The 56,815-nt window shown below is 34.1% G+C and carries 62 protein-coding genes, 1 other RNA gene and 1 pseudogene (2 of these 64 cut by a window edge); 37 read left to right on the top strand and 27 right to left on the bottom strand.

The window, feature by feature from the left end; genetic code table 11:
• Window positions 1-122, bottom strand: partial view of a 3-dehydroquinate synthase gene (aroB, locus tag OF897_RS13220; RefSeq protein WP_267266156.1) — the start only. 925 nt of this gene lie to the left of the window's left edge; 122 of the gene's 1,047 nt are visible here — the first part of the coding sequence; its start codon is at window positions 120-122; its stop codon lies off the left edge, out of view.
• 100 nt (window positions 123-222) lie between these two features.
• Here aroB and OF897_RS13225 point away from each other — a divergent pair, with 100 nt between their 5' ends.
• Window positions 223-1,368: a pseudouridine synthase gene (locus tag OF897_RS13225; protein WP_267266157.1), complete on the top strand. Its 1,146-nt coding sequence runs from the start codon at window positions 223-225 to the stop codon at window positions 1,366-1,368.
• A gap of 256 nt (window positions 1,369-1,624) precedes the next feature.
• Here the strand turns inward: OF897_RS13225 and pncA are convergent, their stop codons facing one another.
• Window positions 1,625-2,230, bottom strand: coding sequence for a bifunctional nicotinamidase/pyrazinamidase (gene pncA, locus OF897_RS13230; RefSeq protein WP_267266158.1), 606 nt, complete (start codon window positions 2,228-2,230; stop codon window positions 1,625-1,627).
• 354 nt (window positions 2,231-2,584) lie between these two features.
• Here pncA and OF897_RS13235 point away from each other — a divergent pair, with 354 nt between their 5' ends.
• From OF897_RS13235 to OF897_RS13255, 5 genes are all read left to right on the top strand, one after another.
• Window positions 2,585-3,727, top strand: a complete 1,143-nt coding sequence (locus tag OF897_RS13235; protein WP_267266159.1) for a DEAD/DEAH box helicase — start codon at window positions 2,585-2,587, stop codon at window positions 3,725-3,727.
• Window positions 3,728-3,805: 78 nt separating this feature from the next.
• On the top strand, window positions 3,806-4,399 hold the full coding sequence (locus OF897_RS13240; protein ID WP_267266160.1) for a hypothetical protein: 594 nt from the start codon (window positions 3,806-3,808) through the stop codon (window positions 4,397-4,399).
• An 11-nt stretch (window positions 4,400-4,410) separates the two neighbouring features.
• Window positions 4,411-4,872 carry a hypothetical protein gene (locus OF897_RS13245; protein ID WP_267266161.1) on the top strand — a complete coding sequence of 154 codons (462 nt, stop codon included), beginning with the start codon at window positions 4,411-4,413 and terminating at the stop codon, window positions 4,870-4,872.
• A complete protein-coding gene (gene ytxJ / locus OF897_RS13250; protein WP_267266162.1) occupies window positions 4,869-5,249 on the top strand; it encodes a bacillithiol system redox-active protein YtxJ in 381 nt (126 codons plus the stop codon). Before OF897_RS13245 ends, ytxJ begins: the two co-directional genes overlap by 4 nt.
• Window positions 5,246-5,839, top strand: a complete 594-nt coding sequence (locus OF897_RS13255) for a Crp/Fnr family transcriptional regulator (protein WP_267266163.1) — start codon at window positions 5,246-5,248, stop codon at window positions 5,837-5,839. Before ytxJ ends, OF897_RS13255 begins: the two co-directional genes overlap by 4 nt.
• Before the next feature lie 39 nt (window positions 5,840-5,878).
• On the opposite strand, the gene OF897_RS13260 is transcribed toward OF897_RS13255, so the two are convergent.
• Complete coding sequence (locus OF897_RS13260; RefSeq protein ID WP_267266164.1) at window positions 5,879-6,229, bottom strand: hypothetical protein; 351 nt, start codon at window positions 6,227-6,229, stop codon at window positions 5,879-5,881.
• 47 nt (window positions 6,230-6,276) lie between these two features.
• On the bottom strand, window positions 6,277-6,783 hold the full coding sequence (locus tag OF897_RS13265; protein ID WP_267266165.1) for a pyridoxamine 5'-phosphate oxidase family protein: 507 nt from the start codon (window positions 6,781-6,783) through the stop codon (window positions 6,277-6,279).
• A gap of 271 nt (window positions 6,784-7,054) precedes the next feature.
• Here OF897_RS13265 and OF897_RS13270 point away from each other — a divergent pair, with 271 nt between their 5' ends.
• The 4 genes from OF897_RS13270 to OF897_RS13285 all read left to right on the top strand — a co-directional run bounded on the left by OF897_RS13270 (window position 7,055) and on the right by OF897_RS13285 (window position 9,558).
• The gene (locus OF897_RS13270; RefSeq protein ID WP_267266166.1) at window positions 7,055-7,261 is read left to right on the top strand and encodes a hypothetical protein; all 207 of its coding nucleotides are present in this window, start codon (window positions 7,055-7,057) and stop codon (window positions 7,259-7,261) included.
• 272 nt (window positions 7,262-7,533) lie between these two features.
• On the top strand, window positions 7,534-8,130 hold the full coding sequence (locus tag OF897_RS13275) for a Crp/Fnr family transcriptional regulator (protein WP_267266167.1): 597 nt from the start codon (window positions 7,534-7,536) through the stop codon (window positions 8,128-8,130).
• 17 nt (window positions 8,131-8,147) lie between these two features.
• Window positions 8,148-8,762, top strand: coding sequence for a Crp/Fnr family transcriptional regulator (locus tag OF897_RS13280; RefSeq protein ID WP_267266168.1), 615 nt, complete (start codon window positions 8,148-8,150; stop codon window positions 8,760-8,762).
• A gap of 295 nt (window positions 8,763-9,057) precedes the next feature.
• Window positions 9,058-9,558: a CinA family protein gene (locus OF897_RS13285; protein WP_267266169.1), complete on the top strand. Its 501-nt coding sequence runs from the start codon at window positions 9,058-9,060 to the stop codon at window positions 9,556-9,558.
• A gap of 66 nt (window positions 9,559-9,624) precedes the next feature.
• Here the strand turns inward: OF897_RS13285 and OF897_RS13290 are convergent, their stop codons facing one another.
• Window positions 9,625-10,218, bottom strand: coding sequence for a Crp/Fnr family transcriptional regulator (locus OF897_RS13290; RefSeq protein WP_267266170.1), 594 nt, complete (start codon window positions 10,216-10,218; stop codon window positions 9,625-9,627).
• A 450-nt stretch (window positions 10,219-10,668) separates the two neighbouring features.
• Here OF897_RS13290 and OF897_RS13295 point away from each other — a divergent pair, with 450 nt between their 5' ends.
• The gene (locus OF897_RS13295) at window positions 10,669-11,022 is read left to right on the top strand and encodes a helix-turn-helix domain-containing protein (RefSeq protein ID WP_267266171.1); all 354 of its coding nucleotides are present in this window, start codon (window positions 10,669-10,671) and stop codon (window positions 11,020-11,022) included.
• Window positions 11,023-11,027: 5 nt separating this feature from the next.
• On the opposite strand, the gene pdeM is transcribed toward OF897_RS13295, so the two are convergent.
• The 4 genes from pdeM to OF897_RS13315 all read right to left on the bottom strand — a co-directional run bounded on the left by pdeM (window position 11,028) and on the right by OF897_RS13315 (window position 16,884).
• Complete coding sequence (gene pdeM, locus OF897_RS13300) at window positions 11,028-11,672, bottom strand: ligase-associated DNA damage response endonuclease PdeM (RefSeq protein ID WP_267266172.1); 645 nt, start codon at window positions 11,670-11,672, stop codon at window positions 11,028-11,030.
• A 5-nt stretch (window positions 11,673-11,677) separates the two neighbouring features.
• Window positions 11,678-14,077: a ligase-associated DNA damage response DEXH box helicase gene (locus tag OF897_RS13305; RefSeq protein ID WP_407648327.1), complete on the bottom strand. Its 2,400-nt coding sequence runs from the start codon at window positions 14,075-14,077 to the stop codon at window positions 11,678-11,680.
• Window positions 14,078-14,281: 204 nt separating this feature from the next.
• Window positions 14,282-15,862 (bottom strand): ATP-dependent DNA ligase, encoded by a 1,581-nt coding sequence (locus OF897_RS13310; RefSeq protein WP_267266174.1) that lies wholly within the window; start codon window positions 15,860-15,862, stop codon window positions 14,282-14,284.
• Window positions 15,859-16,884: a ligase-associated DNA damage response exonuclease gene (locus tag OF897_RS13315; protein ID WP_267266175.1), complete on the bottom strand. Its 1,026-nt coding sequence runs from the start codon at window positions 16,882-16,884 to the stop codon at window positions 15,859-15,861. The genes OF897_RS13310 and OF897_RS13315 overlap by 4 nt, the downstream gene beginning before the upstream one ends.
• 87 nt (window positions 16,885-16,971) lie before the next feature.
• On the opposite strand from OF897_RS13315, the gene OF897_RS13320 reads away from it, so the two are divergent.
• From OF897_RS13320 to OF897_RS13330, 3 genes are all read left to right on the top strand, one after another.
• Window positions 16,972-17,580 carry a Crp/Fnr family transcriptional regulator gene (locus tag OF897_RS13320; RefSeq protein WP_267266176.1) on the top strand — a complete coding sequence of 203 codons (609 nt, stop codon included), beginning with the start codon at window positions 16,972-16,974 and terminating at the stop codon, window positions 17,578-17,580.
• An 89-nt stretch (window positions 17,581-17,669) separates the two neighbouring features.
• Window positions 17,670-18,317, top strand: coding sequence for an NADPH-dependent F420 reductase (locus OF897_RS13325; RefSeq protein WP_267266177.1), 648 nt, complete (start codon window positions 17,670-17,672; stop codon window positions 18,315-18,317).
• Window positions 18,317-19,021 (top strand): hypothetical protein, encoded by a 705-nt coding sequence (locus OF897_RS13330; protein ID WP_267266178.1) that lies wholly within the window; start codon window positions 18,317-18,319, stop codon window positions 19,019-19,021. Before OF897_RS13325 ends, OF897_RS13330 begins: the two co-directional genes overlap by 1 nt.
• A gap of 63 nt (window positions 19,022-19,084) precedes the next feature.
• Here OF897_RS13330 and OF897_RS13335 read toward each other — a convergent pair whose 3' ends face one another.
• The 12 genes from OF897_RS13335 to OF897_RS13390 form a co-directional block, all read right to left on the bottom strand.
• Window positions 19,085-19,444, bottom strand: coding sequence for a rhodanese-like domain-containing protein (locus OF897_RS13335; protein WP_267266179.1), 360 nt, complete (start codon window positions 19,442-19,444; stop codon window positions 19,085-19,087).
• Window positions 19,441-19,743, bottom strand: a complete 303-nt coding sequence (locus OF897_RS13340) for a DUF3817 domain-containing protein (protein ID WP_267266180.1) — start codon at window positions 19,741-19,743, stop codon at window positions 19,441-19,443. Before OF897_RS13340 ends, OF897_RS13335 begins: the two co-directional genes overlap by 4 nt.
• Before the next feature lie 2 nt (window positions 19,744-19,745).
• Window positions 19,746-20,204, bottom strand: coding sequence for a hypothetical protein (locus tag OF897_RS13345; protein WP_267266181.1), 459 nt, complete (start codon window positions 20,202-20,204; stop codon window positions 19,746-19,748).
• 65 nt (window positions 20,205-20,269) lie between these two features.
• Window positions 20,270-20,860, bottom strand: a complete 591-nt coding sequence (locus tag OF897_RS13350) for a TetR/AcrR family transcriptional regulator (protein WP_267266182.1) — start codon at window positions 20,858-20,860, stop codon at window positions 20,270-20,272.
• A 66-nt stretch (window positions 20,861-20,926) separates the two neighbouring features.
• A complete protein-coding gene (locus OF897_RS13355) occupies window positions 20,927-22,003 on the bottom strand; it encodes an SDR family oxidoreductase (protein WP_267266183.1) in 1,077 nt (358 codons plus the stop codon).
• 104 nt (window positions 22,004-22,107) lie between these two features.
• Window positions 22,108-22,602, bottom strand: a complete 495-nt coding sequence (locus tag OF897_RS13360) for a Crp/Fnr family transcriptional regulator (protein WP_323809061.1) — start codon at window positions 22,600-22,602, stop codon at window positions 22,108-22,110.
• A gap of 197 nt (window positions 22,603-22,799) precedes the next feature.
• Window positions 22,800-23,189, bottom strand: coding sequence for a MauE/DoxX family redox-associated membrane protein (locus tag OF897_RS13365; RefSeq protein ID WP_267266185.1), 390 nt, complete (start codon window positions 23,187-23,189; stop codon window positions 22,800-22,802).
• A 23-nt stretch (window positions 23,190-23,212) separates the two neighbouring features.
• Complete coding sequence (locus OF897_RS13370) at window positions 23,213-24,061, bottom strand: NAD(P)-dependent oxidoreductase (protein ID WP_267266186.1); 849 nt, start codon at window positions 24,059-24,061, stop codon at window positions 23,213-23,215.
• 17 nt (window positions 24,062-24,078) lie between these two features.
• A complete protein-coding gene (locus tag OF897_RS13375) occupies window positions 24,079-24,369 on the bottom strand; it encodes a DUF3861 domain-containing protein (protein ID WP_267266187.1) in 291 nt (96 codons plus the stop codon).
• Between the two features lie 2 nt (window positions 24,370-24,371).
• A complete protein-coding gene (locus tag OF897_RS13380) occupies window positions 24,372-25,493 on the bottom strand; it encodes an aldo/keto reductase (RefSeq protein ID WP_267266188.1) in 1,122 nt (373 codons plus the stop codon).
• Between the two features lie 219 nt (window positions 25,494-25,712).
• Window positions 25,713-26,696: an aldo/keto reductase gene (locus OF897_RS13385; protein ID WP_267266189.1), complete on the bottom strand. Its 984-nt coding sequence runs from the start codon at window positions 26,694-26,696 to the stop codon at window positions 25,713-25,715.
• Between the two features lie 86 nt (window positions 26,697-26,782).
• Window positions 26,783-28,141 (bottom strand): amidohydrolase family protein, encoded by a 1,359-nt coding sequence (locus tag OF897_RS13390; RefSeq protein ID WP_267266190.1) that lies wholly within the window; start codon window positions 28,139-28,141, stop codon window positions 26,783-26,785.
• Window positions 28,142-28,267: 126 nt separating this feature from the next.
• On the opposite strand from OF897_RS13390, the gene OF897_RS13395 reads away from it, so the two are divergent.
• The 3 genes and pseudogenes from OF897_RS13395 (at window position 28,268) to OF897_RS13405 (ending at window position 30,243) form a co-directional block, all read left to right on the top strand.
• Entirely contained in the window at window positions 28,268-29,107 is an 840-nt protein-coding gene (locus tag OF897_RS13395; RefSeq protein WP_267266191.1) for an AraC family transcriptional regulator, read from the top strand.
• A 174-nt stretch (window positions 29,108-29,281) separates the two neighbouring features.
• Window positions 29,282-29,580 (top strand): annotated as a pseudogene (locus OF897_RS13400) (winged helix-turn-helix transcriptional regulator).
• A gap of 36 nt (window positions 29,581-29,616) precedes the next feature.
• Window positions 29,617-30,243 carry a chloramphenicol acetyltransferase gene (locus OF897_RS13405; protein WP_267266192.1) on the top strand — a complete coding sequence of 209 codons (627 nt, stop codon included), beginning with the start codon at window positions 29,617-29,619 and terminating at the stop codon, window positions 30,241-30,243.
• 35 nt (window positions 30,244-30,278) lie between these two features.
• Here OF897_RS13405 and OF897_RS13410 read toward each other — a convergent pair whose 3' ends face one another.
• Window positions 30,279-31,028 (bottom strand): NUDIX hydrolase, encoded by a 750-nt coding sequence (locus OF897_RS13410; RefSeq protein ID WP_267266193.1) that lies wholly within the window; start codon window positions 31,026-31,028, stop codon window positions 30,279-30,281.
• A 487-nt stretch (window positions 31,029-31,515) separates the two neighbouring features.
• On the opposite strand from OF897_RS13410, the gene OF897_RS13415 reads away from it, so the two are divergent.
• From OF897_RS13415 to OF897_RS13440, 6 genes are all read left to right on the top strand, one after another.
• Window positions 31,516-33,780 (top strand): TonB-dependent receptor, encoded by a 2,265-nt coding sequence (locus tag OF897_RS13415; protein ID WP_267266194.1) that lies wholly within the window; start codon window positions 31,516-31,518, stop codon window positions 33,778-33,780.
• Between the two features lie 9 nt (window positions 33,781-33,789).
• The gene (locus OF897_RS13420; RefSeq protein ID WP_267266195.1) at window positions 33,790-36,081 is read left to right on the top strand and encodes a glycoside hydrolase family 3 protein; all 2,292 of its coding nucleotides are present in this window, start codon (window positions 33,790-33,792) and stop codon (window positions 36,079-36,081) included.
• A 328-nt stretch (window positions 36,082-36,409) separates the two neighbouring features.
• Window positions 36,410-37,288 carry an alpha/beta hydrolase gene (locus OF897_RS13425; protein WP_267266196.1) on the top strand — a complete coding sequence of 293 codons (879 nt, stop codon included), beginning with the start codon at window positions 36,410-36,412 and terminating at the stop codon, window positions 37,286-37,288.
• Window positions 37,289-37,489: 201 nt separating this feature from the next.
• Entirely contained in the window at window positions 37,490-38,518 is a 1,029-nt protein-coding gene (locus OF897_RS13430) for a nucleoside hydrolase (protein WP_267266197.1), read from the top strand.
• Between the two features lie 13 nt (window positions 38,519-38,531).
• Window positions 38,532-40,991, top strand: a complete 2,460-nt coding sequence (locus OF897_RS13435) for a glycoside hydrolase family 3 C-terminal domain-containing protein (RefSeq protein WP_267266198.1) — start codon at window positions 38,532-38,534, stop codon at window positions 40,989-40,991.
• A gap of 247 nt (window positions 40,992-41,238) precedes the next feature.
• Window positions 41,239-42,660 (top strand): sugar MFS transporter, encoded by a 1,422-nt coding sequence (locus OF897_RS13440; protein ID WP_267266199.1) that lies wholly within the window; start codon window positions 41,239-41,241, stop codon window positions 42,658-42,660.
• A 60-nt stretch (window positions 42,661-42,720) separates the two neighbouring features.
• Here the strand turns inward: OF897_RS13440 and OF897_RS13445 are convergent, their stop codons facing one another.
• Genes OF897_RS13445 through OF897_RS13460 form a run of 4 tightly spaced genes read right to left on the bottom strand, consistent with a single transcriptional unit; the run spans window position 42,721 to window position 44,490 of the window.
• Entirely contained in the window at window positions 42,721-42,972 is a 252-nt protein-coding gene (locus OF897_RS13445; RefSeq protein ID WP_267266200.1) for a hypothetical protein, read from the bottom strand.
• Window positions 42,969-43,736, bottom strand: a complete 768-nt coding sequence (locus tag OF897_RS13450) for an HNH endonuclease (RefSeq protein ID WP_267266201.1) — start codon at window positions 43,734-43,736, stop codon at window positions 42,969-42,971. The genes OF897_RS13445 and OF897_RS13450 overlap by 4 nt, the downstream gene beginning before the upstream one ends.
• Window positions 43,723-44,088 (bottom strand): hypothetical protein, encoded by a 366-nt coding sequence (locus OF897_RS13455; RefSeq protein WP_267266202.1) that lies wholly within the window; start codon window positions 44,086-44,088, stop codon window positions 43,723-43,725. The genes OF897_RS13450 and OF897_RS13455 overlap by 14 nt, the downstream gene beginning before the upstream one ends.
• A 21-nt stretch (window positions 44,089-44,109) precedes the next feature.
• Entirely contained in the window at window positions 44,110-44,490 is a 381-nt protein-coding gene (locus tag OF897_RS13460) for a very short patch repair endonuclease (RefSeq protein ID WP_267266203.1), read from the bottom strand.
• A 283-nt stretch (window positions 44,491-44,773) separates the two neighbouring features.
• Between OF897_RS13460 and OF897_RS13465 the strand changes: the two genes are divergently transcribed.
• From OF897_RS13465 to OF897_RS13525, 13 genes are all read left to right on the top strand, one after another.
• Window positions 44,774-45,469: a DUF6261 family protein gene (locus tag OF897_RS13465; protein WP_267266204.1), complete on the top strand. Its 696-nt coding sequence runs from the start codon at window positions 44,774-44,776 to the stop codon at window positions 45,467-45,469.
• 178 nt (window positions 45,470-45,647) lie between these two features.
• Window positions 45,648-46,877, top strand: a complete 1,230-nt coding sequence (locus OF897_RS13470; RefSeq protein WP_267266205.1) for a hypothetical protein — start codon at window positions 45,648-45,650, stop codon at window positions 46,875-46,877.
• Between the two features lie 5 nt (window positions 46,878-46,882).
• A complete protein-coding gene (locus OF897_RS13475; RefSeq protein WP_267266206.1) occupies window positions 46,883-47,794 on the top strand; it encodes a leucine-rich repeat domain-containing protein in 912 nt (303 codons plus the stop codon).
• Window positions 47,795-47,875: 81 nt separating this feature from the next.
• Window positions 47,876-48,385: an FKBP-type peptidyl-prolyl cis-trans isomerase gene (locus OF897_RS13480; RefSeq protein ID WP_267266207.1), complete on the top strand. Its 510-nt coding sequence runs from the start codon at window positions 47,876-47,878 to the stop codon at window positions 48,383-48,385.
• 79 nt (window positions 48,386-48,464) lie between these two features.
• Window positions 48,465-49,502 carry a peptidylprolyl isomerase gene (locus OF897_RS13485; protein ID WP_267266297.1) on the top strand — a complete coding sequence of 346 codons (1,038 nt, stop codon included), beginning with the start codon at window positions 48,465-48,467 and terminating at the stop codon, window positions 49,500-49,502.
• A gap of 97 nt (window positions 49,503-49,599) precedes the next feature.
• Window positions 49,600-50,175, top strand: coding sequence for a hypothetical protein (locus tag OF897_RS13490; RefSeq protein WP_267266208.1), 576 nt, complete (start codon window positions 49,600-49,602; stop codon window positions 50,173-50,175).
• A 157-nt stretch (window positions 50,176-50,332) separates the two neighbouring features.
• Window positions 50,333-51,169, top strand: coding sequence for a 1,4-dihydroxy-2-naphthoyl-CoA synthase (locus OF897_RS13495; protein ID WP_267266209.1), 837 nt, complete (start codon window positions 50,333-50,335; stop codon window positions 51,167-51,169).
• Window positions 51,170-51,188: 19 nt separating this feature from the next.
• On the top strand, window positions 51,189-51,851 hold the full coding sequence (locus OF897_RS13500; RefSeq protein WP_267266210.1) for a DUF2461 domain-containing protein: 663 nt from the start codon (window positions 51,189-51,191) through the stop codon (window positions 51,849-51,851).
• Window positions 51,852-51,897: 46 nt separating this feature from the next.
• Window positions 51,898-52,446, top strand: coding sequence for a PH domain-containing protein (locus OF897_RS13505; protein ID WP_267266211.1), 549 nt, complete (start codon window positions 51,898-51,900; stop codon window positions 52,444-52,446).
• Window positions 52,427-53,938, top strand: a complete 1,512-nt coding sequence (locus tag OF897_RS13510; RefSeq protein WP_267266212.1) for a PH domain-containing protein — start codon at window positions 52,427-52,429, stop codon at window positions 53,936-53,938. The genes OF897_RS13505 and OF897_RS13510 overlap by 20 nt, the downstream gene beginning before the upstream one ends.
• A gap of 52 nt (window positions 53,939-53,990) precedes the next feature.
• A complete protein-coding gene (menA, locus tag OF897_RS13515; RefSeq protein WP_267266213.1) occupies window positions 53,991-54,920 on the top strand; it encodes a 1,4-dihydroxy-2-naphthoate octaprenyltransferase in 930 nt (309 codons plus the stop codon).
• Window positions 54,921-54,982: 62 nt separating this feature from the next.
• Entirely contained in the window at window positions 54,983-55,378 is a 396-nt protein-coding gene (locus OF897_RS13520; protein WP_267266214.1) for an SRPBCC domain-containing protein, read from the top strand.
• Between the two features lie 128 nt (window positions 55,379-55,506).
• Window positions 55,507-56,193 (top strand): metal-dependent hydrolase, encoded by a 687-nt coding sequence (locus OF897_RS13525; RefSeq protein ID WP_267266215.1) that lies wholly within the window; start codon window positions 55,507-55,509, stop codon window positions 56,191-56,193.
• A 65-nt stretch (window positions 56,194-56,258) separates the two neighbouring features.
• On the opposite strand, the gene ffs is transcribed toward OF897_RS13525, so the two are convergent.
• Window positions 56,259-56,355, bottom strand: an RNA gene (gene ffs / locus OF897_RS13530) — signal recognition particle sRNA small type.
• 132 nt (window positions 56,356-56,487) lie between these two features.
• Between ffs and OF897_RS13535 the strand changes: the two genes are divergently transcribed.
• Window positions 56,488-56,815 carry the 5' portion of a DUF4199 domain-containing protein gene (locus tag OF897_RS13535; RefSeq protein ID WP_267266216.1) on the top strand. 269 nt of this gene lie beyond the right edge of the window, so the window shows 328 of its 597 coding nt (coding positions 1-328); it begins with the start codon at window positions 56,488-56,490; its stop codon lies off the right edge, out of view.

Genomic DNA, 56,815 nt, shown 5'->3' on the forward strand with positions numbered 1-56,815 from the left:
AAAAGTAACGGGAGACAATATTCATGTGTGTTTTCATCCACCAAAATAAAAACTTTGCTGAATGATTTTTCGGTCATGAATTGATTGAGTTGCGAAAAACTTTCGTCTAATATGGTAATCATCGTATGATTTTTTAATATTTAAAGGTCTACTACGCTACAAAGTTATGATTCTTAATTTTTAACTCGTTATTAAATTACTATCTTTGCACAAATATTTAGCATGAGCAGAGACAATAATTCAGGAAGACCAAAGAAACCAAGAAGTTCAACAAGAAATAGTTCTGATGAATCTCGTGCTTCAAGATCAGGAAATTCAGGATCAAAACCTTTCAAAAAACCTTTTCCTAAAGCAGGAGAAAGAAATTCAGACTCCAAAAGAAGTGGTGACAACAGTTATCAGGCTAGAATGGACAAAAAGTTTGGAAAAACTGAACAAGAGCCTTTTATCACAACTCAAGGTGAAGAGAGAAAACCTTTCAGCAAATCAGCTCCAAGTAGAGGTGGAAGCAGACCCGGTAGTTTTGATACAAGAGATAAATACGAAAGAGGCAGCCTAAAATACGGAAGAAGACCCGGAACAACAGAAGACAAAGAAGATAAAACCAAATCTTTTGTACAGAAGAGAAGATTAAGTAAGATTGAAAAAGACGTTCATAAGGACACGATTCGTCTTAATAAATATATTGCCAACTCAGGAATTTGCAGCAGAAGAGAAGCTGACGAACTTATTACCCAAGGTTTGGTAGAAGTAAATGGGAAAGTGGTAACTGAAATGGGGTATCAGGTTCAGAAATCTGATAAAGTAGTTTTCGACGGACAAAATATTACTCCAGAAAAACCGGTTTATGTACTTTTAAATAAGCCTAAAGGTTATATTTCTACTACAAAAGATGACAAAGCAAGAAAAACTGTAATGGATTTGGTTGCAAATGCTTCTCCTTACAGAGTTTTCCCTGTCGGAAGGTTAGATCGTTCTACAACCGGAGTTATTTTATTGACAAACGATGGTCACATGACGAAAAAATTAACGCATCCTTCTTTTGATGCTAAAAAGATTTATCATGTTACTTTAGATAAAAAACTGACAAATGAAGACCTAAAACTTATTGTTGAAGGAATTCGTTTGGATGAAGGGGTTGCGATGGTAGATGCTATTTCTTTCATCGAAGGAAAACCTAGAAATGAAGTAGGAATTGAAATTCATATCGGCTGGAATCGTGTAATCAGAAGAATTTTCCAAAGATTAGGATACGAAGTTGAAGCACTGGACAGAGTAATGTTTGCAGGATTAACAAAGAAAAATATCAAAAGAGGTCACTGGAGAATTCTTACAGAACAGGAAGTGAACAACTTGAAAATGCTTTAAAAAATTATAAGTTTTGAATGATGAATTATAAATTTAATTCGTCTTAAATTTAATATAAAAATGACGTTGAAAAAATTCAACGTCTTTTTTTATTTTCAAAGTTTGTCATTCTGACGAAGGAAGAATCTATCATTGTTTATTGAAGAGATTCTTCATTTCACTTTGTTCCATTCAGAATGACAAAATGAATATAATTCGTAAGATTGAAATTTGTATAACTTATGAAAAAATTAGTGCTATTTGTTTGTACTAAAAACTATCCCAAAACCGTCACACCTTTCTGGATCATTTCATAAATTGCGTCTTTCCCATTTTCAGGTTTTACGTTGACAGCACGAGTTCCGTTGAAGTGAAGACACGTAATATAACCATTTGCAACGGCATCAGTACAGGTAAATTTCACACAGTAATCCAATGCTAAACCAACGATTTCTACCAATTGAATTTCGTGATATTTTAAGAAATCATCCAAACCAGTCTTCATGAAATGATTGTTATCCTGAAAACCACTGTATGCGTCGATCTCAGTATTTTTTCCTTTTTGAACGATGTGTGTTACTTTATCACGATTCAAATCTTTATGAAATTCTGCCCCAAAAGTTCCTTCAACACAATGATCTGGCCACATAAACTGCGGAACACCATTTAAAATAATACTTTCGCCAACTTTTCTTCCGTTATTACTTGCAAAACTTTTGTGATTTGCGGGATGCCAATCTTGGGTAAGAACAATTTGGTCATAGTCATTTTCTTCCATCAGAAGATTGATGTACGGAATTATCTCATTCGCACCCGGAACTGCAAGAGCTCCACCTTCACAAAAATCATTCTGTACATCGACGATTATTAATGCTTTTTTCATATATAGCTGTCTCGTTTATTTGATAAATTTATAAAAATTATTCCTCAAAAATTTGTCCAAAAAAAAAATATCGGACAAAACGGCATTTAGTTTAATATTTTCAATAAACGTTTGATGGATTTAAATATGTTGTTAATCGCAAAGGCGCAAAAATTTCAAATTTTGATACTGTTTTTAAGATGCAAGAAAATCAAAGATTTTCGGCAAAAGTTTAGGTTTAATAAATTTTATCTTCGATAAAATCCTTGCGTCTTAAGTATAATATGAGTTCAAAGACTTTTGCGCCTTTGCGATTAACAATAAAGTATAGAAACAAAATCTCAATAGCGTATCTTTGTGCAAAATAAGTTTTTTATGTCATTTGAATCGTTAGGATTATCACACAATATTATTCGTTCTGTTAATAAATTGGGTTATCTAAAACCTTTTCCAATTCAGGAGCAGGCTGTTCCTGTTATTTTGCAAGGAAAGGATTTGATGGGAATTGCAGAGACTGGTTCCGGAAAAACCGCTTGCTTTGTAATGCCTATTTTAGAAAAACTACAAAATGCAGAGGTTAAAAAAGACCGTAATATTCAGGTTTTGATATTGGTTCCTACACGAGAATTGGCGATTCAGATTGATGAGGTATTTAAAGCTTTTACTGATAATCTGAAGCGTGAAATACGTACAATGGCAGTTTATGGCGGAGTTTCTATTAATCCACAAATGAAAGGAATGTATGGCGTGGAAGTTCTTATTGCAACTCCCGGTCGTTTATTGGATTTGATTGATCACAATGCATTAAGTATTTCCGGAATTCAGCATTTAGTGATTGATGAAGCAGATAAAATGTTCCAGCTTGGATTCGGTGAAGAAATGAATAAACTTTTCGCCATGATGCCTGTTGCAAAGCAGACCACTTTATTTTCAGCGACTTTAAATGATAAAGTTTCTGAAATGAAAGAACGTTTATCAATTAATCCAACAATTATTGAAATTAAAAAAGAGGAAGTTGAAATTGATAATATCGAGCAATTGGCCTATCATGTTTCTCCTGAAAATAAAGGTCCGTTTTTAAGATATTTAATTAAAGAAAAGAAAGTTGAAAAAGCATTGATTTTTGTTTCGTCAACAAGATCTGCAGATAATTTAGTTGAAAAACTGAAGAAAAATAAAATAAAAGCCGTTGCTATTCACAGTCAGAAATCACAAGGTGCCCGTAGAAATAATCTTGAAGAATTTAAAGTAAACGGTGCTCAGATTTTGGTTGCAACTGATTTGATTGGTCGTGGAATTCATATCGATGATTTACCTTGTGTAATCAATTACGAATTGCCTCGTTCGCCATTAGATTACATTCACAGAATTGGTAGAACTGGTCGTGCTGGTGAAAAAGGAACAGCAATTAACATTTTAACGGATGATGAATTGCAACATTTCCGAGTGATTCAAAAGAAAATGGGAAAGAAAGTGACTTTGCAGAGAACAGAAGGAATTGAATTGCACGGTTATTAATTTCTCTCACTAATTAAGCAGATTTATCATTCAAATTAAATATTATATCAGATATAATTCTCCGACAAATCTAAATTTATGAAAGAATTTACCATCGTAAGAGGATTGTTTGATACAAGGAAACGTCAACTCATTATTGATGAAGAATTTTTAAAGTTCGAAAATAAAGATCATATTGAAGATTTGTTCACCACAATTCCTAAAAATGAAATTGCAGGAATCCGCTACGGAATTCATTTCATTAGAGGTTTTGAATTTTATGTAGGCAGAGAATATCAGATTTTTATTAAAACTAATTCAGGCAAAGAATTAAAAATTAATTTTAAACTGTTTTACAGAATAAAATTAGATAAAAAACATCAACTCTTCTGTGATATTGTTGATGAATTATGGAACTGTTATTTTGATGATATTTTAAATCAATACATCCGTCGATACAATAATAATGAAGAGTTTAATCTTGGCGGAATACTTTTCAAAGATACTTGCATACAATTTGATAAGAAAGAAATATCGTATTCAGATTTAGCGATAAAAAAGTATAATCATTATTTTATGATTTATTCTAAAGAAGATCAATATAAAAATAAAATGCTGTACTTTTTAAAAGATGAAAATGCTGTTTTGGTTTCTTCTTTAATTAGCTTAATAGCGAAGAGTGCGATGAATTAAAACTAAAAAAATTGCAGTACAAAAGTCTTCACAATCAAAATGATTTTAACGAAATAAAGCAGAGAATTGCTCAACTTTCTGAAAACTCAGAGAGAAAATGGGGGAGTATGAACGTTTCTCAAATGTTGGTACACTGCGATTTAATTCTGCAAATTGCTTTGAAAAAAATCATTCTTCCACCAACCAATATTGTTTTTAAATCTATCGGGATTTTCGTAAAAAGAGAAATGCAAATTTTCAATAACGGAATTCCCCGAAATATGCCTACTTTTAGAAAAGTTATCGTTAATTTTGAATGTAACTTTGAGGAAGCCAAAAATAATCTTTTACAAAGGTTAGACGAATATGAATTGGCTTTCAAAAACCATCATTTACCAACCAAACATGAGCTTTTTGGTGAAATGAAAGAAAAAGATTGGGGATTTATGGAGTATAAACATCTTGATCACCACTTAAAACAATTTAATGTATGAGTTTTTTAGATAAAATATTTGGCGGAAAACAGGAACAGGGAGAAACAAAATCTTTCTGGAAAACAATAAAATCTGAGGAAGATTTAGAAAAAGCAATCAAAGAATCTTATGAAAATAAAGTAGCAATTTTCAAACATTCTACAAGTTGCTTTATCAGTAAAACGGTTTTGAAAAATTTTGAAAAAGAAATTGAAAATTCTGAAGATCAAAATGTAAGTTTTTATTTTCTTGATCTTTTGGCATTGAGACCAATCTCCAATAAAATTGCTGCAGATTTTGACATCCGTCACGAAAGTCCGCAATTGATTGTCATAGAAAATGGGAAAGCCATCAACAACGCATCACATCAGGATATTTCTTTAAGCCAAATTCTATGAGTAATATAAATAACTATTTAGCAAAAGTTTTTGAAGTTCCTGCTGAAAAAGTAAATCTATGCAGCATTCAATATGAATTAAAAAAAGTTGGAAAACACGAAATGCTTTTACAGGAAGGCGAAGTTTGCCGAAATACTTTTTTTGTTGAAAAGGGATTATTAAGAATGTATTCCATCGATAAAAACGGGAAAGAACACGTTATACAGTTCGCTCCGGAAAATTGGCTGATTGGAGACCGAAGCAGTCTCTATTTTCATGAAAAATCGAAATACTATATTGAGGCGGTGGAAGATTCTGAAGTTTTGTTTTTGCAGCCAGATTTTTTCAGCAAGCTTTTGGAAGAATTCCCAAATACGATTGAAAAAAATGATTTGATTATTCAGAAACATGTAAAAAGTTTACAAGACAGAATAAATTCTTTGTTAGGAGAAACTGCAGAAGAACGTTATTTGAAGTTCATTAAAATGTATCCTGATTTATTGCTGAGAGTTCCACAATGGATGATTGCATCTTACTTAGGAATTACACCTGAAAGTTTGAGCCGTGTAAGAAAAGAATTGGCAAAAAAGAATTTTGTTACCGATAAATAATCAACTTTTAGATCAAATTAAAATCACCGCACCAAACAACTAATCGTTGTTTAGTGTGGTGATTATTCTGTTAAGATATTCCTGTTCCCTTAAAACTTTTTCGTAAGATTGTTTCGCATAAGAAGGCGATAATTGATAACCATCTGCATGCAGCTGATAACTGTCATTTTCAACATATCCGGTGAAATTTACCGTATATTCTGTTATAAAAGTATCAATTAATTTCCTTTTAATTTCGCAAATCGTGCTGTTTTTAATTTTCTGCAGAGAATTGAGAATAAAAGATTTATCTCCATTAAACTGAATTACCTGTGTAATTATTGCAAAATTGCTTACCGACTTATTATTCGTCTCATGAACAACAGCGTGCGGGTCATCTTCGAATATCATGATCTTTTAGTTTTAAAGTTTTATAATAAGGAATGGTTATTTAAAATTTATATTGTAGCATTACCTTCAACACCGTCAGAATTGTCGGTTTTATTTCCTGTAACGGCTGCAGCTACAAAACTTATCAGGCTTACCAGTTTTCCGGCTTTTGTATCCCAATAATAAGTGTCTTTCGGCTCTACTCGAATGATTGAAACATTCGGGTCATCCTTTCCATCAAACCATGCATTTGCCATGGCAGACCATTTTTCTTCAATAGTTGAACGGTCTTTATAAATAGAAGCTTCTCCAAATATAGAAATATATTCTGAATCTGAATTATTCATAAATAAAAGCTGCACTCTTTTGTCATCTTTTATTTCGAAATTTTTGTTGCTTGTATCGCTGCTAATAAACCAAAGATTTCCGCTGTCGTCGGTTTCTTGCAATCCCATTGGTCGGGTATTGATTGGTAAAGTTTCTAGATTGGTACAAAACATACAGAATTTTGCTTTTTCTGTAAGTTCTTTAATTTTTTTTACGGCTTCTAAATGACTTAAGTTTTCTGTTGACATAATATAATAATTTGTAATTGTTTGTATTATTTTGAGACTTCAAAAACCTAACCAAAATATATATATGCTAAAAAAAATATTAATTTTATGTGAAAAACATTTAAAATAATCATTATTCACTTGAATCTTATAGTTTTAAGAAACTATTATGATTGCAATCATAATTTTTATCACCATTAAACAGTACATTTGTTTAGTAAGTAAAAGTAATTATTTGAAAATCAAATTACTGAGAATTTAATTTAAACCAAACCACAGAAAAATAAATACTATGAAAAAATCAGCGCTAATCTTAGCTTTGGGAATTCTTGTCCTGAGTTGTTCTAAAAAAGAAACACAAATACAGACCAATACCTCAGATTCTTTATCCGCAGATACAATGACTTCGGCAACTGTTCCTCAAGATACAATGTCTGTTTCTACGATTACAGACAGTTCTTCAATGCCAAAAGATTCAACGTCTACAACAAGAAAATAAATATTTGCAGTTTGTAAATATTTATTTTTATCATCCGATTTGTACTAAGTTTAAATGATTCATTATAATTTAAACTTTCAAATTTACACCATTAAAAGTGTAGATAATTCTACTATTTAAAATATAAATACTGAAATTCAGTAAAATATCTAAGTTTTGACACTCTTTATTTCAACGAGTTCTCCGTTACTGTAAACATTGTTGCCACCTAATATTTACTAATATCTTTTGTGAGGATTGCCATCACAATTCATTAAAAACATTGTGAAACTATGGTAATCAGTCACAAAATCCTGGAAAATGCAGGTGCGGTTACAAAAAATTATACTTCATCTGAAAATATCTTTACAGCGGGAGAATCAGCCAATCATTATTTCCAGATTGTTTATGGAAATGTAAAAATGAACAATTATGACGAGTCCGGAAAAGAAAGCATTCAGCATCTTTTAGAAAAAGGAGATTGTATTGGCGAATCTCTACTTTTTATTAATCGATCGTATCCTATGAATGCCGTTGCATTGAATTCATGCGAAATTTTAAGCCTTACAAAAGAAAAATTTTTAGATCTTTTAAAAGAAAATCCTAAGATTTGTTTTGAAATGAATAAATCACTTTCAGAAAAACTATATTTCAAACAAATTATGGCACAAAATATGTGTACACAAAGTCCTACGGTGAAACTAAAAACTCTTATGGATTACATGAGAAGTTTTGGGTGTGTGGAAAAGAGATTCACCTTTCAGATCCCATTAACGAGACAGCAAATGGCAAATCTTACCGGGCTTTGTGTAGAAACTGTAATCAGAGCATTAAAAAAGATGGAAAGAGACGGCAAATTGTTGATCGAAAATGGTAAAATTTTGTATTAAACTTAAAATACTATACCATGAAAACGATTAGTTGCATGAAGATTGATGAGCAATTGCTGAAATCTTACAGTGCCGAAATTAAAACTTACAAAGAAAAAGAATCTATTTTCCGCGAAGGAGACTCACCTTCTTATTATTTTCAAATTATGGACGGTTCTGTAAAAGTGAATAATTACAATGAAGAAGGGAAGGAGTTTATCCACAATATTTTAGGAAACGGGCAGAGTTTTGGCGATCCGCTGCTTTTTATTGATAAAAGATATCCTGTAAATGCTATTGCTCTAAAACCTACGACGGTTATTCGTCTACCCAGAAAGAATTTTATCAACTTAATTAAAGAACATCCTCAGGTTTCAATGGAAATGAATGCTTGTCTTTCGCACAGACTTTATTTTAAGATGATTATGATTCAAAATATGGCATCACATAATCCGGCTGCGAGAATTACCGGGCTTTTTGATTATCTTAAAAGTTATTCAGATTGCGGTGATAGTCATTCATTTAATGTAAAACTCACAAGACAGCAAATTGCAGATCTTACAGGATTGCGTGTAGAAACTATCATTCGTACCATTAAGAAAATGGAAAAAGAAGAAATTCTTAAAATTCACGAGCGTAAGATTTGTTATTAAAATTGTGACTCAAATCATAATCTGATAATTGTTTTGATTATTATATTTGAGTAAGATTCTTGTAAAATTACCTGCAAATAACATATCCTTTCACCAAATAACAATTAATATGAAACCTAAATTACAAAAATCCGAAGCAGAGATCTTTAAACACAGTTGATTCAATTTCATGTATTCATTTGAATATTATACTTTATCAGATTATCTCTTTGTTGAGGAATAGATAATCGTTATTCAATTTTTATTGTAAGCAATAAATTACATAAACACTTTACCAAATACACATCACTATATCATGGAATTTCAACAAAATTTACTCAATTACATCAGCGAAGCATTAATCACTACAAACGAAACTATTTCTATCGCTGAAAGTGTTACTTCCGGACTTTTCCAATTAGCTTTTTCGCAAATGCCAAATGCAGGAATGTTCTACAAAGGCGGAATTACAGCCTATACTTTAGCTCAAAAAGTTAAACTTCTAAACGTCGATGAAAATGAAGCAGATCTCTGCGATTGCGTTTCCGAGAGTATTTCAGAAACAATGGCGCTGAATGTTGCCAAATTATTTGAAACCGATTGGTCGATTGCCGTTACTGGTTATGCAAATCCAATCAGAAATTCGACTTACAAGATTTATTCTTATTATTCTTTTGCTTACAAAGGTGAAATTATTTTATCTAAAAAATTAGAACTTCACCCAAAAACACAGGCTCTAGGAGCTCAGGAATATTATACTGAATTTATTTTAGGCTGTTTTAAAAGTGAAATCAATAAACTTTTAATACTGAAATAAGACATAAACAGAAAGATTATTATTAAAAATAGTGCCTAAACCAAACCACCTAGAATTCATAGAATTTTAATAAAAAATCTTTCTGTTTTGTATTTTTAAAACGCCTTCTTTCTCCATATTTTTTATTACACGGATTACAGTTTCAACGCTTAATCCCGTAAGAGAAGCCAATTGTTGCCTTGTTAACTGAATTTGCAGTGCATATTGAGACTGATCATGATGGTGAGATTTAATATAATCCATCAACGTTAAAAGTTTTTGAGAAGGATTTTGAAAAGCCATACTTTGCATCATCAGAAATTTATAGTGCATATGCTCCGAAAGAGAGTTGATAATATCTGAATAATGTTCCGGTTGCTTTTTTAAAATTTCAAAATAATTAGCTTTTGGAAGTCTTACCACTTCAGTTTCTTCAATCGCAACCGCATTAATAGGATAGGATTTCTCTGTAAAAAGGGTAGATACGGCAATGCTTTGACCTTGTAAAAGTATTCCCTGAATAAATTCTTTTCCGCCTTCATTATAGTTATTCAATTTTACTTTACCTCTGGAAATCAGAAAAAAATAACTTGGCATTTCTCCTTCAGAAAAAATAATGTCTTCGGGATCGTAAGTTTTTAAATCTGCACCAAAAGAAAATAATAAATCTTCATTTATCATATTATAGGGATTAAATAAAATAAAATTTTTCATCAATATACTCTAAAACGTAATGATGCTGTATTGTTTAGAACTGTAAAGAAAAAGTAAATTTATACAAAAGTGAATTATTCACATACCACACAGATACCACATTCAGTACTAAAGCATGATTTTTTCATTGAAAATAAAAATTTTAATCAAAAATCGATGTTTGGATTAATTTTAAAAAGCAAAAATCAAGAAATCTTGTCTTGTTGATTAGAATCATAAAAAGAAAACTAAAAATTCTGATACATTTGAATGCAGCAATTTGAGAGGAAAAATCAGCCTCACAAATCTGATTAAAGTGAATTAATTATAAGAAAACACTTACAATTTTAAAAGAATAAATAACTGATTATAAGAATGTTAATCAAATTTTAGTTTTAAAATCAAAACTTTAATAATGATAGAGAAAAATTCTGCTATATGATGAATAAAAACAACGAAAACGTACAAGACCTAAACGCAGAAAATTACAAAGCAAAAATTGCAGCGGACGAAGAAATCATTAGACTTGCGAAAGAAAATTCGCCACGATTGTTGAGTAAATTTAAATCTGCATATCCTAAGTTTTTTGACAAACTTGCGGTAATTAACGCAAACCTACAAAATTCTGAAATTATTTTTTGTATCTATCTCAAGTTGAGATTGAGTACTAAAGAAGTCGCAACTTATACTTTTGTGACTCCAAAAGCAATTCAAAACAGAAAAAACAGGCTCAGAAAAAAACTCAATATTTCGTCTGATACCGATATTTACAAATGGTTTGATCAAATTTAAAAAAATCAAATCTCATAAATCTCAGCATCCGTAAAAACATAGAATCTTCCGCCTTTTGGAAGATTTTTTGTATCTAATCCTGTAAACTCACTGAAAGCAGGAAGCAACAATTGATTTTCCGAAACCACAAAACAAGGCAGTTTTATTTTTTTAACCACAGAATTAATAACAAATCCTGGATGAATATGACCAGTAATCTGAAATTTCATTTGCTCTTTTTCAAAATCGTGGACTAAAACAAAATCATCAATTTCTAAAGATTTTGATTTATAATTCAAGCATAATTTTGATTCTAATTTTTTTGAAATTCTGTCGTGATTTCCTTCAATTAGACAAAACTCTAAATCAGGATATTGATTTCTCCAAGTACAGAATTCATCCACATCAGAATTATCTCCTGCATGAAGTAAGTCTCCAACAACAATGAATTTTTCCGGCTGAAAATATTCAATCAGAATAGATAATCGCTCTAAATCATTTTTCATAATTTGGTTCGCCAACGCAATTCCGTTTTTTCGAAAATGAGCCGTTTTTCCGATATGCAAATCCGATAAGATTAATGCTTTTTCTTTTTTCCAAAACAATGCTCGCTGATTGGTTAAAGTGAAAATTTCGTCTTGAATCGTTGTATTTTTTGTTACTATTTTCATTCTAGTTATCTCAATTTCTTAGCTTGTATAATCAACTTCTGAATTCTCGCATCCAGATTCTCACTCGTCAAAGTCTGTCGTAAACTATCCACTTTTATCGGGAAACTCAACGGTGTAAAAGCATTCTCAAACTTCAGAATAATTTTCGATTTTTCAATTCTTTTGAACGCTTCCATCAATCTTTGTTCCTGTAATTGCATATTGAAAACTTCCGTATAAGCCTGTCTCACAAGAAAATGATTGGGGTCGTAATCTTCCAGAACTTTAAAAATCAAACCTGCTGAGCTTTGAAGCGATTTATTAGAACGTTGCTGTCCCGGAAAATTCTGAACTACCATTCCCGAAATCACTGCAATATCTCTGAATTTTCTTCGAGCCATTTCCGCAGCATTTATACTGGAAATCACATCGGTTATCAGATTTTCTCTCGTTAAAATTTTGTCTAAATTTTCTTCATTCAAAGGAATCTCTTTGTCACTGAACAACTCAAAACCATAATCATTCATCGCCATCGAAAATGAAATAGGAGAGAGTTTTGAGATTCGGTAAGCAATCAACGCAGCCATAACTTCGTGAACCAATCGACCTTCAAAAGGATACATAAACAGATGATAACCTTCTCGATTTTTAATTAATTCAACCAAAAATTCATCTTCTTTCGGAATATGCGAACGCTCTTCCTGGTTCACCAAAAGTGGATGAAGGAACTTCAGTTCTTTTTCAGAAGCTTTCGGATTTAATGCTCCGGAAAGTTTTTCTCTGAGAAAATGCCCCAAGTTTGAACTCAAAGGTAATCTTCCGCCCAAATAACTCGGTGCCAAAGCTTTTCCCTTTGACAATCGGACATAGACTGTCATATCTTTTACCATTGCAACTTCCAAAACCCGACCCGCCAAGATGAATTTTTCTTCTTTCTTTAATTTCGAAATAAAATATTCCTCAACCATTCCGATGTAACCGCCGGATATGAATTTTACTTTCAGCATCGCATCGCTTACGATTGCACCCATATTCATCCGGTGAAGCATCGCAATCCTGCGTGAAGTGACTTTGTGCAAACCATCTTCCATCACAACCACTTTATGGTATTCTTCATAGTTTTTTAACGCACTTCCGCCAATTGTAAGAAAATCAATAATAGCTTTCCATTCTTCATCCCTTATTTCCTGAAACGTATAAATCTGTTTGATTCTTTCGTAAGTTTCATCGGGATAAAATCCGTCGCCAATCGCCAAAGTCATCAGAAACTGAACCAAAACATCGAAGCACAAAACCTGTGGTTCACGAGGCTCAATCACATTTTGTTTGACGGCTTCCTTCAAGGCCGAAACCTCGATTAATTCTAAAGAATGCGTCGGAACGCAATAGATTTTCGAAGTTTCAAAAGGGGAGTGACCGCTTCGGCCTGCACGTTGTAAAAATCTCGCAACACCTTTCGCAGAACCAATTTGAATAACAGTGTCTACAGGTTTAAAATCAATTCCTAAATCTAAAGATGAGGTTGAAACAACTGCTTTTAGTTTTCCATTGCTTAAATTTTCTTCAATCCAAATTCTCAGATGCGCATCAATAGAACTGTGATGAATGGCGATTTGTCCGGCAAAATCTGGGTAGGCGTTGAGCAAAAGCTGATACCACATTTCACTTTGGCTTCTGGTATTTGTAAAAACAATTGTAGATTTTGATTCAAGAATAATTGGTACGACTTTATCTGCCAATTTTTGTCCGAGATGTCCTGCCCAAGGCAAAATTTCCACTTCATCCGGAAAAACCGAAAGGATATCGATTTTCTTTTTTTCTTTGGCTGTGATTTTTGTTTTTTTGATGTTGTAAGGAATCAAGACTTCCATCGCTTCATCCAGATTTCCAATCGTTGCCGAGATTCCCCAAATCTTCATTTTCGGAACATATTTTCTGAGCTGGGAAATTCCAAGTTCAACCAAAACGCCACGTTTTGAACCCAACAATTCGTGCCATTCATCAATAACGATACATTGCAAATCCTTAAAGAAACGCTGATGATTTTTTTGTCCAATAAGCAAGTGTAAACTTTCTGGAGTTGCCACAAGAATTTCAGGCATATTTTTGACCTGTTGCTGACGGACTTTCGGGTCGGTATCGCCATTTCTCACACCGACTGCCCAATCCAGACCAATCTCGTCAATCGCCTCCTGCATTGCTTTGGCGATATCTTTGGAAAGTGAACGGAGTGGTGTAATCCAAATCATTTTCAGTCCTTTTTTGTACTGGTCTGGATGATTCAGAAAGTCTGAAATTAAAGCTAAAAAAACGGAATACGTTTTCCCAAATCCGGTCGGTGCGACAACCATTCCGCTGTAGCCATTCCCAAATTTCTGCCAAGTCTGAACCTGAAATTTGAATGGTGAAATACCTTTATCGCTCATCCAGTTTTGAATGATTTTGTAGCCGTCGGTATTTTCAAATGTTGTCAAATTATCTTTTTTTTAAAACCACAAAAGTCACAAAATATTTTAGTGGTTGCTTAAGTTATTCAAAAGCTCAAAAAAGTTGTATGTATCATCTTTTATGGACTTTAATTTTAAATCAATAAATCTTTAGAAAACTTTTGTGACTTTTGTGGTTAAATTTTACTGTATCAATTTTTTTATCTCTTCAATATCATCAATCTCATTCACCGTTTTATCTTTCCGCCATCTCAAAATCCTCGGAAAACGCAGTGCAACACCACTTTTGTGTCGGTTGCTGAAACCAATTCCTTCAAAGGCAATTTCGAAAACCAATTCAGGTTTTACAGTTCGGACTGGACCGAATTTTTCAATTGCATTTTTATTCACAAATTTGCTCACTTCCATTATTTCTTTGTCGGTCAATCCGGAATAGGCTTTTGCAATAGTAACTAATTTATCGCCACTTTTCACAGCAAAACTGTAATCGGTGTAATAAGCGCTCCGTCGTCCGCTTCCTTTTTGAGCGTAAATCAGAACGGCATCAATTGTCAACGGATTGATTTTCCATTTCCACCAATCGCCTTTTTTTCGTCCTGAATGATAGTGAGAGTTTTTCTGCTTCAGCATCAGACCTTCACTGTTGATTTCTCTGGAATTTTCTCTAATTAAATCTAATTTACTCCAGTCTTCAAAATCAATGGCCTGAGAAATTTTAATGTTTTCTGGTGCTTCATTCAGCAACAATTCTTCCAGCATCGCTCTTCTTGCAGAAATTGGTTTTTCCCGTAAATCTGTTCCTTCCAGTTCCAAAATATCATATGCAAAAACTTCAATCGGAATTTCTGCGAGCATTTTTTTTGTTAAGGTTTTGCGGTTCAATCGTTTCTGTAATTCGTTAAAATTTAAAACATTACCTTCTTTTACCGCAAGTATTTCTCCGTCAATGACAAAATTTCCTTTCATATTCTGAACAACTTCTTTGATTTCGGGAAATTGTTCGGTAACCAATTCTTCTCCACGAGACCAGATGAAAACTTCATCATTTCTTCGGATGATTTGTCCACGAATTCCGTCCCATTTGTATTCAATCAGCCATTCATCGGGTGTTCCGAGTTCTTCCAAATCTTTTTCGAGCGCATAAGCCAGACAAAAAGGGTAGGGTTTTGAATTATCAGGATTGATATTTTCGGCAGAAATCAGTTCTTTAAATGAAACTTCGTCAGGTTGCCATTTTCCCATCAAACTGTGCATCAGCGTACTCGCTTCCTGTCCGGAAAATTTTGTCAACGCATTAATCAAAGTTTTATCTGAAACTCCGATTCTGAAACTTCCACCCAATAATTTATTGAAAATCAATCGTTCTGTGTAATCCAAACCGTTCCAGGAATTCAGAACGAATTCTTTCTTTTCCGCATCTGATTTATTTTTTAAACCGACGATTTCATTCATCCATTCAGACAAAGATTTCTCGATTTTTTCTGTTGGTGGCGGAAGAATCAATGACAACGTTTCGCCCAAATCTCCCACGGAAGAATAACTCTCCTGAAACAACCAAAAAGGCAATTGTGTAATTTCCAACGCCCATTCTTTCATATAATTGGTGTTCACGTTACGCTTTGGTCTTTTGCCTGTAAATAAAGCGATAAACCAAAGTTTGTCATCATCCGGCGCTCGTTCCAGATAATCAATGATTGCATCGATTTTAGCATTGGTTTTATTGGTGCTTTCGAGGGCGTTGATGAGTTCTGCGAAATTTTTCATACGTCAGAATTTTCGATGGTTTCTTTTTCAGTTACCTCTTCATCATCATATCCGTAAAGTGTTTCCACGACATCAGATTTAATTCCGATTTCGTTTAAGTATTTCGAAAAAACTTCGGTTTGTCCGTGAGTAACGTGAACAATTTCTGCTTCCGTCGCTTTCACAGCTTCCAGCAAACCTTTCCAGTCTGCGTGGTCGCTCATCGGGAAACCAGCGTCCATACTTCGCCATCTTCTTGCACCACGAACCTGCATCCAACCTGAACAAATGGCTGTCGCCGCATCAGGAATTTTCTTAATCACATTACTATCCACCAAAGCCGGCGGAACGATAACAATATCTCCCGCAACGTGTTTGATGTTTTCCCTGAAATCGGGAACTTCATAATCGGGAAGTACAATTCCAACCTCTTCAAAGGCCTTATTCAATTTTCCAATCGAGTAGTGGACGTGGATTTTTCCCATACCTTCAACAGCTTTCATAATCCGTTGAGCTTTACCCAAAGAATAACCAATAAAAATAGAAGTTTTTTGATTTTCCTGATTTCTTAAAACCCAATTCTGAAGTCTTTTATTTAAATCAGGAACTTCGAGCCAATTGTAAATAGGAAGCCCGAACGTACTTTCTGTGACAAATTCGTTGCACTTTACCAATTCAAAAGGTGTGCTCAAGCCATCATCCTGAACTTTATAATCTCCGGAAACTACACTTACATAACCTTTATATTCCAACCGAATCTGCGCCGAACCGATAATGTGACCTGCAGGATGAAGCGAAAGTTTGACACCGTTGATATTGAGAACTTCGCCATATTGCAAAGTCTGGCACTCGATATCTTCATCAATTCTTTTCTTTAAAATCGGTTTTGTGAAATGATGACAAAGGTATTTTTTCATTCCCCAGCGAGCGTGGTCTGCGTGACCGTGCGTAATGACCGCCAAATCGACAGGTCGCCACGGGTCAATGTAAAATTTTCCTTGCGGACAATAGATGCCTTTGTTTGTGAATGTGATGAGTTTCAAAATGGGTGTTTGGTTTAGAATTTACTATTCAAAAAGCTAACCAATTGTTAAAACTTACCTTAAATTTGTTTTTGTAAAATTTTTTCGATGAAAGAAAACCTGCTTCAAGCTTCCACGGAACCTTTACTTAATTATTTCAATAAAACGATTCCTTTGAATGCTGAGGAAACTCAACTTGTGACAGAACTTTTCAAATCGAGACTTTACAGAAAAAGACAGTTTGTTTTGCAGGAAAATGATGTTTGCAACCAATTTAATTTTGTGGTTCGTGGTTGTTTGAGAATGTATAAAATTGATGAAAAAGGAAATACGCATATTCTTCAATTTGCTTCAGAAAACTGGTGGATGATTGATATCGGAAGCTTTCATCAGAAAAAACCTTCAGAATTGTGCATTGATGCGCTGGAAGATACGATGGTTCTTCAAATCAGTTATGAAAATTTAATCAAACTTTATACTTCGGCTCCGAAATTTGACAGAATTTTCAGGGTATTAATTGAAAATAGTTTTGTCACACTTCAAAATCGTCTGCTTCAAAATATCAGTTCGACTGCCGAAGAACGTTATCTTTCTTTTTTGGAAACGTATTCTCATCTTTCCAATCGACTACCACAAACCCAAATCGCCTCGTTTTTGGGAATTACGCCAGAGTTTTTAAGTAAGCTAAAAGCAAAACTTCTTAAAGAAAAATCTTAATCTAGATTAAGACTATTTCTTAATTCAGTTCATTGGAAAAAGCCTTCTTTCTGATGGAAATTTGCATTATAATTTTAAAACAAATCATAATGACAACATCAAAAATTGCCATCATCGGCTTAGGAAATATCGGACAGGCAGTTGCCGGAAATCTCGCAAAATCACAAAGAGAATTTTTCGTTGCAGACAGAAATTTTGAAAAAGCCAAAGAACTTTCTTCAAATTTGGGGAATAAAGCACAGTCAAGTGATATTGCAACTGCTGTGAAAAATGCACAAATTTTAGTTTTAGCTATTCCGTTTGAAGCAATTGAAGGATTTTTAAAAGAATATTCAAAAGATTTAATCGGAAAAATCATTGTTGACCCTTCCAACCCAATTTCTCCAGATGAAAATGGAGGTTTCAAAAAAATCATTGGAGAAAATGAATCTGCCGGTGAAATCAATTCAAAATTTTTACCTGAAAATTCAAAATTAGTGAAGGCTTTGGGAACTCTTGGAGCAGCTTCTTTATCAGCATCGGCTTATCAAAATCCTGAAAAAGCGGTGCTGTTTTATGCTACAGATGATGAAAGTATAAATTCTGAAGTGGAAGATTTAATAAAAGATAATGGTTTTGAACCTTTAAAAATCGGTGGTATTAATCAATCTATACGAATTGAAGTTTTTGGCGACCTGCACGAGTTTGGAGCGTTGGGAAAACCAGTTACATTAACCGAAGTAAAAGGAAAAATATAATGTTTAAGAATAAAGCATTATCATTAATAATTACGGGTATGACTATTACAAATGTTTATGGTCAAACGATACAATTTGAAAATAAAGAATTTGAAATTTCTAATGTAAAGGCTTCTGTCATTGATTTTGAAGGTGATAAAGTTTTAAAGCTTGAGAGAGATTTAGAAAAAATACCTTTCGACGTTAATCATCTTGAGAATACGGTCGACGAAGCAACTTTCGTGAAATTAGCCAACGCAAATATCGAAAACGGAATCATTGAGGTAAAAGTGTACAGCCAGATTCAAAATCCTTCTCCGTTTGAGTTTGCGCAAGGTTTTATAGGTTTAGCTTTTAATATTAATAAAGATAATTCTGCTTTTGAATCGATTTATTTAAGACCAAAAGCAGCAAGGTCTGAACAGCAATTTGCGAGAAATCACAGTGTACAATATTACGCTTATCCGGATTTTAAATTTGAAAAATTAAGACAACCTGAATTCAAAGGACAATATGAAACGTATGCAGATTCAGGTTTGAATGAATGGATTACATTACGAATTGAACTCAAAGATGGAAAAGCAGATTTATTTGTAAATAATCAAAAATATCCATCATTTGTTGTGAATGAGCGAAAAGGAAAAACGCAATCGGGAAGTATCGGACTTTGGGTGGATATTGGAACAATCGGTTATTTTAAAGATTTAAAAATTACGAAACTTTGAGAAGTTTTTTTTCTAGATTTTCTCAATTGTCGATTCCGGAAGAGTTTATTTCTTTCGGAATTTTTATTTTAAATTCAGACTTTTCTGCAAATCGCTCCAAGCTCCACCGTTATAAACTTTTTTGAAGCCTTTTTCTTTTAAAATATGTTCGACTTTTACGCTTCTCAAACCGTGTGAACAAACTGTGATGTAGGTTTTATTTTTGTCAAGTTCAATATATCTTTCTCTGATTGTTCCTAAAGAAATATTCTGTGAACCGGAAATATGTCCCATTTCAAATTCTTTTTCTATTCTTACATCGAGAATAATGGCGCCGTTTTTAATTAATTTATTTAAACCATCGTCCAATGTCTGGTATTTATAAACTCTGTAAACAACGTAAATCAAAAGAATTATGCCACAGAAAATCGATATATTCTTCATAGTTTGCTGAGAATTTTTCTGTCAATGTAAAATGTTCCAAACGGAATGATACACCCCAAAAGTACTTTCCAGGTTATGTCTTTGAATTTCCAGTTTTGCTCAACCCCAACACTTAAAGTATTGAATAAAAACAACAGAAATAATGAACCGTGAATAGGTCCCATCATTTTTACTAAAGCTGGATTATCAAATCCGTATTTCAACGGAACGGCGATGAATATTAAGGTTAATAATGAAATTCCTTCAAGAATGGCGATGATTCTTAAACGTCCGATTTTGGTTTTAAATAAATCTATCATAATTATCTGAAATAAGGCCTGTTTGCAAGCGGAGAAAATGGCCAAGGAATCCCAATGAAAATAATGAATAACGCTATTGAAAAGTAAATCAACATTGTTTTAAACTTTTCGTTATCAGTCGTTTTTCTCTTGGAAATGGCAGAACCGATTGTTATTAAAATAATAGAAAATAACATCAAGAAAATGTGAATTAATCCGAAAAATAGTAAATCGAATGATTCTTTTGCTTCGTTAAAATTTTTCCAAAAGTATTTGATAATCGGACTCTGAGAATACAATGTTATTCCCAAAACCAATTGAATATGAGCAATTGTCGCCGTCCAATGTCTTACGGAATTATCTGTTTTTGAAAATTCTTTATTCAAAAAATAGCCCTTATAAGCTCTGAAAATAGAGTAGGGTAAACTCAATAAAACCAGCCACCGAAATGTGGAGTGCAAAAATGTAAGCGTTTGATACATCTTCAATTATTTTATGAAGCAAAAGTAAATAAAACATACTAATTAGTATTTTTTTATTAAAAAAATTATTTCAAAGTTTTAAAATAAGATTTAAGTCCTTTTAAATAAGTAAGATACACTGATTTAGAATTCTCTAATTTTCCTAAATTTCTAACACCCCAATAACCAGACATCACAAAAACAGCGACTTCCTTAGCAGAAACTTCAGTTTTGATAATTCCGTTTTCTTTTGCTTTTTCAATCGCATCAATCATTGTTTTTTCCCAATCTAAGGAAAGCGTATTTAATGCTTTTGTAAATTCAACATTCCAAGGAGCCATTTCCTGAGTGAAATTGGAGGCTGGACAACCGTATTCTACCTTTAAATTTTCGTTTTTCATGAGTAGATTATATATTAAGTTGTAAATTGTATCTAACGGATTTTCATCACTTTGAAATGGTTCAAGAAAAGTATTTTTGAATATAGATTTTAGTAGCTCATTAATAATTGCCAAACCCATTTCATCTTTGGTTTTAAAGTGATAATAGAAAGCACCTTTCGTAACTTTAGTGGTCGCAATAATTTCGTCAACACTAGTCGTCTGATATCCTTTTACATAGATCAGTTCGAATGCTTTTTGAAGAATATTGAGACGGGTGACTTCAGATTTTTTCATTACACAAAGAAACGATTTTTAGACAAAAAAAAGAGTTGTAGGTAAACAACTCTTTTCATTAAAGATTTAAGGAATCAATTTTTCTTCTTTTAATTTTTCAAATAAATCATAAAAAGATTCTTCCGTATTTTGAAACTCAGAAAATCCTGATTTCCTGCTGTTGGTCATATCTGTCATTACTTCAAGCGGTCTTCCTAAATCCAAATCTGTATGCCAGGCTGAAGATAATCGGTCTAAATTTTTTTCTTTTAAACCATATTTTTCTGCAATTTCTCTCCAGATTTCATGATTGTTTTGCATTTCATTTTCAAGAGGAATGATTTCGTTCTCAAAACCTGTAGCTTCAATACCAAAATAATCTGCCAATCTGAACCACAACCATTTCCAGCGGAAAATATCTCCGTTTGTTATGTTAAATGCTTTGTTTTTCGCTTCTTCTGTTGTTGCTGCCCAAACAAATTGTTTGGCTAAAATTCGCGCGTCTGTAACATCAGAAATTCCGTTCCATTGTGCGGAAGATCCCGGCCATATAAATTTTCCGCCAGTTTCTTTACAGATGCTTGCATAGATCGCCAAAGTAGTTCCCATATTCATCGCATTCCCCACAGCATGACCAATTACAGTGTGCGGTCTGTGAATACTCCACGTAAAACCATCTCTTTCGGAAGCGGCATACACCTCATCTTCCTGAGCATAGTAAAAATTGGGCAATGGAAGTCTTGGCTGTTCTTCTCTCAAAGGAGTTTCCGGTAATTTTCCCTCTTTTGCATACGCTTCAAATGGTCCAAGATAATGTTTCAGTCCTGTAACCAAAGCAACATGCTGCACCGATTTTTTTGGAGATAAAAAATCTAAAAGGTTTTTGATCAAAGCACTGTTTACACGAATATTTTCTTCTTCAGTATCATTTCGCATCCATGTTGTGAAGAAAATGTGCGTTGGAGCAATGTTTTCTAATGCAATTTCTAAACTTTTGAGGTCTAATAAATCTGCTTTTACAGAAATCAATCCTTCTATATTGTTATTGATATTTCTTGATATTCCGTAAGTTGTCCAGCCTTGAAACAGAAGTTCGTTGGCGAGATTGCTTCCGGTAATTCCGGTGGCACCTACGACTAATGCGATGTTATTATTGTTTTCCATATTGTAAAATTTCTTCTACAAAGTTATGAGGATGAGAATCGAAAACACTTGATCTAAGTCATGAGTTATGGTCAATTTAAAGTTCAAAATTTAAGATTAAAGATTTAAAGTTGGTTTTTTAAGAGAAGTTTTTTTCGTATTCTGCTCACGGTTTCCGGAGCCAAGCCCAAAAATGAAGCAATCAGATTGTGTGGAATTCTTTTGATCATTTCGGGATTTTTCTGAGCCAATTCGAGGTATTTTTCCTCTGCTGTATAGCTGTTTGAAGCAATTAAACGATAATCTTTGGTTACCAGACTGTTCTGATACAGAATCCTGAAATATCGATCCATCACAGGAATTTCAAGCATCATTTTTTCATAATCTTCGAGACTGATCATTAACAATTCGGTTTCTTCCACCGCATCAATATTCAAAACTGCTTTTTCCTGATTGATAAAACTTTTAAAATCTGAAATCCACCATCCTTCAAAAGCAAACATGTTGATGTTTTGACCACCTTTTTCATCATTAAAATAAGATTTGAGCAAACCTTTACTAACGAACGAAAGACATTTACAGACATCACCTCCTGCAATAAAAACTCTTTTTTCTTCAATTTTTTAATCGAAAAAAAAGACAGCAAATCATTTTTTTCTTCTTCGGTAAGATTAACTTTATTTTGAATATGAGAAATGAGGATGTCAAACATTTAGAAAATTATAAAACAAAATTAAGGTTTCTTCAAAGACGTTTTGAAATCATACAAATTGATTTCAAAACTTTCAATTTTGGTTCGGTCACTTATCATACTGCATTAAAGTTGTTTTTCATCGGGACTGTAATTTAAATAAAACCACAACAGCGCAAATAGATACAAAGAATGGAGTAGTTGTGCTTCAATCGCCGACCAGTTTTCAATAGAACTGCTTCCAAAAATCAGAATACTCATCAATGCGATTGCAGAATATATCGTTAATTTTGGTTTAAAACCAATCAACAGAGAAATCCCTACAATTGCCTCTAAAAATGGTAAAATATATCCAAAAGGTATAATCAAAACTTCAGGAATTGCCGATTTTTCCATAGATTTTACCATTCCTTCCGTGAAGGCTTGGAGTTTGGGAAGTCTTACCAATCCGTGTCCTGCCAATGAGATTGCGATTGGAAGTTTTAAAAAGAAAAATACGGTTTTAAAGTCTTTCATGTTTTCGATTTTTGGATGGAAGTTTATTTCTTTTTCAGAGAATTAATAATTCCGATTACATCATCTTTCCCGAAACCTTCATTTTGTGCAGACTGATAAGTTTCAATTAACGTCTGAGCCAAAGGAAAATCTGCACCTGCATCTTTAGCCAGTAGAATATCTTTTAACATTAAATCCAAAGAAAATGCAGGCTTGTAATCTTCTTCAATCAATAATGGAGTTTTTACCTTTGTAGCACCGCTTCCGCTTGCACTTTCGTTGATGATTTCGAGCATGTCTTTTCTTTCAATCCCCAATTTATCCGACAACAAAATGGTTTCTGCCAAACCCTGATACAATGTGGAAATAAAATAATTGACCGATAATTTTGCCGCCAGACCTTTTCCGTTTTTGCCTAAATGTTTAATCTGCTTTCCCATTTTTTGTAAATAAGGTACAGCTCTTTCAACATCTTTTTCTTCACCACCGACCATGATAATCAAAGTTCCTTCTGCTGCGGGTTTTGTACTTCCGGCAACCGGAGCATCGATAAAAGAGGCTTCTTTAATCTTTACGGCATTCCCGATTTCAGTGGAGATTTCCGGAGAAACCGTACTCATATCAACAAAGAGTTTTCCGGTAATATTTTGTTTTAAAATGTCTTCAAAAACAGCTTTCAGAGCTTTATCATTGGTCAGCATCGTGAAAATTATATCACTGTTTTCAACCAGATCTTTCAGGCTTTCTGCAACCTTTGATTTAGCTTTAAAATCTTCAGCTTTTTCAATAGTTCTGTTGTAAACTGTCAAAGGAAAACCTGCGTTCTCAAGATTTTTCGCCATCGGATGTCCCATATTACCCAAACCGATAAATCCTATTTTTTCTATGCTCATATTTTAATTGATATAAATTAATAACTTTTAAGTTTTTTCATAAAATCTGAAATTGCCGGATTCAAATCTTCAAAAAGTGGATGTTTTCTGTTTTTGATCATCACCTCTGTGAACAGTTTTAATCCTACACTAAATTCATTTACAGTGTTTTCGTCTTCAAAAATATTTTTAGATTGTACGACTTCAAAAATTTTGAATAGATCATCGTGATTTTCAAAATCAAAAGTTAATTGTTTTTCAGCTGAAGAACCGTCTTTTAAACTTAATTCTTTTAGATTTAACTGGTATTTATTATTTCTTTTTTCCATTTTTAAACTTTAGGAACAGGTGCATTTTCTTCGATTAATTTTTCTTTTTTTAGCTCTTTCCAGAAATCAGCAGGAATTTTTGCGTTGAAGGAAGCCGCATTTTCCTGAGCCTGTTTTACCGTATGAGCTCCCGGAATTACGCCTGAAACAACATCCGGAGCCGCTGCAAATTGTAAAGCCGCTGTTCTTAAATCAACTTTATGATTGTTGGCAACTCTTTGTAATGAAGCTAATTTTTCTTTAACTCCGCTTGGAAAATCTCCGGCATACAAATACCGGTCTTTACCTGAAAGAAAACCTGCACACAAAGGTGCACCAACGACAATTGAAATGTCCTTTTCGGCAGCTTTCGGGAAAACTTTATTGAGATCATCTTTGTGATGAATCAGAGAATACTGGCACGCGGAAAGGAAAATATCAGGATCTGAAACTTCTATGGCTTTTAAAATAGGCTCAATGGTGTTGACTCCAAATCCCCAACCTTTAATCAAGCCTTCTTCACGCATTTTGATGAGTTCAGGCATTGCTCCTTTCGATGCAATATCAAAATACTTCAGCCAATCTCCTTTCATATCTTTATTATCCGGTGACAAATCATGAATGAAGACAATGTCTAATGATGCCACGCCTAATCTCTGCAAGCTGTCTTCAACACTTTTTCTTGCTCCTGCTGCGGTGTAATCATATTCGTAAGAAAAATTAAGTTTGCCTTTCCATAAACCGTCTAATTTGAAATCATCATGAGGTTTCAGAATTCTGCCTATTTTCGTAGAAAGTGTGTATTCGTCCCGTTTTTTGTCTTTGAGAAACATTCCCATTCTGTGCTCGCTGAGTCCCAAACCGTACCAAGGTGAAGTGTCAAAATATCGAACTCCCGCATTCCACGCAGCTTCTATTGATTGTAAACATTCGATGTTCGGATTGGCATTGAAGCCGTTTCCTAAAGCAACACCGCCAAAACCAGATTTATATTTGGGTCTGAATCTTTTTCCCAAACCTGTATTTTCAAATTGTTCCATAAAATTTTCTTTTAATAATTGTGATGCAAAAGCGGGAACAGCAGAAGATGCCATTAATCCTGCTGCTGCAAGTCCGCTGTTTTTGATAAATGTTCTTCTTTCCATTTTTAATATTTTGTTGGTGTGATGTTTATTTAAACGCAAAGGGAAACAAGGTTCTTTTTCATACACATTGTTTTTAAGATAAACTAAGCCGCTTCGCTTATTTACGAAATACAAAAATTGTATTTCTTTCCAAAGTGGAACGTCTTTGTATAACTTTAGATCATCTAAAAGTTTATAATTTCTTTGTCTAGCTTTGCGTTTACATATATTTTTTAAAACTTAAAAAGCATTGACCAGATCATCAATTGTTTTCAGTTCTTCTTTGCTCAAATTAATATCGATCGCTTTTGCATTTTGTACGGCTTGCTCAGCATTTCTTGCTCCTGCCAAAGCAATTGTGATTCCCGGCCTTTCAATTGTCCATCTCAAAACAAGTTGCCCTAAAGAAGCTTGATGTTCATCTGCAATTGGTTTAATTTTATCTAAAAGCTGATTGGTTTTATCAATGAAATCCGGCTGAAAATGAGGGAGTTTCGTTCGATGATCACCTTCCTGAAATGTATAATCAGAAGTAATTTTCCCAGTCAGCAAACCTCTTTCCAAAGGACTGTAAGCCAAGATAGATTTGTTGTTTTCGATACAATATGGAACTGTCTCTTTTTCAATATTACGATTAACCATACTAAACGGAATCTGATTGGAAACCAATTTTAGCGTTTTTTCAGCTTCTGCCATTTTTTGCGCATTATAATTACAAACTCCTGCAAAACGAACTTTTCCTTGCTCAATTAACCTAGAAACCGCCTCGAAAGTTTCGTCGATGGGCGTGGTAGAATCCGGCCAATGAATTTGATACAGATCAATATAATCAGTTCCAAGACGTTTCAGGCTTTGCTCACATTCATAGATGATACTTTCTTTTCCGGCATATTTGTACACATCAATGTCTTGTCCGTCGTTATTTTTGCTGTGCATTGCAAAATCTCCTTTCGCCAAATCCCATCGCATTCCAAACTTCGTTAAAACTTGTACTTTGTCTCGTGAAATCCCTTTAATAGCTTCGCCAACTATCTCTTCGCTTGTTCCTTGTCCGTAAATAGGAGCGGTATCTATGGAAGTTACACCAACATCATAAGACGCTTTGATCGCTTCAATTGCTTCATTTCTGTCTGTGCTTCCCCACATCCAACCTCCTGCAGCCCAAGCTCCGAAAGTGATTGCTGATATTTCTAAATCGCTGTTTCCTAATTTTCTGTATTGCATAAATTTTATTTTTATTGTGAATTGTCAATGATGAATTGTCAATTTTTTCTGTCACAAAATTCACTATTCACTATTGACCATTGACTCTATTTTACTTTTTTTCCGGCTTTGTAAACCGAGAATATTTTCTGTGTATTTTTAATATTTTCTGCAGGGTTTGCATCCAAAACAATGAAATCTGCAGTTTTCCCAACTTCAATCGTTCCGAAATCCTTGTCTATCTTCAAAGCTTTCGCTGAATTTTTTGTAGCTACCGTAATTGCCTGCAAAGGAGTCAATCCGGATTCTGTCATTAACTGTAATTCCAGATGTTCAGAAAACCCTTGAGCTCTCAACGGCATTGCGCCACTGTCTGTTCCCATCGCTACTAAAATTCCGGAATCGTAAACTTTTTTCAGATTTTGTTTGGCAATTTCAAATGCTTTCATGTTTAAAGCATAATTGGGAGCATTTTTAATACCGTTCTGATATTTTTCTGAAGTTATCATTTCGTAAACTCCCGGTTCAAGAGATTTTTTGAAGAATTCGTTGTTGATCCATTCCGGTTTTTTTGCGTAGACGTATGCGTATTCATCCAAAGAAAGTGTAGGAATATAAATGATATTTTTCACTTTCATCTGAGCCAATGTCGCATCATCAATCACTTCGCTTCTTACGCTGTGTCCGATGACATCTACACCAGCTGCAATGAGCTGTTTCAAATCTGATAAATAATAAACATGAGCAGCAACCCTCAGATTCTTTCTGTGAGCCTCAGTAATAATCGCTTTATAAATTTCAGGACTAATTTTCTTTTTAAACTTCCCGTTGAAGTCATCCACCCAAATTTTCACCAATTCAGCATTAATTTTCTTTAAACTGTCAATCTGAGCAGGAATTTCATTCACCGATTTTGGTCTGAATACTTTATCCATCGCAAAATCGAGTGGTGGAGCAGCGTTTACAACGCCAAAACCGTACCCCGCAGAATGTATTCTTGCGCCGTCGATTTCTCCCCTCGCAGATTTCTCTCTCAACCCGCTTTCGAATAGCAAAGGTCGGTCTGTTCCCATCGACATGACATTAAGAACACCATAATCCTGATATTTTTTGAGTTGAGAAAGTATGTTTTCTTCGGTGTAATTTTCAGGAACTGTCGTTGTCCCTTTTAAAGTTCCTACATGTGAATGGGCAGAAATTAAAGCCGGAATTATTGTTTTTCCCTTTAAATCAATCTTTTTTGTATCATCATTAGAAATATCATTTCCGATTTTGGCAATCTTTCCGTTGATAATTAAAACTTTTGTGTTCGCGATCGGGCTTCCGCCATTTCCGTCAAGCAAGGTTACATTTTCAAGCAGTAGATTGTTAGATTGAGAATCAGCATTTTCTTTTTTATTTTGATTGCACGAAAATAGTATTGAGGAAACTGCTAAAATTCCTGATATTTTTTTAATAAAACTCATATTTAATATTTATTTGGTTGATTCTGAAAGTTATTTTTAGACTTAAATTAGCACCTCGTACAAAGTTTGTCAATAAAATCAATACATCATTTGTAAAAACCATTTAACAATTTGTAAATTTAAAACATGAAAAGAAAGCAATTTGAGCCTTTAGAGATCGACAGTTTTGAAACAACGGTTTACCCTTTTCCTCGACACAGCCACACTTATTATGAATTGGTTTACATTTCAAAAGGAGTAGGCAATCACCATGTCAATCAAATTGTTACGCCTTACAAAACCGGTGATTTATATCTGATTTCACCTGATGATGAGCATTTCTTCGAAATCAAAAAATCGACCAAATTTTGTTTTATAAAATTTAATGATGCTTATTTTAAAGAAAACAGACATTTATCTCCAGATAATCTCATTATCGCTTCACCATTTGATATGATGCGAAATAATATTTTGAAAGAAGAAAAATTGATTTTTGATGAACCGTGCCAAAGTATTCTGCGAAAAACCGTGGAAAATATTTTTCAGTATAATGAATTTCATAGAATTTCAGATTCGCCGATTGTTTTTTTTCAAATCCTTTCTCTTTTCGGATTGATTCGTGAAGCCTCATTAAAACTCAATATAAGGATTGATAACGGTGCACCACAAAAAGATGACTTAATTTCCTATATTTATCAGAATATTTATTCACCCGAAAAAATTAGGATTAAGAATATATCGGAGCATTTTAACATTTCAAATACCTATTTCAGTGCTTATTTTAAAAGGAATTTTGATGTTACTTACCGAAAGTACATCACTGATTATAAATTAAAATTAATTGAAAGAAGAATACAGTCCGGACAAATGACTATGAAACAAATTGCTTTTGAATTTGGATTCACCGATGAAAGTCATTTAACCAATTATTTTAAAAAACTAAATAAGATGAATCCATCCGATTTTAAGCTCAAGAACACCGCTTAAAAACAATTTTAAAGAAATGTTTTGGAAATATTTAATCATTTTTGATATTTAAATTATTAACACCTTGGTGAGAATTAAGTTAAAAAAGAACTACCTTAGCGGTAACTAATAACTAATTTACATATCATGAGACAAGAAAAGATTAAACAGTGCAGTTGTGTGCTCGGGAAAGCCATGTCGGTTTTGGGGAGCAAATGGAAGCCAATAATTGTATTGGTTTTGAAAGATCAGATCTTAAGATTTGGCGAAATCGCCGAAAGGATTTCCGTAATTTCAAGAAAGTCCTAAGCAATCAACTTCGAGAAATGGAAGAAGATGATTTAGTAACCCGCCAAGAATTCAAAGAGCTTCCTCCAAGAGTAGAATACACCCTTACAAAGAAAGGTCTCGCATTGTTGCCTGTTTTAAATTTACTTGAAGAATGGGAAAAAGAATTCGATTTTTCTGAGAAAAAAGCGGATGTAATTGTTTAATTTAAATCAACTGAAATAAAAGACTTATCAAAATAAATGAGAGAAATAGATATCGAAAGCTGGAATAGAAAGGAACATTTTGAATTTTTCTCAAAGATGAAAAGTCCGTTTTTCGGATTTACAACTGAGGTTGACTGTACAAAAGCTTACGAAAGAGCTAAAGAACAGGGAGTTTCTTTTTATGCTGTTTATCTCTATAAATCTATGGTTGCCATCAATAGTGTAGAAGAATTAAGATTGAGAATCGTTGATGGAAAAGTAATTTTATATGATGAAGTTCACGTGGGAGGCACAATTGGTAGACCCGATGGAACTTTTGGATTTTCTTTTTTTGAGTATTCTGAAGATTTTGAAATTTTTAATAAAGAACTTCAAAAGGAAGTGAAATCTGTTCAAAACTCTACGGGATTGGGAATTAGCAACGATGTATTGCCCATTAATCACATCAGGCACACAACAATACCGTGGAAATCTTTCTCTGCGATGCTTCACCCAACCAATTTTGACCCGAAAGAATGTATTCCGAAAATCACTTTTGGAAAATTCAATATTCGTGATGGTAAAAAATCTCTTCCGGTTTCAATTGAAGCGCATCACGGTTTGGCAGATGGAATTCATTTGGCTAAATACTTTGAAGAATTTGAGAGGCAACTAAGTTTATAAACAAAAAAATCCTGAGTAAATCAGGATTTCTTTTATTACCAGTTATTCAAACCGTTTTCTAAAGCTTTTTTATAATTTTCTTCATCAAAAGAGTAGAGATCTGGAGACTTGTGTGCGCCGCCACGACGTTGTTCATCTAATTTTCTGAGAATACCTAAATTCTTTATTTTTCTGTAAAAATTTCCTCTGTTGAGTTCTTTTCCCAAGATGGTCTCGTAGAGTTTCTGCAATTCCGAAAGGGTGAATTTTTCGGGCAAAAGATTATAACCGATTGGTTTGTATGAAATTCTTTCTCTTAATGTCAATAATGCTTTGTCGATAATTTCACGGTGATCCATTGCCAATTCAATTTCATTAAGCTGGCTCAGATAAATCCACTCACATTTATCACTGAATTCATCTAAAATCAGATTCGCATTATCCGGATTGTATAATGCGTAATATCCGATAGAAACAAAACGTTGTTTGTGCCACAAAGAATCATCAAAATCTTCAAAATAAAATTCACTTCTTTTATTCTTTCCAAAAACGGCAAATTCTTCCAAATAGACATCAGAAATTCCAGCTCTTTCTCTCAACACTCTTTCAGCAGCAGCATCCAAATCTTCATCTTTTTTTACATATCCACCTGGTAAAAGCCATTGTTTGCGGTAGGTCATTTGAAGCAATAATACTTTGAGCTCACTTTGATCAAACCCAAAAACAACGGGATCAGTCGATAAATGCGGAATAAATAAATCTTTAGCCTCTTCGGACTTTTTTAAAAATTGCTGTTGTGGATCCATATTAATAATAAGAAATTCTTAATAAGACAAATTTAACATTAAAATTTAACTGTTGTGCTAAATTTCATGATTTGATACCAATTTTGGGAGTTTTTTATAATGATTTTTATCATTATTTCAATAAGAATCAATAAATTTTAGTTATTATTATTAATTTTAATTAATTTAAAATCAAATAATTACACATAATATTAAATTTTATTAACAATTTTTTTGTTCATCTTAAAATTTTACAGTAGACTTGTAATGCTTCTTATTGAAGCATTAAAAATAAACAACTGTCATGAATATATTTTATCCTTTTTTAGCATTTGGTTAAGTATTGCAAGGTAAATTTTTAACAGTATTTAATTTATTTACGCAATAACGTTCACAAAATTTATCTTTTTCAAATTTAATTTAAAGAAAATCTAAAAAATAACAGCTGAAAAACTTCGGCTGAAGGATAAATTTTGTCTTATAACAACAGAAACAACTATATAAAAACATGAGAAAATCTATCCTTAAAATCTCAGCTTTAGGCTTGATGCTTTCCTTTGCTTCAGTTTTTGGACAAGAAAAAACTGATACGCTGGCTGTAAAGAATGCGCTGAACGCTGTCAAAACCGAAGAAGGCGTAAAAACCGTTACAACATCTTCCAAAGAAGACAACAACAGAAACGTAATGTTGAATGCTGCCAATAACACAAGTCCGAGAGACGTGAATATCGGCTTGCCCTCAACCGTTGGAGGAATTACCATTCTTGAAAACGATTTGCCTGCCGTTTACTTCTTTTGGCCGGAACTTCCCAACAAAACGTGGAGACAAAGTGTTGGTTTAGAAAAAACCGGACTTCTGAAAATGGATCAGTTGGCAAATACAATGGGTGACCTTGGTTTTGCAGTGAATTCTTATTCTCAGACCGGAACGAAAGATTTTAAATTAAAAGGAAAACTCACTACAAGTACTTTCGGTTGGTTGCAGGGTGATGTAAATGCTTCCGGACCCATTTCTAAGAATGGCTGGACATACACCGTTGGAGCTTTTGCGAACTTTGATCCGAGTACCTATAAATTAGGCTTCGCAAGAAATGTTGATGAGACAAAGATTTTCAGAGCAGGTATCACCAAATATTTCAATGATGACAAAGGTAAAATCTCAATTTTATATAAATACGCAGATTCTTACAGCATTACCAATTACGCTGTCTTTCAGTACGGAGAAAACGGAAAAGTAACCGAGCTTGACAATTTCAGAATCGGTAGAGATTCTTACATTGTGAACGACGGAAAAATGAAAATGAAAGATATCCTTTCCGGAGAAACATATTGGGCAAATATGGCTGGAAATGACAACAGAAATACGTCTCACAACATCGATATCTTCGGTAATTATTTGCTTAATAACGGCTGGAATTTCAAATTCTCAACGAGAGCGCACTTTGCAACCGCAAAATCTTCTAATATCATTCCATTAAGTATTTTCAATGCCGGTGCCTCTGCAGGATATACAATTGCTTCTACCGGACAGCCATATTCAGGAGCCGTGGGAACGCAGTTGGCAATGCACACGCCGGCAACTCCGATTACCAATATTGCAGGACGTTTTAGCTTAAACAAACAGTTAGGAAGTCATAATGTTACTTTTGGAGTCTTAGAACAATATTATAATATCGATAAATTTACTTCTAACAGGTCATTCTTCTTTCAGACTGTTGAACCGCAACCTCAAAGATTGATCGGACCTACGACAGATGCAGACGGTTTCTACAACTACAATGCAGGAGGAGAATTCCACAGCGGAACAGAAAACAAACTTTCGGTTTACGGAACAGACGAATGGAAAGTTTCAGATAACTTCAATTTAAGTTACGGTTTACATTTAAGAAATCACATCATTGATGGCGAATATTCTTTGACTCCAAGAACCGTAGGTTTTAATTTTACAAATGAAAATCAGTTTAACCAGATCAATCAAAGCTTTTTCCAGATTGCAGGAAGTTTAAATGCGACTTATAACATCAGTAAAAACTTTGGAGTTATTGCGAATTTCCTTTATACAGAAGAAAACAGAAGACTGGAAAGTTATTCTCAGGCTTTTGAACCGAATACGAACAAAATCAAAAGTCCGTTGGGAGCTTTGGGAGTTTTCTGGAACACAGATTACATCCAGTTGATTTCTCAGGCGACTTATCTTAAAAAGAACAACAACTTGAACAGATACAACTTGGTAAACCCGGCGAATACAACTCAGGCTCAAAACGTTACCGTTTACTATGATATCCAGACGATTGGATGGACAACTGATTTTGTGGTAAAACCTTTCAAAGGATTTAATCTGCATTATCTATTGACTTTACAGAATCCGGTGTACAAAAAGTTCAATTTCAATGCTTTCGGAACAGCTTACGACTATAACGACAACAATGTGTTAGGCGTTGCTAAAGTATTAATGGAAATCGACCCGAGTTATACGGTTGACAAATGGAGATTTTGGGCAAGTTTCAGATATTTCTCAAAACAATATGCAAACCTTACGAACGCTTTATACTTTGCACCAAGATGGGAAACTTTTGGTGGCGTAAGTTATACAGTTAATAAAAATATTAATGTCGGCGCAACAGTTATCAACTTCCTGAACCAACGAGGAGCAAGCGGAACCATCAACGGCGCCGAATTGATTACCGATGCAAGTCCATACTATGGAAAACTGTTGACGGGAACTTACATTATGCCATTAACTGGTCAGTTTTCTGTAAGCTTTAATTTCTAAAATTTAAAAATGAAAAAATCAGTATTTAATATAGCCGCATTATTTTTGGGTATCACTGCATTTTCTCAAAATATCCAAACCGTTACCAATTCCAAAGGTCCGGTTTTGGGATATTCTGCAGATTCAGGCGTGAAAATCCTGACGGTTGGCGGAAATAAATTTAAAGATTTAAACAAAAACGGAAAGCTTGATAAATACGAAGACTGGAGACTTTCTGTGGACGAAAGAGCAAAAGATTTAGCTTCAAAAATGTCGGTTGAGCAGATTGCTGGTTTGATGTTGTATAGCGGTCATCAGTCGGTTCCAGCTCCTGCAGAAGGTTTCAGAGCAGGAAAATACAACGGAATGTTTTACAAAGAAAGCGGCACAAAAGCTTTTGATTTAACAGACCAGCAGAAGAAATTTCTTAAAGAAGACAACCTTCGTCATGTTCTGGTAACAACAGTAGAATCTCCGGAAATTGCCGCAAAATGGAGCAATAATATTCAGGCGTACATCGAAGGTTTAGGATTGGGAATTCCTGCCAACAATAGTACAGACCCAAGACATTCTGCAACCGTAACCGCAGAATTTAACGAAGGCGCAGGCGGACAGATTTCTCTTTGGCCGGACGGTTTGGCGATGGGCGCAACTTTCGACCCGGAATTGGTTAAGAAATTCGGAAATATCGCTGCTCAGGAATATAGAGCCTTGGGAATTTCAACCGCTTTATCTCCACAAATCGATTTAGGAACTGAACCTCGTTGGTACAGAATCGCTTATGTTTTCTCTGAAAGTCCGGAATTGACGGCAGACTTAGGAAGAGGTTACATCGACGGTTTCCAAACCACCATCGGAAGCAAAAACGGTTGGGGAAATAAAAGTGTAAACGCAATGGTGAAACACTGGCCTGGAGGCGGACCTGAAGAAGGCGGACGCGATGGTCACTGGGCGATGGGAAAATACGCAGTTTATCCAGGAAATAATTTCCAAAATCACGTAAAACCTTTTACTGAAGGTGCTTTCAAACTCAATGGAGGAACCAAAGAAGCTTCTGCGGTAATGCCTTATTACACCATCAGTTTTAATCAGGATACCAAAAATGGTGAAAACGTTGGAAACGGTTATAGCAAATATTTGATCACCGATTTACTTCGTGGAAAATACAAATACGATGGCGTAGTCTGCACCGATTGGTTAATCACGGCAGACGAACCGAAATCTCCGGGAGGATTTGCAGGAAAACCTTGGGGCGCAGAAAAATTGTCAATCGCTCAACGTCATTACAAAGTGTTAGAAGCCGGAGTTGACCAATTCGGAGGAAACAACGATAAAGCTCCTGTTTTGGAAGCCTATCAAATGGGCGTGAAAGAACACGGCGAAAAAGCGTATCGTGCAAAATTTGAGCAGTCTGCCGTTCGTCTGTTGAGAAATTTCTTCAGAACAGGATTGTTTGAAAATCCTTATGTAAACACCGAAGAAACCAACAAAATCGTCGGTAATCCTGAATTTATGAAAGCAGGTTACGAAGCTCAGGTAAAATCCATCGTGATGTTGAAAAACAAAGCCAATATTCTTCCGATTAAAGAAAGAAAAACGGTTTACATTCCGAAAAGATATTCTCCGGCAACCTTCAACTGGTGGGGAGTTTACACCGGACCATCTTTGGAATATCCTGTCGATATCGAAAAAGTGAAGAAACATTTTAACGTCACAGACGACCCTGCAAAAGCTGATTTCGCTTTGGTTTTCGTGAAAAGTCCGCACAGTGAAGAAGGCGGTTACAGTGACGTCGATGCCAAAGAAGGCGGCAACGGTTATGTCCCGATTTCTCTTCAGTATCAGACTTACACAGCAACCGAAGCCCGTGAAAAAAGTATCGCAGCGGGAGACCCTGTTGTTGCACCGAATGTTCACGACAGAACGTTCAAAAACAAAACTTCCACAGCGACCAATTTCACAGATTTGTTAGCGATAGAAAATGCTTACAAAGCAATGAACGGAAAGCCGGTTATCGTTTCCATAACAGCTTCCAAGCCAATGATTTTTAATGAATTTGAAAAACACGCAGATGCTATTCTGATGAATTTCAATGTGTCAAATCAGGCAGTTGTAGATATTGTGACCGGAAAATACGAACCTTCAGGATTGCTTCCACTTCAGATGCCTGCGAATATGACAACGGTTGAAAAGCAGAAAGAAGACGTTCCTTACGATATGGAAACGCACAAAGATTCCGAAGGTCACAACTACGATTTCGGGTACGGAATGAACTGGTCTGGTGTTATTAAAGATGCAAGAACTCAAAAATATCATAAGTAATAGTTCATCTTAAATAGGTTAATTGATGTCTTGAGACCGGGCATTATGTTCGGTCTCATTTCTTTTGACATAATATTTTGGGCAGCTATTTCCGCCTTCCGCTCCCAATCTTTTTTGCAAGACGATTTCAGTTTAAATAGAACTCGAAGGTCAAGCAAAAAAGGATTTCCGCTCAAGTCGGGCTGCGTGCAATTCGATGTTGAAATCAACAGCATTTTTGTCATTCCGTAGGAATCTAAGCTCAGTATTTCAAATATCATTGTTGAGATTCCTACGGAATGACAAACTAACTACAAAGTTTAAGAACTAAAAATCAAAACAAATCAAAATGAAAAAATTAATCATAACAAGTTTATTTCTTGCAGGTTTAACAACCATCAACGCTCAAAAATCAATTCCATTATACAAAGGAAAAGCACCGGGAACAGAAAATTGGACGCAGAAAGAAGCGCAGCAATTCAATGAATTGTTTAAAACAGAAGTCGTTTTCAATGTAGCGCAACCTTCAATGTTATTGTTCGAAGCCGATAAATCAAAAGCCAACGGAACAGTAATAGTAATTGCTCCAGGTGGCGGTTTCCAAAGTTTATCTATCAACAGAGAAGGAATTGATGTTGCCAAAAAACTAGCAGAAAACGGAATCACGGCAGTTGTTTTAAAATACAGATTATTGGAAACAAAATCCAACGACCCAGCCAAAGAAATGATGGAAAACATCAAAGACAGAAAAGCATTTGATGCGAAAACAGCACCGATAAAAGTAATGGCTGGAAACGATATCAAAACTGCTATCTCATACATCAGAAAAAATGCAGAAAAACTTAATGTAAATCCAGAAAAACTTGGTGTTATCGGATTTTCAGCTGGTGCAAGTGTGATTCTGGAAAGCGTACTTCACAGCGATGATGCTTCTACAATTCCAAATTTTGCCGCTTCCATCTACGGTGGTCCGAGTGATTCAGTTTTAGGTTACAAAATCCCTGAGCAAAAGTTGCCTTTATTCATTTGTGCAGCAGATGATGACCAACTGAAATTGGCTCCGAAATCTATTTTATTATACACCAAATGGCACGATGCAAAACAGCCTGTAGAACTTCATATCTATGAAAAAGGCGGTCACGGTTTCGGAATGGGGAAACAGAATCTTCCTGCTGATAAATGGTCGGATGTGTATTTAGATTGGCTGAAATTCCACAAATTTTTATAACATTTTAATTAAATCATAAAGATTGAATTAATTAAAATCTCACGCAGATTGAGCAAATTCACAGATAATACAATTAAAAATCTGCTTTATCTGAATAATCTGCGAGAGATTTATAGAGTCCCAAAGGGACGATTTACTAAAGGATAGGATAAAATCCTATCAGAAAATAATCAATAACTCTTTTGTGGTTAACCTAAAACAATGAAATCAATTTTTAATATAGTTTCTTTTTTTGCGGCAATGGCTGTGTCCGCACAGTCTTCTGCCGTGATTTCGGAAATGGATAAATACGTAAAACCCCGCTATTGCGTTATCGTCGATAACGATTTCGGCGGCGACCCAGACGGATTGTTTCAACTCGTTCATCAGATTCTTTCGCCTTCCACAGAAATCAAAGGAATTATCGGTTCCCATTTAAAACAAGGCGACCCGTTTGACAAATCAGATATTACTGCGGAAAATGCTGTAAAAAGAGTCAACGAAACGTTGGAAGTGATGAATTTGAAAAACAAGTTCAACGTTCTACAAGGTTCGAATGAACAATTGAAAGATTTGAAAACTCCAAACATTTCTGAAGGTGCAAAAGCAATCGTTGCCGAAGCAATGAAAGCCGATGAGAAAAATCCTTTGTTTATAGTTTGCGGTGCTGGATTGACGGAAGTGGCAAGTGCTTATCTAATGGAGCCAAAAATTGCCGACAAAATTGTTGTCGTTTGGATTGGCGGTCCGGAATATCCCGATTTGGCAACGCCACCTCCAGGTTATACGCCTTTGGAATATAATTTAGGAATCGACACCAAAGCAGCACAGGTTGTTTTCAATGAATCCAACTTAAATATCTGGCAAATTCCTAGAAACGCTTACAGACAGACTTTGATGTCTTATGGAGAGCTCATTACCAAAGTAAAACCAGAAGGAAAAACGGGAGCTTATCTTACTAAAAAGATTGAAGACCTGATGGAAATGGTTCAGAAATTCAATCTGAAAATCGGCGAAACTTACATTATGGGTGACAGTCCTTTGGTTTTGCTGACAGCTTTACAGTCTTCATTTGAAGCAGACCCATCTTCAAGTTCTTACGTCATCAAAAATGCGCCGAAAATCAATGATAATGGACTTTACGAATATAATCCGAAAGGAAGGAACATTAGAGTCTATACGCAGCTCGATACCCGACTGATGTTCGAAGATTTCTATTCAAAATTAAAATTATTCAATAACAAAAAGTAAAAAATATAGAATTATGAAGAAGAATATATCAACGCTGATAGGACTTTCTCAGAAAGCAAAATATTCAGGATTATTCCTTGCTTTATTGGCTGCATCGCCGTTTGCGAATGCTCAGACTAAAAATGCAACAGTAACGGTTGACGGAAAAACATTTAAAGATTCCAACAAAAACGGAAAATTAGATGTTTGGGAAGACACACGTCTTTCAGTCGACAAAAGAATCGATGCCATCATCAAGCAAATGACCAACGAAGAAAAAGTAAATCTTCTCATCGGAACCGGAATGCCCGGAATTGAAGTTCTGACAGGTCCTGTCGGAGATTCAAAACAAGGTTTGGTTCCCGGAGCCGCTGGTGGAACGGATTCTTTTGACAGATTCGGAATTCCAGCGACGATTGTTGCCGATGGACCTGCAGGTTTGAGAATTGCACCAACCAGAGAAAATAATTCTAAAACCTATTATGCAACTGCATTTCCAGTGGGAACAGCATTGGCTTCAACTTGGAATAAAACTCTTTTGGAACAAGTTGGAAAAGCAATGGGAAATGAAGTGAAAGAATATGGTGTTGATGTACTTTTGGCTCCGGCTCTGAACATCCAGAGAAATCCATTGAACGGAAGAAACTTCGAATATTATTCTGAAGACCCATTGATTTCTGGAAAAACTGCGGCAGCGATTGTGAACGGAATTCAGTCTCAAGGTGTGGGAACTTCTATCAAACATTTCGCTGCAAACAATGAAGAAACCAACCGTTTGACAATCAATGCTCACGTTTCTGAAAGAGCGATGAGAGAATTGTATCTGAGAAATTTCGAAATTACGGTTAAAGAATCTCAGCCTTGGACGGTAATGTCTTCTTACAACAAAGTGAACGGTGTTTATACCTCAGATTCTAAAGATTTGCTGACTCAGGTTTTGAGAAACGAATGGGGTTTTAAAGGCATTGTAATGACCGATTGGTTCGGAGGTTTCCCGGGATTTGAATCCATCAAAGACGGCGGAATTTCTGATGTGGTAAAACAGATGATTGCAGGAAACGACTTGTTGATGCCGGGAATTCCTGCTCAGAAAAAAGTATTATTAGCAGCTTTAGATTCAGGGAAATTATCTCCGGAAGTTGCGAATCTTAATGTGAAAAGAATCTTGGAATATGTTTTCAAAACACCGACTTTCGCACAGTACAAATACAGTGACAAGCCAAATCTAACTGAACACGCAGAAGTGACGAGAAACGCTGCAACAGAAGGAATGGTTTTGCTTAAAAATGAAAAAAATGCTTTGCCTTTTGCCAACAAACAGAAAGAAGTTTCGTTATTCGGAGTGACTTCTTACGCTTGGATTACGGGCGGAACAGGAAGTGGAAGCGTGAACAATAAACACACAGTTTCACTTTTGGAAGGCTTGAACGCAGCAGGATATAAATTGGACAAAGAACTGGTTGATTTGTACAAACCATTTGCTGAGAAAGAAGAAGCGGCTGAAAAAGAAAGCAGAAAAGCAAGAGGGATTTTAGCACTTCCGGGAAGATTGTCTGAAATGAAATTGGACGATGCTTTCTATACTAAAAAAGCAGAAACTTCGGAAATTGCTTTCGTTACTTTGGGAAGAAACTCAGGAGAAGGTGGTGATAGAGTAGTGAATGAAGATTTCAACTTAGCAACAGAAGAAATTGAAATGCTGGATAAAATCTCAAAAGCGTTCCACGCAAAAGGAAAGAAAGTGGTTGTGATTTTAAACATCGGAGGAGTAATTGAAACTGCGTCGTGGAAAGATAAAGTAGATGGAATTCTTTTAGCTTGGCAACCAGGTCAGGAGGGTGGACATTCTGTTGCAGATGTAATTTCAGGAAAAGTAAATCCTTCAGGAAAACTGACGATGACTTTCCCTGTGAATTACGCAGACCACGCTTCTGCAAAGAATTTTCCTGGAATTCCTGCGGATAATCCGAAAGATGTGACGTATCAGGAAGGTGTTTATGTTGGATACCGTTATTTCAATACGTTTGGTGTGAAAGCTTCTTATGAATTCGGTTATGGTAAATCTTATACAGATTTTGCTTATTCAAATATTAAAACAAATTCTAAGACTTTTAACAACAAATTAGAAGTTACGGTTGAAGTGAAAAACACCGGAAAAGTTGCAGGAAAAGAAGTGGTGGAATTGTATTTGTCTGCTCCTGGAAAAACGATTGACAAACCAAAATCTGAATTGAAAGCTTATGCTAAAACCAAAGATTTGAAACCTGGAGAATCTCAAACGATTACTTTGACTTTGAGTTCAAAAGATTTAGCATCATTTGAGACGGCAAAATCTGCATGGATTGCAGAAGCAGGAAATTATAAAGTTTCTGTTGGAGCATCATCTTTAGACATTAAACAGACTGCAGAATTCTCTGTTCCAAAAGAATTAGTGGTAGAGAAAGTTCAGCATATTTTGCCTGCGGATGAGAAGTTTGAAGATTTGAGACCATAATTCAAAAAATATAAATACGCAATTTAGCACTTCGTCAATTCGAGTGATTTTTGAAACGAAGTGGAAAAAATTGTATCGAGAATGGATAATTATACAAAAACTTCTCGATACAAATTCTTTCAGAATTTTACTCGAATTGACGATTTACAAAAAAGGAACAATTTCAGCCACAAATTTATTATCTCAAAATGAGATTATATCAACAAAAGAGGTTATCTTTAACCTCTTTTTAACTTAAATGAATGTTATGATTAATGATGTAAAGACAAATAGCAGGAATTATACAGTTCCGCTGATTACCATTACGCTTTTATTTTTTATGTGGGGATTCATCACCTGTATGAATGACATCCTTATTCCTTATCTGAAACAGCTTTTCAACCTTACCTTCTTCGAATCGATGTTGGTGCAGTTTTGTTTCTTCGGAGCTTATTTTATTGGCTCACTGATTTACTTTCTAATCTCAATGATCAGTGAAGATCCGATTAACAAAGTAGGTTATAAGAAAGGAATTCTTTTCGGAATTTTCCTTGCAGCTTTCGGATGTATTCTGTTTTATCCGGCAGCAACTTTTTCTTCTTACGGATTGTTCCTTGGAGCATTATTCGTTCTCGGATTAGGATTTACCGTTCTTCAGATTACAGCGAATGCTTACGTTTCTCTTTTAGGTTCGGCAGAATCTGCATCAAGCCGATTAAACATGACGCAGGCTTTCAACGCATTCGGAACAACAATTGCTCCGGTTTTGGGCGGACATTTAATCTTTGAATTTTTCTCCGCTGATGACGGTTCGTTCTCTGCCGTGGCAACAAGAATTCCGTACCTAATCTTTGCAGGAATTTTATTATTGGTTGCTTTATTAATTTCTCAGGTAAAACTTCCGTCTTTCCAGAGTGAGGAAGAGGAAGCTGTGAAAGGTTTGGGAGCACTTCAGTATCCGCATCTTTTATTCGGAGTTTTTGCAATGTTCTGTTATGTAGGTGGGGAAGTTGCAGTAGGAAGTTTTATCATCAGTTTTCTTGAGCAGCCACAGGTCATGAACCTTAATGAAGTGGTCAGTAAAAACTATCTTTCTCTGTATTGGGGTGGTGCGATGATCGGAAGATTTTTGGGAGCCATTTCTCTTAATCAGGCAATCAGTCAGCAGAAAAAAGCTTTATACATGATAGGTGCTGCAGCTGCGGTTTTCTTGGTTATTTTCAGCATTGTTGATTTAACATTCTCACAGATTAGCTTTTTCCTTGTATTTATTGTATTAAACTTTATCGCTTTCTTTATCGGAAAATCTGCTCCGGCAAGAACGTTATCGATCTTTGCATCGATCAACGTTTTGTTATTGATTTCTGCAATGGTAAATCAGGGCGAACTGGCAATGTACAGCATTTTAGGAATCGGAATTTTCAACTCGATTATGTTCTCTAATATTTATACGCTTGCCATTTCAGGATTAGGAAAATACACAAGTCAGGGTTCGTCATTGGTCGTAATGGCAATTTTGGGTGGTGCAATTGTTCCTATTTTTCAGGGATATTTGGCTGATATTTTTGGAGTACAGAGATCGTTTATCATTCCTGTGTTCTGTTATCTAGCCATCTTGATTTTTGGAGCTTACTGTACTAAATATTTAGGACACGTAAAACAGGATGCTGATGCGAAATCTGGACATTAAGATTTTTAATTTTATATATGAAAAAACCTGCTGTTGAGCAGGTTTTTTGTTTAAAATTATTTATATATAATTTTCATGACGTATATCTATTTGCAATAATGATTTAGGTTGTACTCCTTCAAGATATATTAAATCCAACCAACCATTGGCTTCCTTGAGACCTAAAATAAAAGCTCTCAATTCTTTTTCTGTTTTAAATGAATAAAATTTGATATAATTATTAATTTCATTTTCATTAAAGATTTCACCATTATAGAATTTTCTTACTTGGTCTGAACCGTATAAAACAGAAACACAAAATTCTTTACTCATTTCTTGAAAATGTTTTGATAATGATAATCTAAAAATATTTTGGATGGAAGAAATCTGTCGGGAAGCGATATTGATTGATTATCATACTTTAGAAAGAAATCTGAAATCGAATTATCATTTTGAATATCATTAAAATAATTAGAAATCTTCACTTTATAATCAGGTGTAATTGTCATAAACCCTTTATCAAAAGCTTTATCGTGAATTGAATTTAAACATAATCCATTGTGTGGATTTAAGCGATTCGTCTCATCAGTTTTCCAAGGTTTAATATGGCTTGCTACTAAAAAATCTGATACAGAAAGTCCAGTAATACAACATTTCAAATTATAAGATGAGAGAATTGTAGAACGAAAAAAACTTTGATTAACTCTTTGTTTGATAATGGTTTCTCTTTCTAATCCAATTGGAAAATCAAACAATTCGGCATTTATGGTATCCTCAATTTTTTTATTTTGAAATTCAGCAATAAGTACTTCACTTTCATAAGCTAGCTTTTCCCAATTTCCATTAAATTCATCCCAAACGACCTCATCTAATTTACTTCCATTACCTAACCCAACAATTCCTTGCTTTTTCAAGTCGGGGTCAAGTCTTCCAAAGTTTCCAATTTTCATATTTAGAGCAGAAGGACTTCTTCCGATAATATTAGCATATTTGATAATTATGGGATTGGTTTTACTACTATTTTTAAAAGGTACTTTACAATACACATTAAAAGCTATTATTGTTTCTTCTTTGGTCCAGTTATTACTTTTCGCCATCTGTAATTATTTCAATTTTATTTTCCAAAATCAATCGGTAAAAATTCTCATACGCTTCATTGATTAGTTCTTTTTCAATATTATCTATCTCACTTTTTAATTCGTCTTTTGTTTTTTCTCCTCCGATATATTTAATGAATTCTAATAAATCTTCTTCGTCTTGAAAATCGTCGTAATATAATTTATATAAATCATTCAAATAAGCAACTGTATTATCTGTCTGATAAAGTGGTAAAAATTGAACTAGAAACGTGTCTAAATCTTTTTCAGGATCTGGAAGTTGTATAGTTGAAGTACCTCGTAGCAAATCTCCAGGGTGTTCCCTAAATCTAAAAAAAACATTTTTCATCATATTATATGGTGTTTTTATTAGTTAGCAATTTAGTAAATCTTTCTGTATTTCCTTACCCCAAACCTTAAGGATAGTCCACCCTTGTTTCGTAAGTTCTTCATTTACTACTATATCTCTTTGAATATTTCTTTCAATTTTATTATTCCAAAATTCTTTATTCGTTTTGTGGTCATCTTTTCTTAATTCCCAATCTTTCCCGTGCCAAAATTCTCCATCAACAAAAATGGCTAGCTTAATTTTTTTAAATGTTAAGTCCGGTTTTCCATACACAGATCTATTATTCTTACGGTAGCGGTGACCTCTTGAGAAAAGAGTTTTAGCTAATAAAAGTTCAGGCTTTGTACCTGTTGATTTATTAGCCTGCATATTCTTTCGTCTTTGCTCTTTGGTCAATTTATCCATATGTCATTTAGTTAAGTAAACTTACAAACTTTATGCAAACCCGTTTCAAACCACACAACTCCTCCTTCAGTCTCAAACAAACCGTTGGTAACCAAACAACTTTTACTTTTGTTTCCCGCAAACTGTTGGAAACAAAATACAATTGGCGGAAGTTTCCCACAATCTGCTGGAGACTAAACACAAAGTTGTTTTGTTTCCTACAAAATGTTTGGAACAAAACAATAATTTATTTACATTTAAAACCTGTAAATATTATATTATTAACAATTAAAACACATTTTGTATGAAAATTACATTATCAAAACTGAGTACCAAAGATTTGGCTACTCTTTCTCAGAGATTGATCAATTCTTCAGAATCAGGAAATTTCCCTGTCATCAGCAATCATCCTTTGCTTACAGAACTCAAAACGATGTATGCAGACTACGATGAGGTTTACACCAAACAAATCTACAGTGGTAAAGGAGTGAGCGTTGCCGATGCAGACGCAGAACGGGACAATGCTTTCAGAATTCTGAAAAACTTTCTGAACGGGTACCGAAAAATGACGACTTTATCCAACTTTCAGTTTGCCGAAGATCTTTATCAGATTTTCAGACTCTACGGAATAGATATGGACAGAAAGAGTTATTCAACCCAAACCGCTCAAATGAAAAAACTCATCGAAGATCTTGAAAAACCTGAAAATATTCAAAAACTCAATACGCTTTCACTGGTAACTGCTTTTAATGACATGAAATCTAAACATGAAGCTTTCGAACTGATATTTGCAGAGCAGGCAGGAGCAAATGCCCAACTCAGACAGATGAAAAGTGCAACGGCAATCCGCAGAGATTTAGAGAAAACAATAAAATCTTTTCTCAACATCATCACCGCCATGAAAGACGTCCCAGACTGGAAACTTTTATACCTCGATTTATATGAACAGGTAAAAGCTGCAAAAAATTCTACACAAAATAAACCTATAAACAATAGCTAATCGAATTGCAAAAATTCCCCTCCTTTGGAGGGGTGGCGAAAATTCGAAGAATTTTTGACGGGGTGGTTACATAAAAGACGGGAATCTCTAAAGGTTCTCGTTTTTTATTGAACATTTGTCCACATTAAATAATTTTTACAATTTTGTCGTCGTTCAAAAACTCATCATCATTCATTGTATGACCATAAAAACTATACTTTTTAAAACTCAGATTATTGTTGGACTTTCCGTTGCGGTACTCAACTTTGCACAGAATACCAATATTAATTACGATAAAGATTTTAAGCTTAACAGAAACTATTTTCCAGTTGATAACAATTTTGCAAAAGCAGCTGTCGAAACAAAAGACGGCTACCTCATTGCAGGGCAAAATTTTGTAGAAGAAGATAATACCCAACACAATTCCGCCATTATTAAAATCGATAAGACCGGTAAACTGATTAAGAAAACTACTCTCGGAGAAAATAAAGATTACAGGAAAGAATCTTTTATGAAAACGGTTTACAGCATCAATAATAACCGATTGATACAATTAGGTTCCAAGAAAATAGATGATCGCGCCTATTTGTGGTTGAGAGAAATTAATGATAATCTTGATGTATTGCAGGACACACTTTTTGAATCTATTTCTGCAAGCGTTACGCAGGAACCGATGGTTTTTAATGTAAAAGACGGTTTTTATGTTATCTCAGAATCCGGTTTTTATCGTGATTTGGAGCTGAATATTACTTTTATTTCTAATGATTTACAGAAAGTTGATAATCATGTGATCAGTTATATTGAGCCTCCGTTTGATTTTTTCAATAAGTATGATTTTTCGGCATCACTTGCAAACAATAAGTTGTATGTCACAACAAATGGTGTTGATGAAAGAGATAAAGAAAATATTTACGCCACCAAATACAAAACGTACATTCTGGAATATGATCTCTCAACACACAAAATCACAAAACATAAAAAAGTATCTGAAGCGGATTTTCTGAGCCGAAAAGTGATTGTGCACAAAGACCTCATTTATCTAATAGGCATAAAAGATACCGGTGAACCGATGTCTAACAAAAACACCAGAAGAAATACGGTAGTAAAGGTTTTGAATATGAATTTTGAAAAAGTGAAAGAGTTCAATTATGTTCCCGCTCCTGACAAAGGGAAATTTAATGAACATCTTTATGACGCAGTTATTGTAAATGATGAGCTGCATATTGTCGGCGAAATGTATAAATCAGGAACATTTTCTAATGAATCTGTTTATCTGAAATTTGATTTGAATGGGAAGCTTTTAGACGACAGACTTTTGAAATACGGTTCTATGTATTCGGAAAACAGAATGATAAAAATTGTACCTCTCAAAAACAACGACATGATGCTTTTAGGAAAAGGTGAGGGTTGGAGAGTAATTATTAAATAAGAACAATGATAAAATATATAAGTGCCTTTGTATTGTTATTTTTCAGTTTTTGCTCAAACGCTCAGACTGTAAAAAAGAATGTTATCGTCGATCAGAATTTATTAAAGTATCTTCTTTCTGCGAATGAAGAAAACAGTATTGCCGTAGATTCTACCTATCAGTCTTTAAAGCTTGATGCCAACAAAGACGGAATTATTTCAGCAGCCGAAGCAGAAAAAATTACTCAGCTGAACATTGAAAAAACACCAGTTGTAACCTTAAAAGGAATTGAAATCTTTAAGAATCTTAAAACGCTGATGATAAAAGCGGAAACACTGAAAGATTTAAATGGTGTTGAAAATCTAAAGAATCTGGTTTATCTCGATTGTGGATTTAATAAATCTCTAGGGCAACTTTCATTTAAAAATATGCCTAAATTGGAGTTTATTGATTGCGGCTGGTCTTCTCTTAAAAAACTTGAGCTTGTAGGACTTCCCAATCTTAAAAGACTGCATTGCGGAACCAATGATCTCATATCACTTGATCTGTCTCAGACTCCTTCACTTACTGATTTGGTTTGCGAGAGCAACAGACTTACAGAAATCTCCATTAACCATTTAAAAAAATTGAAGTTTTTACGCTGTGATAATAATTACATCCGAAATCTGGAAATCAGTAATCTGAAAGATTTGGAAAGAGTAGACTGCTCTTACAACGAAATTTCAAAGCTTAATTTTGAAAATTTCACTCAACTTTCTGAATTGAATTGCTCATACAACAGAATTAAATTTCTCAATATCAAAACCAATGGAAAGCCTTTTACCAATTTGAAAATAGAAGGCAATCGATACATCAATACATTTTGCTATAATGATTTTGATAAAGAATTGATCACGACAAATAACATTGAAAAAATTAATCTGAATACCTGTAAATAAAATTAAATCTTAGTTTTATTTCAATAAATTCAACAACTTTTGTTATTGATTCCCGAAATGCTTATTTTCGCAAAAGTTTTTATGAAAAAATTAGTCTTCATATCCGTTCTCAGCTTATTCAGCTGCAAAAGAAATAATCCGGTGCATCCGCCGGTTGGTGGCGTTTTGAGCCAAAGTGATCTTGATGTGTCCAAAAATCGCATGAAAAATCTCAATACAATTGAAAGACAGCAGATTCAGGATTGGATCAAAGGTCAGAATGAAAAATTCTTTCCGACACAGTTGAATTATTGGGCAACTGTTGATGGTTTAGACAAAAGAGAAAGAAGACCGGATGATTCTCCGATTTCGTATTCGTATGATCTTTACGATTTTGATCAGACTAAAATTTACGACAAATCTATAAGTAGAAATGATGCAAGATTCGGACATTTTGATGAGCTTAAAGCCGTAGAAAATGCACTCCGATATATGCAGAATGGGGAAGAGGTAACACTTCTTGTTCCGTCTTCTTTAGCTTACGGTACCTATGGTGACGAAAATAAAATTGATAACGATATTCCTTTAATTATAAAATTAAAAGCACTCTAAAATGAAATTCTTAAACAAAAATATAATCTTAGCAGCGGCAAGCATTTCGCTTTTAAGCTGTACCCCAATTTATAAGAAAATGAACGTAGACAAAGAAACTTTCGAAGGGCTTAAAGACGGACTTTATGCTAATATTCAGACTACAAAAGGTAACCTGATTGTAAAGTTTGAAGACAAAAAATCACCGGTAACTGTGGCTAACTTTGTTGGTCTTGCAGAAGGTAAGATCGATAATAAATCTAAAGCGAAAGGAGTTCCTTTTTACGACGGAACCATCTTTCACAGAGTAATTAAAGATTTCATGATTCAGGGTGGTGATCCAAAAGGAACCGGAGCAGGAGATCCTGGATACAAATTTGAAGACGAGAAAAACGACCTTAAACATACAGGAAAAGGTATTCTTTCTATGGCGAATTCAGGACCAAATACAAACGGTTCTCAGTTCTTTATTACGGAAGTTGCTACACCTTGGTTAGACGGAAGACACACTATTTTCGGATCTGTAGTAAGCGGAACTGAAACTATTGATGCAATTGCTGCTGTAGAAAAAGGAGCTCAAGATAAACCTAAAACTGATATCGTACTTGAAAAAGTAAGCATTTTCAGCAAAGGTGATGAGTACAAAAACTACGATGCTGCAAAAACTTTCAACGAAGGAAAAGGTAAAATTGCTGAAAACAATAAAGCTTTTATTGCTAAAGAAGAAGCTGACAGAAAAAAGAAAGAAGAAGAATTTAAAGCAAACCAGCTGAAAATGGTTGATGATGCAAAAGCAGGAATGCAGGTTACTGAATCTGGTCTTTACTATAAAATCACTAAAAAAACTGAAGGAAAAGCTCCAAAAGCAGGTGACAATATTCAGGTACACTACGCTGGTAAACTGGTAGACGGAACCGAGTTTGACTCTTCATTCAAAAGAGGAGAGCCTTTGGAATTCCCTGTAGGAACAGGAAGAGTAATCAAAGGTTGGGACGAAGGAATCTTATTATTAAAAGAAGGTGAAACTGCTACTTTATTGATTCCACCGGCAATGGCTTACGGAGAAAGAGGTGCAGGAGGAGTAATTCCGCCAAACGCTTGGTTAATTTTCGATGTTGAATTGGTAAAAGTACCTTAATCAGCATTCATAAAATATTTGAAACCGTCTTGTAAAAGGCGGTTTTTTTATTACTTTTAAATCCTTAAACCTCAATATTTTTTTTAAATAAATTAAAATGAAGACAAGATTCATCACAACACTATTCATATTTATTTCTTTATTCTCTTTTGCTCAGACAAAGACCAATACAGACGATCAGGCAATTAGAAAATCATTGGTTTATTTTGTCAATACGATTAAATATAAAAAGCTGGATCAAACGGTCGACAGTATTTATCCCAAATTTTTCACGATTGTAAAAAAGGATCAGTTCACTCAAATGCTGAATATGACCTACAATAATCCGTTCGTAAAGATTGATGTTTTGGATATGAAATTTATTTCAGTCGGAAAACCGGAATTGATTGAAGGAGAAAATTTCTCAATCTCAAGTTATTACTTAAAACTGAAAGCAGATGTAAGCTCGATGAGTGAGGAAATGAAAAAATCTATCTCAGAAATGCTAACCAAAAAATATGGTAAAGGAACTGTAGAATATTTGGCTAAAGAAGGAGCTTATGTAATCAACGCTCCCATGAAAATGGTTGCCGTTTCAAAAGACAAGAAAAACTGGAAAGTCGTTTTTGCAGATAAGGAATATAAAAAGCCATTGACCAAAGTTCTTCCAAAAAAGATTTTGGATAAATTATAATCGAAAAGCCGATTCTTGAGAGTCGGCTTAATTATTTCTATTAATACTAATCGTACAACACATTACTTATTACCAATTACTCATTCTCATATTTTCAACAACAACTATCACAAAAATCTCTCTCTAATTCCGTATATTTGGGGAAAATTTTTACAAAATGATCGAGTGGAAAACCGTAAAGGAATACGAAGATATTACTTATAAAAAATGCAACGGAGTGGCAAGAATTGCCTTCAACAGACCTGAAATCCGTAATGCATTCAGACCAAAAACAACTTCAGAATTGTACGACGCTTTTTATGATGCTTCAGAAGATCCGTCAATTGGTGTGGTTTTGCTTTCAGGAGAAGGACCAAGTGCAAAAGATGGAGGTTGGGCTTTTTGTAGCGGAGGTGATCAAAAAGCAAGAGGTCATCAAGGCTATGTAGGTGAAGACGGAAGACATCGTTTAAATATTTTGGAAGTTCAGCGTTTAATTCGTTTTATGCCAAAAGCGGTGATTGCGGTTGTTCCGGGTTGGGCAGTTGGTGGCGGTCACTCACTTCATGTAGTTTGTGATTTAACTTTAGCAAGTAAAGAACACGCTATTTTCAAACAAACTGATGCTGATGTAACGAGCTTTGACGGTGGTTACGGTTCAGCTTATTTGGCTAAAATGGTAGGACAGAAAAAAGCGCGTGAGATTTTCTTTTTAGGAAGGAATTATTCTGCTCAGGAAGCTTTCGATATGGGAATGGTGAATGCTGTAATTCCACACGATGAGCTTGAAGATACTGCTTACGAATGGGCTCAGGAAATTTTAGCAAAATCTCCGACTTCTATTAGAATGCTGAAATTCGCAATGAATTTAACAGACGATGGAATGGTTGGTCAACAAGTTTTTGCAGGTGAAGCAACTCGTTTGGCATACATGACCGAAGAAGCAAAAGAAGGTAGAAATGCTTTCCTTGAAAAAAGAAAGCCGGATTTTGGGAAAGATCAATGGATATCATAAATAGTAATATTTTGTAGCATTGAAAAAAGGATTTGAATTTCTAAAACAGATAGAGAAAAACAACGATCGTGTGTGGTTTTCTGAGCATAAAACAGAATATGATTCGATTGTAAAAGAAAATAAGATTTTTTTTAATCAGATTTATTCCGAGCTTCAAGAATATGACAGCTTAGGCAAAATTCATATTTTCAGAATTTATAAAGATGTACGTTTTTCTAAAGACAAGACACCTTATAAAATCAATTTTGGCGCAGGATTTTCTCGTAAGAAACCAATGCTTAGAGGTGGTTATTATATTCATTTAGAACCAAATAATAGTTTTGTTGGAGGTGGTTTTTGGAGTCCAAATTCTGAAGATTTGCTTAGAATTCGAAAGGAGTTTGAGAGGAATGATACCGAAATCAGAAAAATTACGTCAGATAAAGATTTTGTAAAATACTTTGGTGAATTACAAGGTGAAGAAGGTGCGAAAATTGCTCCGAAAGGTTTTGATAAAAATCATCCCGCTATTAACTTAATCAAGAAAAAACAATATGTTGTGATGAGAAAATTTTCTGATAAAGAGGTTTTTTCTGACAATTTTCAAAAAGAAGTCATTGCCACTTTTCTAGCAATGCGTCCTTTTTTTGATTACATGAGCGAGGTTCTTACAACAGATTTAAATGGTGCATCTTTAATTTAAATAAAGATGCACTTTTATAAAAACTGAGCTTCAATATTTAAATTAAATGGAACAAAACTTTCAAAACCCTCAGATTTTCGATCTCGAAATTCCTGATTTTAGTGATTTAAAACTGACAGCGGTCTCGCCAAAATACCTCAAGATTATTTTATTGAATCTTGCTTTGTTTTCTATTTTTTTAATTGGCATTGTTGGTATCGCTTTTTATTTCTTTTATTTTAATTTAAGTGAAATTCAGTTTTGGGCAATTATTATCGGAATTTTTGTGATGATTGCTTTTCTTTTTCTAAATACATTAATTGGATTTAAATTCAGAAAATATGCAATTCGTGAGCACGATTTAGTATATCAACACGGCTGGTTGAAACGAACTTTAATGATTGTTCCTTTCAATAGAATTCAGCACATCAAAGTAGAGCAGGGTTGGTTTTCTAAAATTTTGAATTTAAAATCAGTTTCTGTTTTTACGGCTGGAGTAAGTGGTGGAGATATCACTATCAATGGTTTACCGGAAGAAGTTGCAGAAGGAATCAACAATCATATCCGTGGAAGTATTTTAAAGGAAAATAAAGAAGATGGAGGAGAAAATGAATAATTCTTTTTTTCAGCCTCAAAGACAATCCAAAACCGGTATTGTTCTTCTTTTCCTATACAATGTCGGAATGGTCATCAAAAGTTTATGGGTTTTCATTATTCTTTTTTTCGTTAAAAAAGATAGAGTAGAGTCATGGATGATTATTCTTGCAATCCTTGCGGGACTCGCCATTTTAATTATTGCTGCGGTTTCACAATATTATAATTTTAAATATTACATCGACGAAGAAAACGAAGAGTTTGTTATCCACGAAGGAATCATCAATAAATCGGTTACTAAAATTAAAAAAGAAAATATTCAGGAAGTTAATATTTCTCAACCTTTTATACATCGGTTTTTTAATATTTATAAACTTGAAATTGACACTCCCGGAAGTTCTGAAAAAGAAGTGAAAATTTCTGCTTTGACGAAACAAAATGCGGTTGATTTAAAAAAATATCTTTTAGCAGCATCAAAACTCGAAAATACTTTAGAAGAAAATATAGAAGCTTCAATAAAACAAGAACTTAACAAAGCCCGTTCTCTTAAAATTTCTACGCTGAGTATTTTAAAATACGGAATTACAGCCAATTATATTCAAAGTTTTTTAGCGTTAGTAAGTTTGCTGATTTACGGTTTTTCTGAAATCAATAATTTGCTGCAAAAAATAGAAATTGACACAAAATTGGATTATGATACCATCGAATCTCAATTTCTTGCTTTTTCGATTCCAGTAATTTTGGGAATTGTTTTAGTTGTAATTATTTTGGGCATCATCATTAATTCGGTTAAAACTTTAATCAAATATTTTAATTTTAAAATAAGCGAAAACAATCAGAGCTTTTCTTTTGAATATGGTTTGTTTACGACCCGAAACTCAATCGTTAATAAGTCAAAAGTTCAGATCATTACAGAAACCCAGAACTGGATTCAGAAAAAAATGAAGATTTCTTTTGTGAAATTTCTTCAAATCGGGAAAAACGAAGAAGAGAAAAATGTTTCTGCTGTCCCTGGAATTTCCAATGATGAAAAAACGAAATTAATTTCTACAATTTGGAAAGAAAATCCTGTTTTCGAAAATTGTTTAAAGCCAAATTTCAGATTAATCATCGTTAATACTTTTCAGTTTATCGTTTTGCCTTTAATTTTATTTTTCATTATTGATAAAAATTTATTAATAAAGTATTGGTTCTTAGCTGTTATTTATATTGTTTTAGTTAAAATATTTATTCTGATTTATTTCAAAAACTTAAAATTATTTTACAACGAAAGATTTATACGATTAAAATCAGGAATTTGGGACATTGATAACCGAACTTTCGAGGTAGAAAAGCTTCAGACTGTGAAAATTTCTCAGTATTTTTGGCAAAGAAAAACAAACTTGGGAAGTATCACTTTTTATACCTCTGCTGGACGATTCAAAATAGTTGCTTTAAACTTTATAAAGCTAAAAAAACTGTTGAATTACTGCATCTATAAAATAGAGATACCAAAAAAAATAAATGATAATTGATTAATGATGATCGAGGATATCATTAATCAATTATCTCTTATCAATTATAATTATGAACGATTGGATAAAAGCCGCAAGGCTTAGAACATTGCCGTTATCATTAAGCGGAATTATAATGGGCTCTTTCATTGCAAAATGGAGACTCAAAGAAGATGGAGGAATTTGGGATTGGAAAATCTTTGCTTTAGCACTTTTGGTGACTTTGCTTTATCAGGTTTTATCAAACTATGCGAATGATTACGGAGATGGCGTAAAAGGAACCGATGCGAAAAGAATCGGAGAAGCTGAAGCAAGAGCTGTCGCATCAGGAAAAATTACCGCAAAACAAATGAAAAATGCAGTGATTTTGTTCTCAATTTTATCTTTTGTAGCAACAATTGCACTTTTATACATTGCTTTTATCCCTGAATTTATGAATGAATTTTATATTTTCATCGGATTGGGAGTAGCAAGTATTTTGGCAGCAATCGGTTATACAGTTGGTAAAAAACCTTACGGATATATGGGATTGGGAGACGTTTTCGTATTTATATTCTTTGGTTTGGTTTCGGTTTGCGGAAGTTATTTTCTGTTTACAAAAACTTTTTCTTGGGATATTCTTTTACCGGGAACAGCGATTGGAATGATGAGTATGGCCGTTTTGAATCTGAACAACATGAGAGATATCGAAAGCGACAGATTATCCGGAAAAAATAGTCTTGCATTGAGAATAGGTTTTAGAAATGCAATGATTTACGAAATGGTTTTATTGCAGCTTCCATTGATTTTGATTCTTATCTTTTTAGGGATTAATAATTTCATCCAAATGCAGAAATATTACGTTTTTATGGTGATGATTCTTTTATTTCCTGTGGCGAAACTGAGAAGAAGTATTATGTCGGTAAAAGAACCAAAACAGCTTGACCCATTTTTGAAACAGGTAGGAATTATGACTTTAATGATGGCTGTTTTAACGGCTATAGGTCTTAATTATTTTAGCTAAATTTTCTGTTATGGAAACTAAAATATTTGTTCAGGCTCAAATGTTAATCAGAAAACCAATCAATGAAGTTTTTTGAAGCATTTATCAATCCGGAAATCACAAGCAACTTTTGGTTTACCAAATCAAGCGGAAAACTCGAAGAAGGTAAAACAATTATTTGGGAATGGGAAATGTACGATGCGAAATCCGAAGTGAAGGTTCATCAGATTATTCCAAATCAACTGATAAAAACTGAGTGGGGAAGCCCTTCAACCAAAGTTGATTATGAATTTAAAGAAATGGAAAAAGGCACTTTAGTCATCATCAAAAGTTACGGATATTCTCAAACTGGAGACGAACTTTCAGTTATCATTAATGATAATACAGGAGGTTTCACAACAGTTTTAGATGGTTGCAAAACCTATCTTGAACACGGTATTAATCTAAGATTAATTGAAGATAAATTTCCATCGAAATAGTTTTCAAAACTTTGCTGAGTGAAACGCCTTTGCGAACTTAAAAACGTCGAATCAATTAAAAAACTTTGCGCTCTTTGCGTTTAAAATAAAAAAATATTTTTTAGCAATATTCAAAAAATAATTTAAAAATGAAAATACAATACTTAGGACAAAACTGTTTCTTGTTCACATATAAAGACAAAACGATTTTATGTGATCCTTTTTACAACTACAAAAAGGCAGAATCAGGTTTTGATATTACAGCTCAGAAAATCGATTATATATTATTGACTCATGCTCATGGAGATCATATTGCTGATGTAGGAGAGGTTTTACAACATTATTCTGAAGCGACAATTATTGGTCAGCCAGAAATCTGTGCTTATTTTAAAAATGCTAAAAATACAGACGATGTAAACTTAGGTGGTTCGGCAAAAATCGATGATTTAAAAATTTCTATGGTTCCGGCTCATCATACAAGTTCTTTTCCTGACGGAACTTATGGTGGAGTTCCTGTAGGATACATTTTCAGACTTCCTGAAGGTAAGAATGTATATTTGGCAGGTGATACCGGAGTAATGGCAGATATGCAGTTGTTTCCGGCTTTGTATGGGAATTTAGATTTATCGATTCTTCCGATTGGCGGTCATTACACGATGTGTGCGAGAAAAGCGGCTTTTGCAGCTTCAGAATTATTGAAAACTCCGAAAGTTATCGGATGTCATTTTGATACTTTTCCTGCAATTGAAATCAATCATGATAATGCAGCGAAACATTTTACTGATAAAAATGTAGAATTGGTTTTACCTAAATTGGGAGAAAGCTTCGAGATATAACAAAAAAATTAAGAGATTAAGTAATTTAAATAAAATCAACTTAATCTCTTAATTTATATAAAAAAAAATGGCAAGCTACCTAAATCACACCGCTCAACCAATTACCTTTGCTGCGTTCCCACCCTGGAGGATTCTCAGGAGCTGGTTGTTTAGGACTTGCCGTTGCAAAGATAGGAACTTATTTTAAACTTAAAAATATTATTACAGAAAAAATCTTCAAAAAAGCCTTTATTAAAGCTAAAACGCTGAAATTTAGACCAATATTTTTTAAGAAATTTTCTAAAAATCAGAATTATGACGAAAAGTCCAGTTACCTTAGGAATTTTACTTTATGCCATTACAATGGTTATATTTTTTGTAGTATATTCTTTCTTTTCAGGAGTTGAATATTTCGATACTACATTGAAAGTCAATGCGTTTGTTTTACCTGTTCTTTATGTTTTATTTGCCTTTTGGTCTGTAAAATCTCACTGGAATAAACATCAAATGAATTTTAAAGAAGCTTTTAAAAGAGCTTTCGTTCCAATGTTTGTTGGCGGAATTTTATCAATTGTAAGCATTTTCACCTTCTTAAATTTCATCGATACCGATGCAAAAAAGCTGTTGAATTATCAATATGTGA

The organism is Chryseobacterium formosum (assembly GCF_026460885.1).
Classification (GTDB): domain Bacteria; phylum Bacteroidota; class Bacteroidia; order Flavobacteriales; family Weeksellaceae; genus Chryseobacterium; species Chryseobacterium formosus.

Excerpts from the sequence above, each read along its gene's own strand:
- OF897_RS13480 (WP_267266207.1), top strand. The coding sequence starts at position 47,876 with ATGAAAAAATTAGTCTTCATATCCGTTCTCAGCTTATTCAGCTGCAAA.
- OF897_RS13305 (WP_407648327.1), bottom strand. The coding sequence starts at position 14,077 with ATGAGCGATAAAGGTATTTCACCATTCAAATTTCAGGTTCAGACTTGG.
- pncA (WP_267266158.1), bottom strand. The coding sequence starts at position 2,230 with ATGAAAAAAGCATTAATAATCGTCGATGTACAGAATGATTTTTGTGAA.
- OF897_RS13295 (WP_267266171.1), top strand. The coding sequence starts at position 10,669 with ATGATGAATAAAAACAACGAAAACGTACAAGACCTAAACGCAGAAAAT.
- OF897_RS13365 (WP_267266185.1), bottom strand. The coding sequence starts at position 23,189 with ATGAAAGACTTTAAAACCGTATTTTTCTTTTTAAAACTTCCAATCGCA.
- OF897_RS13395 (WP_267266191.1), top strand. The coding sequence starts at position 28,268 with ATGAAAAGAAAGCAATTTGAGCCTTTAGAGATCGACAGTTTTGAAACA.
- OF897_RS13525 (WP_267266215.1), top strand. The coding sequence starts at position 55,507 with ATGAAAATACAATACTTAGGACAAAACTGTTTCTTGTTCACATATAAA.
- OF897_RS13270 (WP_267266166.1), top strand. The coding sequence starts at position 7,055 with ATGAAAAAATCAGCGCTAATCTTAGCTTTGGGAATTCTTGTCCTGAGT.
- OF897_RS13325 (WP_267266177.1), top strand. The coding sequence starts at position 17,670 with ATGACAACATCAAAAATTGCCATCATCGGCTTAGGAAATATCGGACAG.
- OF897_RS13370 (WP_267266186.1), bottom strand. The coding sequence starts at position 24,061 with ATGAGCATAGAAAAAATAGGATTTATCGGTTTGGGTAATATGGGACAT.
- OF897_RS13445 (WP_267266200.1), bottom strand. The coding sequence starts at position 42,972 with ATGAGTAAAGAATTTTGTGTTTCTGTTTTATACGGTTCAGACCAAGTA.
- OF897_RS13225 (WP_267266157.1), top strand. The coding sequence starts at position 223 with ATGAGCAGAGACAATAATTCAGGAAGACCAAAGAAACCAAGAAGTTCA.
- OF897_RS13310 (WP_267266174.1), bottom strand. The coding sequence starts at position 15,862 with ATGAAAAATTTCGCAGAACTCATCAACGCCCTCGAAAGCACCAATAAA.
- OF897_RS13440 (WP_267266199.1), top strand. The coding sequence starts at position 41,239 with ATGATTAATGATGTAAAGACAAATAGCAGGAATTATACAGTTCCGCTG.
- OF897_RS13340 (WP_267266180.1), bottom strand. The coding sequence starts at position 19,743 with ATGATAGATTTATTTAAAACCAAAATCGGACGTTTAAGAATCATCGCC.
- OF897_RS13420 (WP_267266195.1), top strand. The coding sequence starts at position 33,790 with ATGAAAAAATCAGTATTTAATATAGCCGCATTATTTTTGGGTATCACT.
- OF897_RS13240 (WP_267266160.1), top strand. The coding sequence starts at position 3,806 with ATGAAAGAATTTACCATCGTAAGAGGATTGTTTGATACAAGGAAACGT.
- OF897_RS13285 (WP_267266169.1), top strand. The coding sequence starts at position 9,058 with ATGGAATTTCAACAAAATTTACTCAATTACATCAGCGAAGCATTAATC.
- OF897_RS13265 (WP_267266165.1), bottom strand. The coding sequence starts at position 6,783 with ATGTCAACAGAAAACTTAAGTCATTTAGAAGCCGTAAAAAAAATTAAA.
- OF897_RS13405 (WP_267266192.1), top strand. The coding sequence starts at position 29,617 with ATGAGAGAAATAGATATCGAAAGCTGGAATAGAAAGGAACATTTTGAA.
- OF897_RS13455 (WP_267266202.1), bottom strand. The coding sequence starts at position 44,088 with ATGATGAAAAATGTTTTTTTTAGATTTAGGGAACACCCTGGAGATTTG.
- OF897_RS13465 (WP_267266204.1), top strand. The coding sequence starts at position 44,774 with ATGAAAATTACATTATCAAAACTGAGTACCAAAGATTTGGCTACTCTT.
- OF897_RS13410 (WP_267266193.1), bottom strand. The coding sequence starts at position 31,028 with ATGGATCCACAACAGCAATTTTTAAAAAAGTCCGAAGAGGCTAAAGAT.
- OF897_RS13415 (WP_267266194.1), top strand. The coding sequence starts at position 31,516 with ATGAGAAAATCTATCCTTAAAATCTCAGCTTTAGGCTTGATGCTTTCC.
- OF897_RS13510 (WP_267266212.1), top strand. The coding sequence starts at position 52,427 with ATGGAGGAGAAAATGAATAATTCTTTTTTTCAGCCTCAAAGACAATCC.
- OF897_RS13280 (WP_267266168.1), top strand. The coding sequence starts at position 8,148 with ATGAAAACGATTAGTTGCATGAAGATTGATGAGCAATTGCTGAAATCT.
- OF897_RS13470 (WP_267266205.1), top strand. The coding sequence starts at position 45,648 with ATGACCATAAAAACTATACTTTTTAAAACTCAGATTATTGTTGGACTT.
- OF897_RS13255 (WP_267266163.1), top strand. The coding sequence starts at position 5,246 with ATGAGTAATATAAATAACTATTTAGCAAAAGTTTTTGAAGTTCCTGCT.
- OF897_RS13485 (WP_267266297.1), top strand. The coding sequence starts at position 48,465 with ATGAACGTAGACAAAGAAACTTTCGAAGGGCTTAAAGACGGACTTTAT.
- OF897_RS13520 (WP_267266214.1), top strand. The coding sequence starts at position 54,983 with ATGAAGTTTTTTGAAGCATTTATCAATCCGGAAATCACAAGCAACTTT.
- OF897_RS13235 (WP_267266159.1), top strand. The coding sequence starts at position 2,585 with ATGTCATTTGAATCGTTAGGATTATCACACAATATTATTCGTTCTGTT.
- OF897_RS13450 (WP_267266201.1), bottom strand. The coding sequence starts at position 43,736 with ATGGCGAAAAGTAATAACTGGACCAAAGAAGAAACAATAATAGCTTTT.
- OF897_RS13505 (WP_267266211.1), top strand. The coding sequence starts at position 51,898 with ATGGAACAAAACTTTCAAAACCCTCAGATTTTCGATCTCGAAATTCCT.
- OF897_RS13275 (WP_267266167.1), top strand. The coding sequence starts at position 7,534 with ATGGTAATCAGTCACAAAATCCTGGAAAATGCAGGTGCGGTTACAAAA.
- OF897_RS13330 (WP_267266178.1), top strand. The coding sequence starts at position 18,317 with ATGTTTAAGAATAAAGCATTATCATTAATAATTACGGGTATGACTATT.
- OF897_RS13355 (WP_267266183.1), bottom strand. The coding sequence starts at position 22,003 with ATGGAAAACAATAATAACATCGCATTAGTCGTAGGTGCCACCGGAATT.
- pdeM (WP_267266172.1), bottom strand. The coding sequence starts at position 11,672 with ATGAAAATAGTAACAAAAAATACAACGATTCAAGACGAAATTTTCACT.
- OF897_RS13460 (WP_267266203.1), bottom strand. The coding sequence starts at position 44,490 with ATGGATAAATTGACCAAAGAGCAAAGACGAAAGAATATGCAGGCTAAT.
- menA (WP_267266213.1), top strand. The coding sequence starts at position 53,991 with ATGAACGATTGGATAAAAGCCGCAAGGCTTAGAACATTGCCGTTATCA.
- OF897_RS13345 (WP_267266181.1), bottom strand. The coding sequence starts at position 20,204 with ATGTATCAAACGCTTACATTTTTGCACTCCACATTTCGGTGGCTGGTT.
- OF897_RS13390 (WP_267266190.1), bottom strand. The coding sequence starts at position 28,141 with ATGAGTTTTATTAAAAAAATATCAGGAATTTTAGCAGTTTCCTCAATA.
- OF897_RS13495 (WP_267266209.1), top strand. The coding sequence starts at position 50,333 with ATGATCGAGTGGAAAACCGTAAAGGAATACGAAGATATTACTTATAAA.
- OF897_RS13475 (WP_267266206.1), top strand. The coding sequence starts at position 46,883 with ATGATAAAATATATAAGTGCCTTTGTATTGTTATTTTTCAGTTTTTGC.
- OF897_RS13490 (WP_267266208.1), top strand. The coding sequence starts at position 49,600 with ATGAAGACAAGATTCATCACAACACTATTCATATTTATTTCTTTATTC.
- OF897_RS13425 (WP_267266196.1), top strand. The coding sequence starts at position 36,410 with ATGAAAAAATTAATCATAACAAGTTTATTTCTTGCAGGTTTAACAACC.
- OF897_RS13385 (WP_267266189.1), bottom strand. The coding sequence starts at position 26,696 with ATGCAATACAGAAAATTAGGAAACAGCGATTTAGAAATATCAGCAATC.
- ytxJ (WP_267266162.1), top strand. The coding sequence starts at position 4,869 with ATGAGTTTTTTAGATAAAATATTTGGCGGAAAACAGGAACAGGGAGAA.
- OF897_RS13430 (WP_267266197.1), top strand. The coding sequence starts at position 37,490 with ATGAAATCAATTTTTAATATAGTTTCTTTTTTTGCGGCAATGGCTGTG.
- OF897_RS13380 (WP_267266188.1), bottom strand. The coding sequence starts at position 25,493 with ATGGAAAGAAGAACATTTATCAAAAACAGCGGACTTGCAGCAGCAGGA.
- OF897_RS13350 (WP_267266182.1), bottom strand. The coding sequence starts at position 20,860 with ATGAAAAAATCTGAAGTCACCCGTCTCAATATTCTTCAAAAAGCATTC.
- OF897_RS13435 (WP_267266198.1), top strand. The coding sequence starts at position 38,532 with ATGAAGAAGAATATATCAACGCTGATAGGACTTTCTCAGAAAGCAAAA.
- OF897_RS13375 (WP_267266187.1), bottom strand. The coding sequence starts at position 24,369 with ATGGAAAAAAGAAATAATAAATACCAGTTAAATCTAAAAGAATTAAGT.
- OF897_RS13335 (WP_267266179.1), bottom strand. The coding sequence starts at position 19,444 with ATGAAGAATATATCGATTTTCTGTGGCATAATTCTTTTGATTTACGTT.
- OF897_RS13260 (WP_267266164.1), bottom strand. The coding sequence starts at position 6,229 with ATGATATTCGAAGATGACCCGCACGCTGTTGTTCATGAGACGAATAAT.
- OF897_RS13290 (WP_267266170.1), bottom strand. The coding sequence starts at position 10,218 with ATGATAAATGAAGATTTATTATTTTCTTTTGGTGCAGATTTAAAAACT.
- OF897_RS13320 (WP_267266176.1), top strand. The coding sequence starts at position 16,972 with ATGAAAGAAAACCTGCTTCAAGCTTCCACGGAACCTTTACTTAATTAT.